The sequence below is a fragment of the Photobacterium rosenbergii genome (genome assembly GCF_003026455.1).
Classification (GTDB): Bacteria; Pseudomonadota; Gammaproteobacteria; order Enterobacterales; family Vibrionaceae; genus Photobacterium; species Photobacterium rosenbergii.
Map to the genome: position 1 here is coordinate 1 of NZ_PYMB01000030.1, position 45,794 is coordinate 45,794.

Consider the following 45,794-nt stretch of genomic DNA (forward strand, 5'->3'; position numbering starts at 1 on the left):
ATTTAAGTTATCGTGCTGAACACACGGTGATTTGAGTGGAGCGGTAGTTCAGTTGGTTAGAATACCGGCCTGTCACGCCGGGGGTCGCGGGTTCGAGTCCCGTCCGCTCCGCCACTTATACTAAGCCCAAGCAGAAATGCTTGGGCTTTTTTACGTTTAGCCTTCGGCAAAACGTAAGGTCCTAGGAGAAACTGGAACGGGGTCCTAGGAAAAGCAAAAGAAGAGCTTGATAGTTATTGAGTGAGCAGTGAATGCTGTAGGACCCAGGACCCAGGACCCAGGACCCAGGACCCAGGACCCAGGACCCAGGACCCAGGACCCAGAACCGCTTTTCCTTCCCCCCCATTACCCGCTAAAATACCTTTCAGATTAAACCTTATTCGTAACCCTATTTATATCAAAGGTATGGCTATGACAGCGCCCCAGAATGACACTACCCATGTAGACAGCGATCAGCTTACTGAGATTGCCATTGCCTATTACCAGGATGGGGCGACCCAGGAAGAAATCTCCAAGATGTTCGGGATGTCTCGGGCCAAAGTCGGTCGCTTGCTCCGTCGGGCAAGGGATGAAGGGGTGGTGGAAATCACCGTGAAATACCACCCAGTGTTCAGTGAAAAGTTGGAGCAGCAGCTGGTCGAGCGCTTTAACTTGAAGCGTGCCTTAATTGCCTTGGATCAGCCTGATGACGAGAGCCAGCGCCAGCAGGTTGCCAGCTTAGTGTCGAGCTACCTGTCATCGATTTTGACCGATGACATGGTGGTGACTGTTGGGCAGGGAAGAAATATTGCCTCGATCGCTAGCCATGTTGGTGTCGTTCCCCACCGTAACTGCCGATTTGTATCGGGTATTGGTGGCACCCACCGTTCGGGTAATGCCATCAATGCCGACCATGTTTGCCGTCTGCTCGCCAAGAAATATGACGGCATTAGTGAAACGCTTTATGCGCCAGCCTATGTCGAGGATATCAAGGTTAAAGAATCCTTTATGAAAAACGGTACGGTCAAGGAGACTCTTGATCGCGCAAGGCGTGCAGATGTCGCTCTGGTGGGAGTGGGGGATATGAATGAAAACAGCCATATGGTTAAACTTGGTTGGTTTACGCCCCAGGAGATTGTCGAGGCGCGGATCCGAAAAGGTGTGGTAGGGGATATTGCCGGCTATGACTTTTTTGACAGCCAAGGTCGCCGTGCCGATACCATGATGAGCGACCGGGTTATTGGCCTAAGCATGGAAGAGCTCAGGCATATTCCAACAGTGGTTGTTACTGCTGCCGAGAACAGTAAAGCATTGGCACTGCTGGGTGCACTACGCTCCGGTGTGGTTGATGTGTTGGCGACCAGCGTCAGCAATGCCCTGACCATTTTGAACCTCGATCAGCAGATGAAGTAACGATCGAGAGTCGGATAATAGATCCAAAATGATCAAACTGCCTGCGGGCAGCTTTTTTGTTGCTTGCTATGCTCAAAAGTATGCGGATAAAAAAGTGACAAAAGGATCAGGTAGGCATGAGGTATTTTTTTGCCCTTCTGCTAGGGGTTGCGATAGGGTTGCCTGCTGCGGCAAGCCCGTGGGAAAAGGTGAAAGCGCCGTCAGTGGGTCAGTCTGAGTCGATTGGTACCTACAATAACGGTTGTCTGGCAGGGGCTGAGCCTTTGCCTTTGGAAGGGGAAGGCTATCAGGTGATGCGATCGCAGCGCGGTCGTTATTACGGCCACGAATCGATGATCCGTTTTCTCCATGATTTATCTAAGAGCGTCCATAAATTGGAACTAGGGCAGTTATTGGTTGGTGATATTGCTATGCCGAGGGGCGGACGTTTTTCATCGGGCCATAATAGTCATCAGACCGGACTCGATGCGGATATTTGGCTCAAATTGAGTGATGGTCCACTCAGCGAAGAAGAGTTGATTGATGTCCAGCCTTTGCCGATGGTCCACATCAAGCAATACAAAATAAACAAGAAAAACTGGGGGGATAAGCAAGCCTTGATGGTCCAATTGGCCGCAGCGGATGAGCGGGTTGCCAGGATTTTTGTCCACCCGGTAATCAAAGAGCAACTGTGTCAGCGGGAGTGGAAAGATAGAGATTGGCTCCAGAAGGTCAGGCCGTGGTGGGGGCATTATTACCACTTCCATGTCAGGCTAAATTGCCCGGATGGCGACAGCAATTGTAAAGCGCAGCCCACACCACCACCGGGTGATGGTTGTGGGGCAGAGCTAGCATCTTGGAAGCCGCAACCCAAACCTAAAGCAAAGAAAGAAAAGGTCGCCAAGGTGAAGAAAAAGCCCAAACAAAAACCGTTACCGCCAGCACAGTGCATGTTGTTGTTGCGCACACCAGCCACAGGTTAATGCCACTGTAAGCCTAAAATACAGATACAAAAAAAGCGCCTTTCGGCGCTTTTTCTTTTATGCCAATCCTTGAAGGGTGACAAACTTTTCGAACAGGGCTTCATCTGTCTCGACGTTGTCGGGATCGGTAATGATACAGTTGGTGATCGGACACACCGACTGGCACGTCGGCTTGTCGTAGTGTCCCTTACACTCGGTACATTTGTCGGGGTCGATCTCATAGATTTCGGCCCCCATGGTGATCGCCTCGTTCGGACACTCGGGATCACACATGTCGCAGTTAATGCACTTAGTGGTAATAAGCAGTGCCATGGTGATTACTTACCGTCTTTTGGTGCGTGTGGGTTACGGGTGTTCTCACCTGAGTTTAGATTACGCATCAGCAAGCCGTATTCCAGATCCATATCTTCTGGTACTGGGATAAATACGAAGTGGCCGTTACCCTTGGCGTCTGTTACTACTTCAGATTTGCGGTTTTCCATTGCTTCAAGGGTGAAGATAACGTTGCCCTGTGGTGTCATTAGCTCAAGGCTATCACCGACTACAAACTTGTTCTTCACTTCGACTTCAGCCAGATCACCACGGCGTTTGCCAGTGAACTCACCGACGAACTGCTGGCTGTCAGAGATTGAGTAGCCGTAGTCGTAGTTCTGGTAAGCATCATGGGTGTGGCGGCGTAGGAAGCCTTCGGTGTAACCACGGTGTGCCAGGCTCTCCAGGGTACCCATCAAGCTTTCGTCGAATGGCTTGCCAGCAACAGCGTCATCAATTGCTTTACGGTAAACCTGTGCAGTACGGGCACAGTAGTAGAACGACTTAGTACGGCCTTCGATTTTCAGCGAGTGAACGCCCATCTTGGTTAAACGGTCTACGTGCTGGATAGCACGAAGATCTTTTGAGTTCATGATGTAGGTGCCGTGCTCGTCTTCGAACGCTGCCATCTTCTCTTCTGGACGGTGCGCTTCGCTTAGCAGTACGACTTCATCGGTTGGCTTGCCGCGGCCGATAGTCGTCTCAGGACGCTCGTCCTGTACTTCGATAGCCTGGGCATCGCTTGGGTTGAACTCTTCAACGATCTGGCCTGCATCGTTTTCAGTGCCTTTTTCCACTTTGTATTCCCAGCGACAGGCATTGGTGCAGGTACCCTGGTTAGGGTCACGCTTGTTGATGTAGCCAGATAGCAGGCAGCGGCCAGAGTAAGCCATGCAAAGTGCACCGTGGACGAAAACTTCCAGCTCGGTCTCAGGGCAGTGCTCGCGGATCTCTTCGATTTCTTCCAAAGAAAGTTCACGAGAAACGATCACACGCTCAACGCCGTTTGCAGCCCAGAACTTCACGGTAGCCCAGTTCACGGCGTTCGCCTGAACAGATAGGTGGATCGGCATTTCAGGGAAGTTCTCACGCACCATCATGATAAGACCTGGGTCAGACATGATCAGTGCATCTGGGCCCATTTCCACAACAGGCTTCAGATCGCGGATGAAGGTTTTCAGTTTAGAGTTATGTGGCTGAATGTTACATACCACGTAAAGCTTCTTGCCTTGGGCATGAGCTTCGTCGATACCGATTTTCAGGTTTTCGTGGTTGAACTCGTTGTTACGTACACGAAGACTGTAACGTGGTTGGCCGGCGTACACAGCATCTGCACCGTAGGCAAACGCGTAGCGCATGTTTTTCAGGCTGCCCGCAGGCGATAACAATTCAGGTTTAAACATAGCTCTTATATTCCAGTGTCTGATTGCAAATCAGGCCGTATCGCAGGGGGATACGGAGTTGAGGCGGGATTTTACTGTGATCTACCCCTCAATAGCAATGTTATTGCCGAATTAGGCAAACTTTCGTCACTGGTGAGTGTAAACGGCTGATAAGGCGGTTTTCCCTATAGGGAGTCACAGTGGGTTTTGTTGGTAATGCGGGGGTGTTAATAGGGAGGAAAAGTGGCACCCAAAGTGAGGTGCCACAACAGATAAGGTTACCGGTTAGGCTTTGGCTTCAAGGCCACCAAGTACTTCGAACAGGTTCGGCAAGAAGGCAGAGAATTCGCCAGCCATCAGCGATAGGTCAGCATCGATACGCAGGGCCATCTCGTCGCGGTCGATATCATCATTCTGCTCTTTTAGCTCATCAGAGAACTTTAAGCGCTTAATGGACAGATCGTCTGCCAGTACGAAATCGATACGGTCCTGCCAGTTGATAGATAGCTTGGTCACTAGCTTGTCGGCTTCGATGTGAGCCATGATTTCATCGCTCGATAGGTCCTGCTGCTTACAGCGGATCACGCCACCATCTTCCAAGATAGCTTTTAGCTCGGCCTCTTCGCCAATGGTGAAACCGTTAGGCGAAGTGTTTGAGCGTACCCACTCGGTCATGGTCAGCTCGGCTGGTTTTTCTGGTGTTACCGGGATAACAGGCAGGCTACCGATAGATTTACGCAGCAGTGCCAGCAGATCTTCGGCTTTCTTGAAGCTACCTGCATCAACCAGTACATAGCCTTCTTTTGGCATGATCAGAGCGTAAGTCTGGCTTTTGCGACTGAAGGCGCGTGGTAGCAGGTCCATCACGATTTCATCTTTGATGGTGTCCTTTTCGCTTTTCTTAAGCTTACGGCCTTGCTCGGCTTCCTGGGCTTCAACTTTTTCGTTCAGTGTTTCTTTGATCACTGACGCTGGCAGCATCTTTTCTTCTTTGCGCGCACAAATCAGGATGTTGTCACCAATTACATGGGTAAACATGTCGCCGTGCTTACCCAGTGCATGGACCCAACCAAATTTCTGCTGATCTTGGCTGCCACACGGGGTAAAGCGGAACTCTTCAAGTTGCTTCTCAAGTTGATCAGGATTGAGGTCGATCTCGCGGCTGAAGCGATAGGTAAGTACGTTTTTAAACCACATCATGGCTGTTACAAATCCTTGGTTGTGCATTTGGCTGTCAATCTTATTGCATTGGTTAGCTTTTGTCTTAAGTTTTCGTGCTCTGCTGCTTGGGCAAAACATAAAGTGCGGTACAATCCAAACAAGTGTTTCCATAACGGCATATCGACCGCAATGAAGATCCTCCATACTTCCGACTGGCACCTGGGCCACCAGCTGCACGGCTATAACCGCGATTTCGAGCACCAGGCATTTCTTGACTGGCTGGCGCAGACCCTTGAGCAAGAGCAGGTCGATGCCCTGCTGGTTGCGGGTGATATTTTTGATACCGCCAATCCACCGGCCAGTGCCTGGCGGATGCTATACCGCTTCCTGGCAAGGATGGCGAAGAGTATGCCGGAGCTCAATGTAGTGATGATTGGTGGTAACCATGATTCGCCGAGCAAGCTTGATGCGCCGCATGAACTGCTGAGAGCCTTTGATTTGCATATCGTCGGTGGTATCCACCGCCAGGTCGATGGTGAGCTGGACACCGAGCGGATGTTGGTCCCGCTGACCAATAAAGCTGGTGAGCAAGCGGCATGGGTGTTGGCTGTCCCTTTCTTGCGTAGTGCTGACCTGCGTACCGAAGATCTCGATGAAGAAGACGATCGATTGATCAAAGGGGTGGAAACCCTCTACGGTGAGGTGACTGAGGCAGCGCGTCAGATCCAGACGCCGGATCAGGCCCTGATCGGTATGGGCCACGCTTATATGGCATCGGGCAAACTGTCGGAAATGTCAGAGCGCCGGGTACTCGGGGGTAACCAGCACGCGTTGCCTGCCTCTATTTTTGCCGATGATATGGCCTATGTGGCGTTAGGACACCTGCATTTGGCCCAGCGTGTGGCAAAGAAAGAGCAGGTTCGCTATAGCGGCTCCCCGCTGCCGCTGTCTATGTCCGAGCGAGGCTACAACCACCAGGTTGTCATGGTTGAGCTAGATGGTGCAGCAGTTTCCGGTATTGAGTCGGTTTCGGTGCCACGGGCCGTTGATATGCTCAAGGTACCATCATCACCGGGCCCGCTGGAGCAAGTGCTTGAAGAGCTCAAAGCGTTGGATGTCGATGAGCGCCCACGTGAGCAGCAACCATTTTTGGAAGTGCATATCCAGTTGGATAAACCGCAAGCCTTGTTGCGTGAAAAAGTGCTCGAAGCGCTTGAGGGTAAGGCTGTAAGGTTGGCCAAAATCACCCCACATTATCAGCAGCAACAAGCTCAGAATGGTCTTGGCCAGCGTCGTCTGTCAGATGTCACGCCCCAGCAGGTCTTTAGCTTGAGCTGGAGCCAGAAATACCAAGGCGAGCCGGATGAAGCCATGGCTGCAGCTTTCGAGAGCCTGTTGATTGCCGTGGAAGACAGCGATGCTGTTGAGTCGTAAGCCAGAACAAGAAAGAGAATAACGATGAAAATCTTAGCGCTACGTGGTGAAAACCTGGCTAGCTTGCAGCAGCCATTTGAGATTGATTTTGCTGGCGGCCGTTTGGGTGATGCGGGTTTGTTTGCCATTACCGGAAAGACCGGTGCTGGTAAGTCGACCTTACTTGATGCGATTTGCCTTGCGTTATACGACCGCATTCCCCGCCTGCAATCCAATAAGAAAAATGATGCGGAAATTGGCCGGGATGGCGACAACGGCCGGATCAAAGCCAATGATGTCCGTAGTATTTTGTCGCGCGGCAAAGCAGAAGGTTTTGCCGAGGTGGATTTTGTTGCCAATGATGGCAGTCACTGGCGTGCCCATTGGCATGTTCGCCGTGCCCGGGGGCGTGCCGATGGCCGTATTCAGGCCTCGGAGCAATGGCTGGAAAGTTTGGAAACCGGCCAACGTTTTGCCGGTAAGAAAGCCGAGTTGCAGGCGGAAGTTGAGCGCTTGGTGGGACTGTCGTTCGAGCAGTTCCGTCGTGCAGTCATGCTGCCACAGGGCGAATTCGCCGCTTTCCTGAAAGCCGGTGCTGATGAACGCGCCGCTTTGCTTGAGCGCATGACCGGCGGTGAGATCTACGGCCGCCTATCGATGGCCGCCTATGAGCGGGCTCGTGAGGAAAAACAAAAGCTTGAGGCCTTGCAGGGCCAGCTAGGCGATATTGAACTGCTAGATGATGAGCAAAAAGCCCAGCTAACCGGCCAACTTGATGCCCTCAAAGTTCAGTTGGGTCAGTGGGAAGCTTCTTTAGCGGCGTTGATCCAGCACCAGCAGGCACTGCAAACCCAAACCCGGCTGCAGCAACAGCAACAGGAGGCTGAGCAGGCACTGGCTCAAGCCGAAGAGCAGCTTAAAGAGGCCGCTCCGCGCCAAGAGCAACTCAAACAGATTGCCAAGGTCCAGCCGGCCCGTAGCGATTTTACTTTGCTACAGCAAACCCAGCTTCAGCTGAGCAAATTACAGGCATCTATTGCCAAGGCTACAGATGAGTTGTCTCGGCACAAGCAGGGCCTGCTTGAGGCGGATAATCGGGTGCAGGGTACCAAGCAGGCACTGGTGAAGGCCAAGCAGCATTGGGATGAGCTGGAGCCGAAGCTTAAGCAGGTTGCCTTGCTCGACGAGCAATTGGCAGCAGGTCAGCGCCAGCTGGCTGAGCTTGATACGGACTACCAGCAACAGCTCAAGACATTCAATGAGCAACAGCAGGTAGCAGAGCAGAAAAAACACCAGCGCCAGCAATTGCAGCAACGCCACCACCAGTTGGCTATAGTGCTTGAGCAAAACCGTGAGCTAGCTGGTGTTGCTGAACAGTACCAGCCGGTACTGGACAACTTAGATCAGTATTTGTCTGCCCACCGCACCTTGGCAACATTGTCGCGTGAGAAACAACAGCTGCAACTTGAGCAGCAATCCCACGATCGCAATGCTGCAATGTTGGAGGCACAACAGAAAGAGGTTACCGGCCAGCTTGACGCGGTGACCAAGGTGCTTGAGGAGCTTAAGGTTGAGCAGCAAGAGCAGGCGATAGCCGATAGCCAGAAACAGTTTGCCAGTAAGCAAGCAGAGCTTGATACCTTGCGTCAGGCAATGTCGGGCACCAAAGAATGGTCAACCTTGCTCGAGCAGATGGAGAAGCTCAAGGTCGAGCATCAAGAGCTGAGTCAGCTCAAGCAGCAGGTAGAAGCCAGGCTGGAGGCGCTGTCGCCGGAAATGGAACAGCTCATGGCCCGCTACCAAGAGGCCGAACAGCAACTACAGCAAAGCATGGCGGTGGTGAACCTCAGTGAGTACCGCAGTCACCTGCAACCTGACTCGCCTTGTCCATTGTGTGGTTCGCTTGAGCATCCATATGCTGAACAACACCCGGTTGTTGAAGGCTTGCTGCACAGCCAGCAGCAACGCTTGCGTGAATTGCAGCAGCTATTGCAAAACGGTGAGGGCGAAAGACGCCACCTGCAACAGCAGTTGCCACAGTGCCAGCAACGTCTGGCTGTGATCGATAACGAACTGGCTCGCTACCGTGCCTACAGCGACCAAATTGTCAGCCAACTATTGGTGATGCTTGAGGAGGTTGAACTTTCGACCCCATTGACGGCAGATGCTGAAAGCCGCCACCTGAACGATCAGTTGGTGCAGTGGCAGCAGCAAGCGGAGCAAGCTTATGGTGAGATCAGGTCGCTGCAGCAGGGTATGGAAGCAGCCCAGCAACAGTTACAGCAAGGCCGACAGTTACAGTACCAGCGCCAGCAGTTGCAACAGGCAGAAGCCGAAATCAAAGAGCATGTTCACCAGCAAACGCAAGCCAATACCCAGCGCATAGAGCGGTTGCAGTCGATTGATCAGCAGAGCCAGACCCAACAGGAAATCCTGTCTTCCCGTGGCGAAGCGCTGAACGAGCAATACGGTAACAGCCAGTGGCTGGATATGTTACGCCAGCACGGTGCCGAGCAGTATATCCAGCAGCTCAAACACCAAGTGGAGCAGTACCTGTCGAGCCATAAGGCCCAACAAGAGGTAGAGCGTGAGCTTAATGAGTTAGCTCCGCAACTTGCAGAGCTGGAAGCGAATATGGCAGCCAGCTATAAACAGGCGCTGGAAAAGCAGCAAAAGGCTGAGCAACTGCAGCAGCAGGTTCAATCCTTGTGGCAGCAGCGGGTAAGTTTATTTGGTGAGCAGGCGGCGGATGCGATTGAGCAGCAGGCTAAAATTGCCGTATCAGAAGCCCAGCAGCAGCATGAACAATCTGAGCAGGCCCAGCGCCAGGCGGGTGAAACTATGGCTGCTGCCTCTGCCGCTTTGGCAGGCCTTGAGCAGCAGGACAAAGAACTATCTGCGGAGAACCGTCAGGTGGTGCATAACTGGCTGGGCTGGCAGGAAAAATTGGCGCTTAACGAGCATCAGCTTATGCAACTGCTAAGTAAGGACGAGGACTGGCTTGAGCAAGAGCAGAACGCGCTAAAGGCAATGGAGGATACCCGTACCGAAGTGGCAACACGGGTCCATGAGCGTGCCCGTGCGATTGAGCAGCACAAAGCCTTGGCAGAACAAGCTGAACAGTGGTTTGCCGGCCATGATATCAATACCGAAATACTGGCTGAAGATGACACCGCTGTGCGCCAGTTGCGTGAGGGCTGGAACAGCGAAAAGCTCTCTTGCGATGAACAGATATTTCAGTTGCGCCAGCGTCTGACCATGGCCGAGCAGGCCTTGCAGCAGGCTGGGGAGCTGACCGATAAAATGGCAGTCCAGCAGAAGCAAACTGAGTTGTGGCTGCAGATGAGCGAGCTGATCGGTTCGGCAACCGGGAATAAGTTCCGCACCTTGGCACAGGGCCTGACTCTTCAGCAATTGGTGATGCTGGCCAACGAGCACCTACATGACCTTGCTCCGCGTTATGCCCTGCAACCGGTGCCGAACAGCCCATTGGCCCTTCAGGTGGTCGACCATGACATGGGTGATGAGGTCCGTAGCGTGGAGTCGCTATCCGGTGGCGAGAGCTTCCTGGTGTCGCTGGCGTTGGCGCTCGCACTTGCTTCGCTGGCAGCGGATACCCGCCAGCTTGGTTCGCTGTTCATCGATGAGGGCTTCGGTACGCTCGATCCGGATAGTTTGGAGATGGCACTGGCCTGCCTTGATGCGCTGCAGGCCGATGGCCGACAGATTGGGGTGATATCCCATGTCGGTACCCTGGTCGAGCGTATTGGCGTACAGGTTGCGGTCGAAGCCCAGGGAGGCGGCCGTAGCCAGATCAGGGTCAGGGGGTAAGACGGTGGCCTGTTCGTTAAAAGCAGGCTAGCCAATTATCTTTTTTATCAATACGTTGCATTTAGATGCAACAGAGTGCTATATGACAGTATGATATACGTTCAGTTACGTATTTCTCCGCGAAAGTCACAAAAGTGTCATACTTAACACACATAATGGCGCTCGAAAGACAGCAATTAATAGGTATTGATTACGATGGTAAGACGGATTCTTGTTGTAGAGGATGAAGCTCCAATCCGCGAGATGCTTTGCTTCGTTCTTGAGCAGAAGGGATATCAGGCGATTGAAGCCGAAGATTATGACATGGCACTGGAGAAACTGTGCGAACCGTATCCAGAGCTGATTTTGCTCGACTGGATGCTGCCAGGTGGCTCAGGAATTAATCTTATCAAGCACTTGAAGCGTGACGAAATGACCCGCCAGATCCCGGTAGTGATGTTGACTGCCCGTGGTGAGGAAGAGGATAAAGTACGTGGCTTGGAAGTGGGTGCGGATGATTACATCACCAAACCGTTCTCGCCAAAAGAGCTGATGGCACGTCTGAAGGCGGTCATGCGCCGTGTATCCCCGACTTCTTTGGATGACGTGATTGACGTTCAGGGCCTCAAGCTTGACCCAGTATCGCACCGCGTGACATCCAATGAACAACCGCTGGATATGGGGCCTACTGAGTTCAAGATGCTTCACTTCTTCATGACCCACCAAGAGCGTGTATACAGCCGCGAACAGCTGCTGAATAACGTTTGGGGTACCAACGTGTATGTTGAAGACCGAACTGTTGATGTTCATATCCGTCGTCTACGCAAAGCGTTGGAAACCGGCGGTCACGATAAATTGGTTCAGACGGTGCGCGGAGCGGGTTACCGTTTCTCGACCCGAGTATAGTAGTAACAATCAAGCAGGCGCACGGCGGGTAACGCGGTGACGGAGTAATAAATGGTAGAACGGCTGTCGTGGAAGAAGTTAGTCTGGGAACTACTCTTTTTCTACTTGCCTTGGATCGCACTAGGGTGGGTATTTGGTTACATGCCCTGGTTCTTGCTGGTCGCAACTTGGATCCAGTTAATCTGGCATTTTCATAATTTATTGAAGATGTCCAACTGGTTATGGAAAGAGCGAAGCCTAACCCCCCCTTCGGGATCGGGAAGTTGGGAGCCTCTTTTCAATGGGATTTACCGTTTACAGCAACGTAACCGACGCCGTCGCAAAGAGCTGGCAACCTTGATCCGCCGTTTCAGAAACGGTGCGGAGTCCCTTCCTGATGCTGTTGTTGTCTTTCGCAGCGAAGGGAACATCGTATGGTGTAACAAGCTTGCCCAGCATTTGCTTGGTTTCCGTTGGCCGGATGATGCCGGCCAGCCGATCAGCAACTTGCTCCGTAGCCCGGATTTTGTCCGTTACCTGAGCAAGCAGTCGTTTGAGACACCACTCGAAATCACTTCTCCGCTTAACTATGACCGCACACTCGAACTGCGGATCATGCATTACACCGAGGGTGAATACCTGATGGTGGTGCGTGATGTGTCGCAGGTTAAGCAGCTTGAAGGTATGCGACGCAACTTCTTTGCCAACGTCTCCCATGAACTTCGTACGCCAATGACGGTGTTGCAGGGTTACTTGGAGATGTCGAAAGATCCCGAGATGCTGGTGGGGCCTATGTGGGATAAAGCCCACGGGGTCATGACCGAACAGTTGACCCGGATGAACTCCCTGGTCGAGCAGTTGCTGACCCTGTCTAAAATTGAGGCGGCACCGAATATCGAGCTGGAAGAAACGATTGATGTCCCAGTGATGCTCGATGTTTTGGAAAAAGAAGCTATTTCACTCAGTGGTGGCGAAGAGCAGTTGTTTACCTTCGAGGTAGATAAATCGCTCAAGGTGCTGGGGGATGAAGACCAACTGCGCAGTGCGATTTCCAACTTGGTTTACAATGCGGTCAAGCACACCCCGGCAGATGCCGAGGTGAAGGTACGCTGGTACTTGACCTCCGCAGGCCCAAGGCTAGAAGTTACTGACCAAGGGCAGGGCATCGAGCCGCAGCATATTCATCGACTGACCGAGCGCTTCTACCGGGTCGACAAAGCTCGCTCGCGTGAAACTGGCGGTAGTGGTTTGGGACTAGCGATTGTTAAGCATGCATTGAGCCACCATGACTCACACCTCGAGATAGAGAGTGAAGTTGGAGTTGGCAGTACCTTTGCCTTTACCCTGCCACAGCGTTTGATTGCTAACGCAGCATAAAGCGAACCTGAAAAAATATGCTAAAGTATTGAGCGGCCTAAAGGCCGCTTTTGTTGTTTTGAGGAGTCATGAAAATCGAATGATAAACCGGATCAGGCAGGCCATGGCCCGATGGCAAAAAATCACCTCTTACCTTGTATTGCCACTGTCTATCTTGGCCGCAACTGGCCCGGCGCAGGCAGATCACAGCCCGTTGCCTCATTACGTCAAGGTCAAAGGGATCTCCGGTAACTTATCATCGGTCGGCTCCGATACGTTTGCCAATCTAATGACCTACTGGTCGGAAGAATTCAAGCGAACCTATCCAAGTGTGAATATCCAGGTTCAGGCCGCAGGCTCGTCAACCGCGCCCACTGCCTTGATCGAAGCGACCGCCCAGTTTGGACCGATGAGTCGGCGGATGAAGGCCAGGGAAATTGCGGCATTCGAGCAAGAATACGGTTACAAGCCGACGGAGATCCGGGTCGCAATCGATGCCTTAGCGGTATTCGTCAACGAGGATAACCCACTGCAGGGGCTCGATTTTACGCAGTTGGACGCTATCTTTTCCCAGACGCTGCGTTGCGGTGGGAACCAAGCGATCACTCGCTGGGGGCAGTTGGGGCTGACTGGCAGTTGGGAAAAGCGCAGTATCCAGTTGTTCGGTCGTAACTCTGTTTCCGGTACTTATGGTTACTTCAAGCAGAAGGCCCTGTGTCAGGGGGACTTCCGTAACAATGTCAATGAACAGCCAGGCTCGGCCTCTGTGGTACAGTCGGTTTCGACATCCCTCAACTCGATTGGTTACTCTGGTGTGGGCTACCAAACCACGGGGATTAGGGCTCTGCCGATTGCGCGTAAAGGCAGTGACTATGTCGCACCGACGATTGAGAATGCCGCGAGCGGTCGATATCCATTAGCTCGTTACCTGTATGTTTATGTAAACAAGCACCCTGATAGGCCACTGCCGCCGCTCGAAAGTGAATTTATCCGCTTTATTTTGTCAGACCAAGGACAGGATTTAGTGAAGAAGGATGGGTATGTGCCGCTTCCCGCAGAAGCGGTGAAGCAAACCTTGCTGGCACTGGGTCTAGAGTAGCAAGCCATACAAATGATAAAGCCGGAGCGATTGACAACGCTCCGGCTTTTTTATTTGCCATTGGCTGTGTCTGTTACTGCCGAGACAGAGATTAGTCGCTCTCTGGTGTGAGCACTAACTCCCAACCAGCCTTGCGCCAATATTCTTGCTCTTGGCGTAAATCGGCGGCTAACAAGCGGTTACTCTCTTCCCAGTCTTCAGTCAGCGTTAGCTTCCATTTTTCCTTGTCAGCATCGACAGTAATTGCCGGTAGTGGCTCATCACTACGCTGGCCGTTAAGGGCAACAGCTAACCTTAAGGTGCGGATCAGCGGGTAGAGGTGCTTGCGCTTGTAGATACTCAGCTCTGGCATTTCCTCAAGTTTCAAGCTCTTGCGCTGGAAACGCACCAAGGTGGCGAGTACGGTTTGTTGCTCGAGATTAAAACCTGGCATGGTGCTATGACGCAGTAGGTAGGCGGAATGGCGGTGGAAGCCCGGGTAGCTGATACTCAAACCGACTTCGTGGAGTAGGGCGCCCCAGCTAAGCAGGGTTGCCAGTTCGATTTTAGTTAGGCCGGGTTGCGGCTCGATTTGGTTGTAAAGCTGCTCGGCGGTTGCCTTGACCCGGTTGGCCTGGGCAATGTCCACATTGTACTGCTTGGCCATGGAACTGGCGGTTCTGACTCGGATATCGCTGTGGCGGAAACGCTCTTCCATTTCATAGAGCAACCCTTCACGCAGTGCCCCGTCCGAGAAGATCATCTCTTTAATGTCCAAAGACTTGAACACGGCACTGAGGATCGCGACACCTGCAGCGAAGACCGGTTTTCGGTCATCGCTGAGGCCAGCAAAGTCGAGGTCATCGGAGTGTTTGACCTTGAGGATGGCATCATATAGTTGTTGCAGGCGCTTGGCGGTGATCACCCCATCGTTATGGCCTTGCCCGATCAAAACTTCGCGGATTGCCTTGATGGTGCCGGATGAGCCGATCGCGGTCTGCCAACCCATACGGGTGTACTTGCTGGCGATACTCTCGAGTTTTTGTTGTGCGGCAAGTTGGGCCGTTGCCATGTTTTTGCTACTGATCTTACCTTTAGCAAAGTAGTTCTTGTTATAGCTGACACACCCCATATGTTTGCTGTAAGCCAGTTGCGGGGTGAAGCCATCACCGATCACCAGTTCGGTACTACCACCCCCAATATCGACAATCAGCTTTTGGCCATTGTCTGGTTGGGTATGGGCAACGCCTAGGTAGATTAGACGGGCCTCTTCGGTGCCAGGAATTATTTCAATCGGGTAAGGGATCAGGGCTTCTGCGCGTTTGAGAAAGACATGGGCATTGTTTGCCTGCCGTAACGTGTAGGTTGCAGCAATACGGACATTTTCCGGTTCAAAGCCCTGCAGGCGTTCAGCAAACATGGCCAAGCAATTCAAGCCGCGCTGGATGGCGGCCTGATCGAGGTTTTGATGTTCATCGAGCCCTGAGGCCAGGTGAACACGTTGTTTGTGACGGCTGATGATTTGCAGGCTTTGCCCGACGATACGGGCAACCACCATATGGAAACTGTTCGAGCCAATATCTATCGCAGCGACTTCTCTTGGGCGTACAGGTTCTGTCATGTATTAGAATCGCTCTTTAATTTTTTCTTCAGCTGCTTTTCTGACTGTTTGAGGTAATCGTAAATCGCAATTTGTGAGCGGATCTTACGTCTATTGCCTCGAGGTACGTACTTATTGGACATTTCTTTATCAATAATACGCGCCTTCACGGTATCAGAAAGCTGGATATTGAGTATGTCGATAATCTTCGTTTTCAGCTCCGGATCAAAAATCGGGCAGCCGACTTCGATACGGTTGTCGATATTCCGGGTCATCCAGTCGGCAGAAGAGATGTAAACATCAGGCTCACCGTTATTCTCAAATACCACTACACGCGGGTGCTCGAGGAAACGGTCGATGATACTGATAGCCGTAATGTTTTCGCTGATCCCTTTAATGCCCGGGATCAATGCACACATACCGCGGATAATCAGTTTGATCTTAACACCGGCGCTACTTGCTTGGTAAAGCAGGTTAATCAGGCCCTTATCGACTAGGTTATTCACCTTTAGTGTAATACCGGATGGTAAGTTTTGCTTGGCGTGTGCAATCTCCCGGTCAATCAGGTCATAAAGGCGCGAGCGGGAGTTACGCGGCGATACAATCAGGTGCTTGAATTTCACCGGGCGGTAAGGGTTTTGGATGTAGTTGAACACCATCCTTACCTCGTCGGTGATTTCGGTGCGGCAGGTCATTAGCGAGAAGTCAGTGTAGATACGCGCTGTTTTCTCGTGGAAGTTGCCGGTCCCAAGGTGGGCATAACGTACCAACTCATCGCCTTCCTTACGGGTAATCAGGCAAAGTTTGGAGTGAATCTTTAGCCCAGGCACACCGAACAGAACTTGCACCCCAGCTTCGGTCAGGCGACGGGCCCATTCGATATTGGCCTCCTCGTCGAAGCGGGCTTGCAGCTCCACCACCACCGTGACTTGCTTACCGTTGTTGGCGGCATCGATCATCGATTCGATGATCTGCGAGTTCTTGGCTACGCGGTAGATGTTGATCTTGATGCTGCGTACTTTCGGATCATAGGCAGCCTGGCGAACCAACTCCGTCATGTGGCCAAAGGTATGGTAAGGGTAGTACAGCAGGATATCCTGTTTCTTAATGGCATCGAACGCATTGCGGCCATTAACAAACTGGGCGCTCTCGAGCGGCGGCAGTGGTTTATTTTCCAGATAATCACGGCCAACATTCGGGAAGCCGATGAAGTCCTTGAAGTTATGGTAGCGGCCACCCGGAATGATACTGTCGTAGCTTGAGACTTTGAGCAGCCCACACAGGACATCAACCATATCGCCAGGCATATCGCGCTGGTAGACGAACCGTACCGGCATGGCGGTCAGGCGTTGGTCCAAACCCTCTGACATCTGCTCGAGCAGGCTGTGCTCTACTTCCTGGCTCAAGTCATATTCAGCATCACGGGTCATCTTCATCGCATAAGCAGACAACTCATCGTATTCGAACAGGCCACTGAAGATGTCATCAAGACAGAAGCGGATGATGTTATCAAGGAAGATAAGGGTCTTGCGGCGCTTTCCCTTGGCTTCAGGAAGCTGGATAAAACGGGGTAACTGGTCGGTTGGAATTTCGATCAGGGCGTAACGTTTGTTAACGCCTTGGCGCATCTCCACGGCGAGGTACGAATATTCATCCTTGAGGAACTGCAGCAGATCGATATCGTCAGTCAGTAAGATAGGCGTGACGTGAGGCAGAATACGATTGCGGAAGTGCTTTCTCAGCCAGACTTGCTGGTGGTCATCAAGCTGCTGCTCATTGACCAGAAAAATATGGCGCCGTGCCATCTCTAGTAGGATTTCATTGTATAGGGTATCGAAATCCTGGTTGAGCTTGAGCACCCGGCTTTGGATTTTGCTCAATAGCTCCTTGGCCCGATCATTGCCCCCTTGCTCTTCATTGATCAGGATACGGCGTTTGACATCCGCAAAGCGTACTTTATAGAACTCATCGGTATTGCTCGAGTAGATACCGAGAAAGCGGACCCGTTCAATCAGCGGAACTGATTTGTCGGCAGCTTCCTGCAGTACGCGCTCGTTAAAAGATAGCCAACTTAGTTCTTTGTCGGTGTAAAGGGGTTCTGCGCTCATTGTCATCCTACTTACTAGTGGTGCATGAAGAGGGATCAGTTATCGTCGATGTCGATGGTGAGATCGTCTGCGATCTTCTCTAGCTCTTCTTGGACATACTCAATACTCAAATCGCTTGGCAGCTCCAACTGGAAACGGGCAGAGAAAATCGGATAGCCCCAGTTAGGTGCGCTGTCGGAATGAGTTTTGAGTTTGTGAATATTTATCCCAAGCTGGTTGAGCTTGGTGGTGACGTCTTTGACAATACCTGAGCGATCATTACCTGTGACTAGCAGGTGGTGAACGACAGAAGTTGGCAGGGTTTTGCTTTCTTCTTCAACTATCTGGACTTGAAGGTCATCAAGTTGTGAGAGTGCGCTGCTGAGTACCCCGACATATTGGTCGGCGACTTCAACTTGCAGGATACCGGTAAATTGACCAGCTAACTTGCTGAGGCTACTTGAGAGCCAGTTTCCTTGGTTCTGGTAAACCGTGTCAGACAGGGTTTCTACTAAGCCTGGGCGATCTTGGCCGATGACAGTGATGATCAAATGCTTCATAACGATGTCCTTATACCGTGAGGCGTCATTGCCTATTCTGTATAGGTTATTATGTGAGCATCAACACGGCCTGTCTAGGCTTATAGACCGATCAAGGTATTGAATTTTTTACGAAATCACATAACAGAATAATAATTAAATTTCATTTCACTTTTATGTCATTTATGACTAAGGCGCAGCCAATCCATCGCAATGATCCAATTCTGGATCGTGTTGTTTTCTACACTTTTGGGATAAGTGAGTCCGACATGACTGAAGGGGTAGTCTTGTCATATAATTGTCATATTAGGGAAATATTATTAGTAAACGTGTAAATTTATTGAGGTAATGATGGCAAAGGCCGGTGCGATTTTGATGGGAGAGAGTCCTGGCCGTAAGGTAAAAGATAAGTTGGCCCGATATGGCGTAACTGCCGGTGGTATCTTTGTCCTTGTTACCCTCATTCTGATCTTTTTCTATCTCTTGTATGTGATCCTGCCGATCTTCTCATCGGTCAAGGTGACCCCCCAGCAGCAATTCACTACCTCGTTTGATAATCAAACGGCGGATATCCGTGTCACTGACAATAACAATTACCTGTTCAGGCTTGCTGAAGATGGTTCGCTAAGCGCAATTAGCCTTATCCCCTCCCGTGCGGGGGAGATCCTCGGTGCGGCAGACTTGCTTGGTGATGTTGCCAGTGTAGGGCGCACCCTGCCTGCGGACAGGTTATACGCATTAGGCGGAATGCAAGGTGAGGTCGTGATTGCCAAGCCTTCGCTATCAACGTTTCGTGGAGAGAATACACTCTCGTTGGATTTCCCATTGGGCCAAGAGCCTCTTCAGCTTGATCCTAAAGGTCTGCCTATTGTGAACTTGGCAGCCTCTGTTCGTGGCCAGCAGGCTATCGTTATGGGGTTTACTGCTGACGGTAGGGCTAGAGCGGCACTGTTTTCCGAAAACGGTAATGTGCTTGGCGGCAATGGCAATGACTGGCAGTCATCTACCTTTGCCGTTAGCGGTTTGCCTGAGGTGGTCGATGATATTGCGGTGACGCCCGATGCGCGTACCGCTTATGTCCTTGCCGGGGACAAGCTGTATGTGGTGGCGTTCGGTAGCCGCTCGGGCTGGGTACGCGAGGTGGTCGCGGTTGAAGAGCCGGGCAGTAAGGCCCAGCGATTGGCGCTGCTATCTGGCGCAAACTCCTTGCTCATTAGCCACAGTGATCAAACGCTCTCCCAGTGGTTTGAGATCCGCAAGGACGGCAAACGCACTATGGTACGGACCCGCGACTTTGCTATCGGTGAAAACCCGGTCAGCAATTTGATCCCAGAATATACCCGCAAAGGTTTTTTTGCCCTTCAGCACGATGGGCAGCTATCGGCTTTCTATACCACGGTAAAAGGGGCGATCTATCGCGAATCGGTTTTTGACAACCAGTTGCCGCAGCAAATCGTGATTTCGCCGCATGCCGATCGTCTGGTCACACTCAATGGCAATGACTGGCAAGTCTACAATGTCAAAAACCCCCATCCTGAGATTGGTTTTGCCTCGTTGTGGCAGAAAATTTGGTATGAGGGCTACCCAGAGCCAGATTATGTCTGGCAGTCGACATCAGCCAGTGATGAGTTCGAACCCAAGCTGAGCTTGGTACCTCTGGTTTTCGGTACCTTGAAAGCAGCCCTCTATGGCTTGGTGTTTGCGGTGCCGTTGGCATTGGCGGGCGCTATCTATACTGCATATTTTATGTCTTCACGGATGCGTGGCATTGTAAAACCGACCATTGAACTGATGGAAGCGCTGCCGACCGTTATTCTTGGCTTCCTTGCCGGTATTTGGCTGGCGCCGATTGTTGAATCCCATCTGGTTGGCATGGTGGCCTTGGTCGTGATGTTCCCGCTGGGAATGTTATTGGCAGGTATTGGTTGGTCCTTGCTTCCGGGCAATTGGCGCAGCCGGATCCCAAGTGGTTTCCATGTCCTATTACTGATGCCTGCCATTGTCCTGATTGCCTATGCCTGTTTTAGCTTGAGCCCATGGCTTGAACAAACTTGGTTTGCCGGTGATGTCAGGACATACCTCAGTGATGAGTGGGGGATCGGTTACGATCAGCGTAATGCCTTGGTGGTAGGGATCGCAATGGGGATCGCCGTGGTGCCGACCATTTTCTCTATTGCGGAAGATGCCATTTTCTCGGTTCCGGGCCACTTGACCAGTGGTTCACTGGCGCTGGGGGCCACCCATTGGCAAACACTGACACGGGTAGTATTGCTAACTGCCAGCCCGGGTATCTTCTCTGCGATCATGATGGGGCTTGGGCGTGCAGTCGGTGAAACAATGATTGTACTGATGGCCACGGGCAACACACCGATCATGGATTGGAATATCCTTGAAGGGATGCGGACCTTGTCGGCGACCATTGCCATTGAGATGCCGGAAAGCGAAGTGGGGAGCTCCCATTACCGGGTGATGTTCCTGGCCGCTTTTGTCCTGTTTGTCTTTACCTTCTTGTTCAATACCGTCGCTGAGCTCGTCCGTCAGCGCTTGCGGGAAAAATACAGCTCGCTCTAGTGGCCTCACAAGGCATGGAGTCGCTTTCGGAAGTCATAAATTTAATGAAAAGCGAAATTAATGAGTAATAGTTTTAATGAGTAGTGCTTTAAATGAATAGGTGGCTGAAATCAGGCGCGCCTTGGGTATGGCTGACCGCTGGTGCGGTTAGCGTTAGTTTGATCGTGGTACTTGGCTTACTGCTATTGATTGGCTGGAAAGGGCTGGGATACTTCTGGCCAGCACCAGTCTACCAGTTTGAAATCGAGCAAAATGGCTATCAAAGCACAGTCATTGGTGAGTTATATGAGCGCAAGACGGTGCCTGTTAAGCAACTGGCCGAAGCTGGTATTGATACCTCTGGTTTTGAAGGTGAGAAAACCTTCCGTTATGTGATTAAAACCGGTAACCGTGATGTGCTTGGTAGTGACTTTGTCACTGTCCTTGAGCCACATATCATCAGCCAAGAGCCAGCTAAGGGCGTGGCGGTTATTGAGCGGCTCAAGAATGGCCGGTTCTATGGTTTCCCTGTTGGTTTAACGGATGATGGCGTTGAGATCCCTTTGCAAGAGCTTGAATCTAGCTTGGAGCAAGCAGAGATTGTCCGTGATTTAATTCATCAGATCGAACAGACGGATCTGGCAGAGCTCAACCGGCAGTTTGAGCAACTCAACGCCAAAACGCGCCAGCAAGGTGATTCCGGGCAGTTCATTGGCGAGCGGCAATTGCTGGAGCAGCGTTTTGCCCAAATTGAGCAACAGCTTTTAACCCTCCATCAGCAACTTAACCGTGATAGTGTCATCGTCCGTGAAATGACAGGGCAAGAGATAACGTTGCCTATCGAGCAGATATTGGATATCTGGTATCCCAACGATTTAACCACGGCAGGAAAACTGGGTCATTGGGCGAGCCAACTGGGCCATTTTGTCAGTGATGATCCCCGTGAAGCCAATACCGAAGGTGGGGTATTCCCGGCCATCTTCGGTACTGTGTTTATGGTTCTGTTGATGAGTGTGATAGTGACCCCGCTGGGTGTTTTGGCGGCCGTCTACCTTCATGAGTATGCAGGCAAAAGCACGTTTACCAAATTAATCCGTGTTGCAGTCATTAACTTGGCCGGTGTGCCATCAATCGTATACGGCGTCTTTGGTTTGGGGTTCTTTGTCTATATTGTCGGGGCACAGATTGATGATGTGTTCTTTGCTGATCAACTTCCTGCACCGACGTTCGGGACACCGGGTATTTTGTGGTCGGCATTGACTCTGGCTATTTTGACTTTGCCAGTAGTGATTGTGTCGACCGAAGAAGGCTTGGCAAGGATCCCAAACTCGATCCGCCATGGCTCGTTGGCACTGGGGGCCACGCAGGCTGAAACCCTGTGGCGGACAGTATTGCCGATGGCAAGCCCCGCTATCATGACCGGACTTATCTTGGCGGTAGCCCGTGCGGCAGGTGAAGTAGCCCCGTTAATGCTGGTGGGAGTCGTGAAGATGGCACCGTCATTACCGATAGACGGCCAATTTCCTTACCTGCATTTGGATCGAAAATTTATGCATCTCGGTTATCATATATATGATGTTGGTTTTCAAAGCCCGAATGTGGAAGCGGCCAGACCGCTCGTCTACGCCACATCATTTTTGTTGGTGACAGTGATTGTCGGTTTGAACCTGACGGCCATTGGTATCCGTAACCATTTGCGTGAGAAATTCCGCTCCTTGGAGCAATAGTGAGATTCAGGAAAAAGTATGTTTTCAATTAATTCCCCAATTGGCCTGTTTGAGCCTGTTGATTTGTCAGCGTTGCCAGAAGAAAAGACGGCGCTGTCAATCGAGGGGTTGGATCTGCACTATGGCTCTCATCAGGCACTTTATGACATTAACATGCGCATTGCCAAAGGGCAGGTGACGGCATTTATTGGCCCGTCGGGCTGTGGCAAGTCGACCTTGTTGCGCTGCATCAACCGGATGAATGAGCTGGTAGAAGGTTGTAAGGTCGATGGCAAGGTGATGCTCCATGGCCAGAATATCTACGATAATAAAGTGGATGTGGCTTCACTTCGTCGCCGTGTAGGTATGGTATTCCAGCGCCCGAATCCTTTCCCTAAGTCTATCTACGAAAACGTGGTTTATGGCTTGAGGCTGCAGGGAATCAAAGATCGCCGGGTCCTTGATGACGCGGTAGAAAGCTCGCTTCGAGGTGCCGCTTTGTGGGATGAAGTCAAAGACCGCCTGCACGAAAATGCCTTCGGTCTGTCTGGCGGTCAGCAGCAGCGTTTGGTGATTGCCCGGGCTATCGCGATTGAGCCGGAAGTCTTGTTGCTTGATGAGCCGACCTCGGCATTGGATCCGATCTCGACCCTGACAATCGAAGAGTTGATTAACGATCTGAAAACCAAATATACGGTGATTATTGTTACCCACAACATGCAACAGGCAGCCCGCGTGTCTGATAACACCGCCTTCATGCATATGGGGGAGTTGGTGGAGTACACCAGTACCAACGATATTTTTACCACCCCGAAAGAGAGACGCACCGAAGATTACATTACGGGTCGATACGGTTAAGGAGTAAGTAATGTTAGATAATTTGAGCCTTGGCCGTCATATTTCCGGCCAGTTTAACGCCGAGCTGGAAAGTATCCGTACCCATGTATTGGCCATGGGCGGTTTGGTCGAGCAGCAGCTGGCTGATGCCCTAAAAGCGATGCACAAGCAGGATATTGAGTTGGCACGCCGCGTTATCAAGGATGACCACAAGGTTAACGCAATGGAAGTGGCCATTGACGAAGCCTGTACCCGCATTATTGCCAAGCGCCAGCCGACTGCGAGTGATTTGCGCCTGGTGATCGCGATTATCAAGACGATTACCGACCTTGAACGTATCGGTGATGTGGCTGAAAGCATTGCCAAGGTCGCGCTGGAGAACTTTACCAACAAGCAATACAACCTGTTGGTATCACTGGAAGCATTGGGCCAGAGTGCCGTTCGTATGCTGCACGAGGTACTAGATGCCTTTGCCCGCATGGATGTCAAAGCGGCGATTGAGGTTTACCAAGAAGATGACCGGATTGACCGCGAGTACGAGGCGATTATCCGCCAGTTGATGACTTACATGATGGAAGATCCACGTTCGATCCCCAATGTTTTGCAGGTGATGTGGTCGGCACGCTCGATTGAGAGGGTAGGGGATCGTTGCCAGAATATCTGTGAATACATCATCTATTTTGTGAAGGGTAAAGATATCCGTCACACCAGCCAGGAAGAGCTGGAAAATATCCTTAAGTAACGCTACAGAGGGCGGTGGTTGTTATTGAATCCGCCCTAGACAACAGCAGCTTAAAATCGATATTTAATACTCATTCCGTAGCTACGGTAGTAATTATCTTCGTCAAACATATCAGCCTTTTGGAAGTTGAAGTAACCCATAACATCAATGTTTTTTGTTATTTCCCGACCTAATTCAAGGCCATATACCCCAGTTATGTCATGGTCACGATACTTGCGGTAGCCCTCACCACGAACATAATACTCCCGGCTCTCCTCAACGCGACTCACCCCGATGACAGCAGCGATATAGGCAGGCTGGTATCCTAGCGCCAAGAAATGGTACTTAGGTTTTATGACTGCGTTATAGCTGTAAGTTCTATAGTGAACGGCGGTAAAGCCCTGAAAGTAAAGTCCGTCACCTAATTCGCTGGCACTTAGCTCCACAGCTAGTGAAGTGCGTGGAGTCATAGCAAAGTTATAGCCTGCAGCCACGCCAAATTGGGCTGGCAGGGTAGATTTGCTGTAATCGGTAAAACCGAGATTCAGAGCAGCATATGGGCCTTCGACTGAACTAGCAAAAGCACTGGCTGAGAGAAGGCTCGTAATTAGCAATGCGATACGTGATTTCATAGTGTTGGCTGTTTATGTTGGTGAAGATATAGGGAGAGCTTGGCGATGCTATATCGCCAAGCTTGTCAGGATTAGAACTTGTAGTTGGCACCGATGTAGAAAGAGCCGTAGTCAGAATCCATTGACTTGTAACCGCCTTTGATAGAAACGTTGCGGTTGAAGTCATAGCCGGCTTCGACACCTAGAGATAGAACTGTGTTGCTTTCAGAGAGTTTATAGTTATCACCTTCGAAACTGGCTTTGAACTCTTCTTCAAGGTTGTGTAGGCCTACTTGGGCACCAGCATAGAAGTTGTCGTTGAAGTAGTACTTCGGCTTGACGTTGATGCCATACGAGTAGGCTTTTTGTTTAAGTGTTAAACCTTCTTCAGAGAGGCTATCCTCACCAAAATTACGGTATTCACCTTCCACACCAATCACAACTTGAGGTGACACTTGGAAGTCATAACCCGCCACTAGACCAACGCCGGTATCAAAAGAGTCTCCATCAAGGCTGTTTGAGGCAATGTCAGCACCGATGTAAAAGCCTTCTTTTGATGCCAGAGCTGGAGCTGAAAGCAGAGAAGCGATGGTTAGAGCAAAAATCGTCTTTTTCATAATAGGTCTCTAAATGTTGTGTTGAGTGTTGGTTCGCACAGATAAGAACGTTACCTCTTCCGATGCGAGAAATATTAAATTGAACACCGTACACAATCTAATTAGTTTGGTTGATATGGCTAATTAGCGGAGCTTATTGCACGGTGTATTATTCTTGGCCAGTAGTAGAGGCTTGTCGAGTTAGTTGAACTTGTAATTCACACCTAGGTACAAGGTGCCAAATTCGGTGTCATAACCGAGAACATCGGCTGTTACGACTTTTATCCCGCTTCGGAAGCTGATATTGCGGTTAAGGTCGTAACCCCCTTCGAAGCCATAGCCAAAGCCGTTGGCGGTATCTTTGCCGCCCAGTACGTTGCTACCTATTGTCAGCTTTTCTTCGTAAGTAACCCGGTGTAAACCGACCATGACTGCGCCATAGATATTGTCGGTGAAGTAATATTTTGGCTTGATGTTAATTCCGTAATAAGAGGCACTGGCATCGGCACTAATACTGGTACCTGATGTACCGTCAAAGGCGCTGTCGCTGCCCATATTGCGATATTCGCCCTCGATACCAACAACAACCTTGGGCGATAGTTGAAAGTCGTAACCGGCAACTAGACCAATGTGACTGTCCAGGTAGTAGGAGCCGACATAGTTGGAGCCAATGTCGGCGCCGATATAAGCACCAGACTTGTCTGCAAATGCTTGTGAAGAGAAAAAAGCGGCTAGAGTGAGCGAAAAGAGTGTTTTTTTCATTATTTACCTGCTGCAAAGAATCTGACTTTTGGGTTGCCGTGCTTTCCTTGCCAGCGAGGTAAATACTAATTTTTGCTTTGCTATTTATCTAATTACTAAACCTTAACTCTGTTATTCATGCGATTTATTGCAATTGTTTACACTAGCTCATGGTGTAATTGTTTGATAAGGCCAAACAGCCACTGGGTGAGTGGATCTTTGTGTTTGGATTGGTGGTAGAAGCAAACCGTAGAAAAATCAGCGACAGGAAAATCTATATGTGCATCTATTTTCCTAAAATCTGGGTCGTCATCTGGCACCATTATATCCAAGGTCGGAAATAGTAGATCGGTCTGTTTGACAATTTGAAGAATGGTTTCAGGTGAGGTCGAACGGAAACTAATGGTTGCTGTTAGGTTATGGTGGGCAAAATATTTTTCAATATCAGCTGCTTGCTCACTACGCTCGGGCACGATCAAGCAAGCAAAACCAGCATCCTTTGCATCAATGACACTCATTGTTGGTTTATCAAAAGGGTGATCCCTGCGGACAATGACGACCCCTTTATCGCCCGGAATGGCTTGGCGGTATAGCTCCTTGCTGGTGTTGGCTGTGTCATAGTTCAAGGCTATTTGGGTGTTGCCGTTGAGAAGTTCCGGGAAAGTAGTCGCACTCCAGTTGGTGATTTCGACCTGGCTGTCAGGTGCTTGCTGCTGAATAAGTAAATAAAGCCGGCTGCCAAAAGCATGGAGGTACTGGGGGGCGAGGGCGATTCGTATTTTGCCGGTAAGCTGGCGAGGGTCAAATTCCTGATTGCTGTTGACAGCCTTGAATAAATTATCGAGAGCAGGTGATAATTCTTGGCAGAGCTGTTCCACGTAAGGGGTTGGCTTAAGACCTGTTCTTGTTTTGGTAAACAACTCATCATCAAAATGCAGGCGGAGCTTTTGCAGTGCATGGCTGACTGCGGGCTGGGTAACGAACAGGCGCTCCGATGCCTTGCGCAGGTTCTGCTCTTGATAGATAACCAGCAAGGTTTTTAGTAGGTTGAGATCGAGATTGGCTGAGAGATCTTTGGCCATTGCGCATTCCTGACTAATTTACTCATCAATCAAGATATCACAGCTTGTAGGTGTCAAGTATCAGCATTAAGGCAGAAATGGCAAAAAGACCCCTGAAGAAGAGAAACAGGGGCGAGTACCAAATGGCCAAGTATTATGTTGTTACTTGAAACGAAAGTTAATGCCAGCCTCTATCGTGCTGTCTGATGTTATTTGCTCGCCTGGACGGGCTCGGTATTCCCCGTAGGTGTATTTGATATATGGCTCAACCCACTTGGGTTTAAACGTGATAGTCACGTCGTGGCTGTTGATGTTGTCATTGATGATGTCCTGCGAGAAGCGAGCACCAGACAGCAGCCTATCATGGTTGAAACTGTAGCTAGTGTTTAGCCAAGGGGACGGGCTGTAGCTAACACCGACTGTGGTTTTCCATTCCCTTTGGTCAAACCAATCAAGATCGAGCATCGTCTTGGTTTTTCGCCATTCATGTGATGTGCTGGCGTAAAGCATGACAGTTTCTGTTAGAGCCGTGCCGGAAAATACCCCGGCATCGTAAATATCGATACTGTCAGCGCGTCCATAACTGGCAAAGGCCTCGGTGTAAATTTGCCCCAACATCAAGCCGTAACCCGTTCCGATCTCCAGGTACCCCGTAGAGTCGATCTCAGCACTCACATTGATTTGCTCTGTGACCTGCAAGCTGCCTGTTACAGTGCCAATCCAATTATCACCTGTTTTGGAAACTTGAGCACCCAATTGAGCCTCGTTGGCGATTGAAAGGTGGCTAGCTGCAAGAGAGAGCCATACGGTCAAAGCGTAAAAGAAGCGTGTCATAAGGTTTACCATAAGAGAAGAAAGCCGCCCCATAAGGCGGCTTGGTTTACTGTAGTTGGCTTATGAACGCTCTACCTTGGCCTTGATAGCGTCGCGCAGGTCACGAGACTTAGCTCGGAGCTGGGACTTTTGCTCGCTAGATAGGTTCGGGCGTTGCTTCAGTGTTGGTCGGTTTTGCCCTGACTTATCGACCGATACCATTAGTCGTCCGTTATCATTCTGGAGAATAAGTGAGTTACCCTGCCATCCAGTAATGGTGACATAGCCTTTTTCAATAGCTGAGTTATCGACTTTGGCAATAATTAGCCCATTGTCTACGGAGCGGATGAAACCGTTATCATCGACGTAAACAGGGCTGCTTTGGCCGTTAATATCGACGGAGCCATTCTCAGTGTTAACTACGATTTGGTTGCCATTGTTACCTGTGACAGTAATGACTTTTCCGGCATTTCCTGCCTCAACCTCGATATCACCGTGGCCTGTTTCTTTCCCATCACTAATTCCTGTGCCCCAATCCGGTGTATCGCCAAAATCTGGTGATAGACCACCTGTACCGCCACTATCTTCAATCTCCCAGCGGCCGTTACCATCAGTGTTGATAACAATGTACTCACCGTCCTTTCCAGTGCTCAGGATGTATTGGTTATCACCGTTTTGAGTGATATTGCCGAAGTGGTGGTCGGTACGGGCACTGGTGATATTGCCTTGTTCATCAACCTTTACGACTCCGATTGGTGCCCCAGACTCATCGCGCAGGATCAAATGGCCAGAAGCAAGTACGACAATGGATTCACCTGAATCAGCAGAGATTACGCCTCGTTCGGTTTCAGGGTTAAACTGACTTCCACCTTGAATATTGCCAGTTGCATCTTGTATTGGGGCATCTATACCAGGCCTTTCAATAGGGTGGTCTTCAGGAGGGAGTAAACCCCAGCCATTGTCAGTGCCATCAATACCAATCACATTGCCGTTATTATCGTAAATAAGGCCATCGTTCGGCTTTTCTTTTTCAATCGGGTTTTCAATGCCAGCACGCGGGTTATCAAACTCAGGATCAACCGTATCGTTTTTCGAGCCAGACGATGATGAACAGCCAGTTAGAATTGTTGCAGCCACTAATGAAGCAATCAGTTTAATTTTCATTGGATACTCTTAATTAGAACGTGTTGTCATTTGCCCGTTAGCAGAACGAGGTAGCAAAGGTGTTGGCTAGAGGGCAGTTATTTTTAATAAATGAGATGCCATGGAAGCGATGTTTGCCATGCTGCCGTGTTGACGGGGTGAATAATAAACACCCAGCATGATGAGCTCTAATCAGAGGTTGTTATTTAGCCATTAAGTGAAAGTTATTAATTATGGTTGCTTATAAAGAGATTAAGCATTGCTTATGAGCAGGGCCGAGCGGAAGCCCACCAGAGAAGTGCGGGCAAGATAGGAGGGCTAGAGGGGAGTTATTGCTCTCCTGTTGTATATTCTTGCAATGACTCCTCGATTAAGCCTAACAGCCAGGTTATGAGTGGACTTCGGCGGTTACGCTGGTGGTAATACGCCATCAGGGGGATTTTTAAGTCTTGGTTGTTTATTTTTAGTTTTAGGCCGCGCAGTTGATCCCTTTCTTCTTTCGGAAGAAAAGAGGAGGCCGGAAAGAACATATCTGTGTGTTTAATGATATCTAAGATAGCCATGGGCAACTCTGAACGAAAAGCCGTTCTAATAGTAAAGCCATGAGAACGCATCACTTTCTCGGCAACGGGAATATTTGAGTTCCAGTCAGAAATAATAATGCTGGCGGCCTCTAAGCCATCGAGATCCTTGGGGGTGATAGTCGTTTTGCTAAGAGGGTGATCTTTACGGACATACACAGTGAACTTATCGTCACATATCTTTTTTTGGATCAACTCCTTCGGCGCATGGTGGATCTCAAAGTTCACGCCCAGGCTTATCTCACCATTGTTGATTTCTTCAAGGGATGTCGGTGACCAGTTATGGAGGTGCAGGTTGACGTTTGGCGCAGCCTGACGAATTTTCAAATATAGCGGGGTGGATAAGTAAGTTAAAATATTGGGAGTCAGTGCGAGTTTCAGTGTGCCTTCAATCTGGGATGGTGAGAAAGTATTGCCCGCATTAAGGGTGCTCGATAATTCATCGAGTAACGGGCTAATATTTTCGGCCAGTTCGATACCCAGCGCAGTAGGCTTTAGGCCGTGGCGGGTCTTAACGAATAGTTCATCGTCAAAGTGGCTGCGTAGCTTCTGCAGTGCTTGGCTAATGGCCGGTTGGCTGACGAACAACCGCTCTGAGGCTTTACGCATATTGAGTTCTTGCGAAAGGATCACAAAAGTACGCAGCAGATTGAGGTCGAGGCTCGCATAGAGATCTTTGGCCATGCCATTCCTTGTCTTTGGTATTTAATAAAACATTATTTTATTTAACCAAGCTTAATCGCCGTTAAACAAGTCAGGCACAAAGGTTTGGTTCTCTTCTGGGACTCGGATATAGCCTTCCTTGTTGACCTCAGGTAATTCGATATCAGGGTATTCAATATCTTGGTAGGGGATTTGGCTCAGTAGGTGGGAGATACAGTTGATCCGGGCTTTCTTTTTGGTATCGGCATCAACGACCCACCAAGGGCATTGCTTGGTATCTGTATAGGCAAACATCCGATCTTTGGCCGCGGAATAGGCGGCCCAGCGGCTGCGGGACTCCAAGTCCATCGGGCTGAATTTCCAGCGTTTGATCGGGGTGTTGATGCGTTCCTTGAAGCGCTTTTCCTGCTCTTCGTCGGAGACGGAAAACCAGTATTTGAGCAGAATAATACCGGAGCGTTTGAGCATCCGCTCGAACTCGGGACAGGAGCGAAGGAACTCTTCGTATTCGCCGTCGCTGCAGAACCCCATCACGTGCTCGACACCTGCCCGGTTGTACCAGCTGCGGTCAAACAGCACCATTTCGCCTTCTGCCGGTAGGTGGGCAACATAACGTTGGAAGTACCATTGGGTACGTTCACGATCAGTAGGTTTGGCCAGAGCGACAATACGACAAACACGGGGGTTGAGCTTTTCGGTGATGCGCTTAATGACGCCACCCTTACCGGCAGCATCGCGGCCTTCGAAAACCACTACTACCTTCAGTCCCTCTTGTTTTATCCACTCCTGCATCTTGACCAATTCAATCTGCAGGCGCTCCAGTTCAGCTTCATAGTCGCTTTTTTTGAGTTTTTTCTTTGGGGGGACGAAAGGCATAGGGAGTCTCTTCTTTGTTTTAGTTTGATAACAAAAGAGTAACCCTAGAAGTGAGCTTTGACGAATGGGAGTGGTAAATGGTTGAGCTGGCGAGCAGTTTTTTTAGGGGCAAGTTGCCCCTAATCATGGCGGGAATTTCTGATTCTTAAGCTTTTGCTAGGGCATTGCGAACAGCGGCTATTTTTTCGGGGGCAGTGACAGGAATCGCGAAGTCATCGATATCGGCATTGCCCATATGGGCCGAATTGGCATAGTTTTGCATTAGGGAAGGACGCGTCGATTTGCCAGACAGGTGTACTTCTTTGACACCTGTCTGCTGGACGATTTGAGCAACATTGCCTGCATTGACTCCCGCACCGGCCATAATCGCGAGGCGATCGCCACAGTATTCCACCATTTGTTTGAGCATAGGGATACCATCAAAGGCATTGGCTTTGAGGCCGGAAGTAAGTACACGCTCGCAGTTGTGCTGCATAATGATATCCAGTGCAGCCATCGGTTCTAAGCATTGGTCGATAGCTCGGTGGAACGTCAGGCCCATCCCATCCGCAGTCCGACAGAGGTCGGTCAAAAACGCTTTATCAACTGTGCTGTCATCGTTCAGCGCACCAATCACTATGCCATCGAGTCCTGCTAGTTTTGCCTGGTGGGCATCTGCCAGCATGATTTCTTTATCCTGGCTGGAGAATAGGAAGTCCCCCTGACGAGGCCGGATCATAGCATAAACCGGTACCTTGGCGTGTTTGGCGGCCAATTGCATTAACCCGGCATTGGGAGTTAGGCCGCCAAGGGCAAGAGAGGAACAAAGCTCGATACGGGTTGCTCCGCCTTGCTGAGCAAGGTGCAGGGATTCGATGTTATCGATACAAACTTCAATATGATCAATGGTCATAGCAACAGCTAGAGAGTGGGTTGAGGTGACAAGCAGTGTAGACGATATTGGGTAGGGAGAATATTGAATAGATCAATATTCTAATGGGCGATGGGCGATGGGCGATGGGGATAAAACCCCAGATATAAAAAGGGCCCGGTGTATCCGGGCCTCATTATTTTGTCTTTGGCTGACAATTGGCTTTACGCTTTTGCGTTTTTACCTTCACACCGTTGAGCGTGGTGTGATTGCTAAATTACTTAGCTAGGTCTGCAGTGTGCTCAGATAGGTAGTCAGCAACACCTTTTGGAGATGCGTCCATACCTGCTTTACCTTCTTCCCACTGCGCTGGGCAAACTTCACCGTTCTTCTGGTGGAAGTTTAGAGCATCAACCATACGTAGCATTTCGTCGATGTTACGGCCTAGTGGTAGGTCGTTAACTACCTGGTGGCGAACAACGCCTTCTTCGTCGATTAGGAAAGAACCACGGAAAGCAACGCCTGCTTCTGGGTGCTCAACGTCGTAAGCTTTACAGATTTCGTGCTTAACGTCAGCGATTAGTGGGTACTTAACCTGACCGATACCGCCGTTCTCAACAGCAGTGTTACGCCATGCGTTGTGAGAGAACTGAGAGTCGATAGAAACACCGATTACTTCTACGCCTTTCGCTTGGAAGTCTTCGAAACGCTTGTCGAAAGCGATTAGCTCAGAAGGACATACGAAAGTGAAGTCAAGTGGGTAGAAGAATACTACTGCTTTCTTACCTTTAGTGAATTCTGCAAAGTTGAAGTTATCAACGATTTCGCCGTTACCTAGAACAGCTGCAGCAGTAAAATCTGGTGCTTGACGACCTACTAGTACCATGTTGGTGCTCCTAAATATTGTGTTTGTCGCCTACCTTTCCGGTCGGCTCTCTGTTGGACGAGACAAACTATAACGAAACTGGTAAATTCAAAAAAGCGGAATAAATAGATTGATGTAATCGAAAATTACGATGAACAAGTTTCCTTCTCTAAAACAGTTGCACTATTTAGTTACTTTATTTGAAACCCGTCATTTTGGCGAAGCCGCCAAGCGCTGCTTTGTCAGTCAGTCGACATTGAGTTCCGGGGTACAGAACCTTGAAGAACTGATTGGCTGCCAACTTATCGAAAGAGATAACAAATCCCTCGTTTTCACTTCAACAGGCGAAGATGTTGTCGCACGTAGCCGCGAGTTACTGGCGAGAAGCCAAGATCTGATGGAGCTGTCCAATTGTACCGGGGATGGCATGGAAGGCCAGTTAAGGGTGGGGTGTATACCGACCATTGCGCCATTCTTGTTGTGTGATCTGGTTCAGGAAGTGAACCGCCTTCATCCAAACCTTAATCTACTGTTGCGCGAAGATACGACCACCAACCTGTTGGCTGCATTGCGTAATGGCGAGATGGATGTCCTGATCTTGGCATTGCCGGTAGAGATTAATGGTATGCACAGCCGGGTTGTGGGGCGGGATGCATTCAAGATGGTTATCAGCCGTAACCAGGCCGAGCAAGTCACTACGCCCTTACGTTATGCCGATCTGCCTGATGAATCGGTGTTCTTACTGGAAAAAGAGCACTGCCTTACCGATCATGCGGTGTCAGCCTGTAAGCTAACGACCAAAGAGAAGATTAACCCGTTTACTGCTACGAGCCTCCATACCCTGGTACAGATGGTGGCTAATGGTTTGGGGACAACCTTCATCCCGCAAATGGCGATTGACCACGGCTTGCTGCACAACCAAAACCTCGTGGTGGTTGATCCGCCAGGTCAGGAGGCATACCGTAAAATTGGCCTTGTCTGGCGCCCAACCTCCAGCCGTACCCGTACTTTCGAGCGTCTTGCCGATATTGTTGAAGAGCTACTGTAAGCACTTCATTCTGCCAATTTTTCTTTTGTAGCCGCTTATTTAGCGGCTACTTTGCTTTATTTCCCTTACGTAAATTAAGTGCTGAGGAAAAACCGCCTATCTCAGCATAATGTTCTGTATGCTCACCCCTTTCTGGTATATCGCAATTACCTAGTCGAAAGAAACTGGCTTCAATTTGTAGGTTTATTATGTTTCGCATTAAAAATAAATGAAACCGGTTGATTAAGGGTCTATGCTTTTTGTGTATAAAAAATGACCAATACGGTAACTCTAATGTTTGTTTTTTAAGCGTATTACTGCTTCTAAAAAATAACCTTTCTGTTTGAAACGCAGATCAGGACAAGTGTTTGAATTTGAATTTTCTGTAATTTAATTACGTAAGTAGTTACGAAATGGCGGGAAAAAAGTTATTGGCAATAAAACCGAGTTTTTACCTGAAATTTGTTTCAATTTAGTGTTTTGAGTTATTGCTCTACTTTTTATAACTTATTGTTTTTTATCGCTTTGGTTGTGGTGTTCACTCCTCGGTTAAATTGCTTGCCCTTGCAATTGGGCGTATGTTGCGGCAACGTAAATAGGGCGTTAAGGCCAAGTTTGTTTTGAGTGAAGATAAAAGTGGACTTGGTTAGGGTGGTGATTAAGTTACATTCGTAAGGGAGCGTTAAAAATGGAAAACGACATGTCTACTAACCATGAAGTGAAGCTTTCACTACAAACGCCGCTAACGGCAGAGCAAGCAGATATCCTAAATGATGAGGCTTTGGCTTTCTTGGAGCGCCTAGTGCAGCGTTTTGCCGGACGTGTCCCTGAGCTTCTTGCTACCCGGGAGCACCGTCAACTTGCTATAGATGCAGGCAGCCTGCCTGATTTCCTACCTGACACTGCTGAAATTCGAAACAGCGAATGGAAGGTCCAGAATATCCCGCAAGACTTGCAAGATCGCCGGGTGGAAATTACTGGCCCGGTAGATCGCAAGATGGTGATCAACGCGCTCAATGCCGATGTAAAAGTCTTTATGGCTGACTTCGAAGATTCTTTTGCGCCGGCATGGGGAGAAGTGCTGGCCGGCCAGCAGAACCTGAAAGATGCGGTCAACGGTACGATTTCCTATACCAATCCTGTATCTGGCAAGCATTACCAACTCAATGAAGATCCCGCAGTATTGATCTGTAGGGTGCGCGGCCTGCACTTACCGGAAAAGCATTTGCTTTGGCAGGGTGAGCCGATTCCTGGCTGCTTGCTTGATTTTGCTCTCTACTTTTATCACAACCACAAGGCACTGCTTGAAAAAGGTAGTGGCCCTTACTTTTATATCCCTAAACTACAGGCTTATCAGGAAGCAGCGTGGTGGAGTGAGGTATTCAGTTTTACCGAAGACACGTTCGAACTGCCGAGAGGTACCATCAAAGCCACAGTACTGATTGAAACGTTGCCAGCAGTATTTGAGATGGAAGAGATCCTCTACAGCCTCAAAGAACATATCGTTGGCCTTAACTGTGGTCGATGGGATTACATCTTCAGCTACATCAAGACACTGAGGAACCATCCAGATCGTATCCTGCCGGATCGACAAGTAGTGACAATGGAAAAACCTTTCCTCAACGCCTATTCACGCCTGTTGGTGAAAACTTGTCACCGCCGAGGTGCCTTTGCAATGGGCGGGATGGCAGCCTTCATACCGTCGAAAGATCCAGAGCGGAATGAATGGGTGCTCAACAAAATCCAAACCGATAAGTCCTTAGAGGCCAACAATGGTCATGACGGCACTTGGGTTGCCCACCCAGGGCTGGCCAGTACAGCCAAAGCCGTCTTTAACGAAGTGCTTGGTGAGCGAAAGAACCAGCTTGATATTTCACGCAGTGACGACGCACCCATTACCGCCGACATGCTGCTTGAGCCTTGTGAAGGGGACAGGACCGAAGAGGGGATGCGCCACAATATCCGCGTAGCGGTACAGTATATCGAAGCATGGATCTCCGGTAACGGCTGCGTGCCAATCTACGGCTTGATGGAAGATGCAGCAACGGCAGAAATTTCACGTGCATCTATCTGGCAGTGGATCAAACACGGTAAGACACTGAGCAATGGCGATGTGGTAACCAAAGCCTTGTTCGAGCAGATGCTTAAAGAGGAAATGGAGGTGCTAGAGCAAGAGCTTGGCAGTGAGCACTTCCAGCAGGGTAGGTATAACGAGGCCGCAGTGCTGATGTCACAATTGACCACCAGTGATGAGTTGGTCAACTTCTTGACACTGCCGGGCTACGAGTATCTGCCTTAAGCACTAAGTCGGAAAATCAATAGAATTAGTAACACCAACAAAGCCAATAACGAGAAAGGGCCCGGATGCTTAAGCCTATCGGGCCGATATAAAAGTCAGTTTACCAATAACAAAATGTGATGCGGATTATCGCCAAATGAAACGAGGGACATCATTATGACATTGACTCGCCAGCAACAAATCGAAGCATTGGAAAAGGATTGGGCGGAAAACCCACGTTGGAAGCATGTAAAGCGTACCTATACCGCAGAAGAGGTCATTAACCTACGCGGCTCGTTTGCCCCGGCAAATACTATCGCCCAGCGAGGAGCCGATAAGCTGTGGGATTTGGTCAAAGGCAGTGCCAAAAAAGGCTACGTCAACTGTTTGGGCGCACTGACTGGCGGCCAGGCGGTACAGCAAGCCAAAGCGGGTATTGAAGCCATTTATCTTTCGGGTTGGCAGGTTGCCGCTGATAACAATACAGCCTCGAGCATGTATCCAGACCAGTCACTTTACCCAGTAGATTCAGTACCTGCTGTGGTTAAACGTATCAATAACTCGTTCCGCCGTGCTGACCAAATCCAGTGGTCAACCGGCAGCTCTCCGGAAGAAGGTATTGATTACTTCCTGCCAATCGTTGCCGATGCGGAAGCAGGTTTTGGTGGGGTGCTGAATGCCTATGAGCTGATGCGCAATATGATTGATGCCGGTGCAGCAGGTGTACACTTCGAAGATCAGCTTGCGTCGGTCAAGAAGTGTGGCCACATGGGCGGTAAAGTGTTGGTGCCTACCCAAGAAGCGGTGCAGAAGCTGGTAGCGGCTCGCCTGGCGGCGGATGTGGCAGGCACGACGACCTTGGTGATCGCCCGTACCGATGCCAACGCGGCGGATCTACTGACTTCAGACTGCGACCCATACGATAAAGACTTCATTATCGGTGACCGTACTCAGGAAGGTTTCTACCGCGTGCGTGCCGGTATTGACCAGGCAATCGCCCGTGGCCTTGCTTATGCACCATACGCTGATTTGATTTGGTGTGAAACCGCAACACCATGTTTGGAAGAGGCACGTAAGTTCGCAGAAGCCATTCATGCCCAGTACCCGGATCAGCTGTTGGCCTACAACTGCTCGCCGTCTTTCAACTGGGAGAAGAATCTGGATGCCGAAACCATTGCCAAGTTCCAGCAAGAACTGTCGGATATGGGCTATAAGTACCAGTTCATTACCCTAGCAGGTATCCATAACATGTGGTTCAACATGTTCGAGCTGGCTCACTCTTATGCTCAGGGTGAGGGCATGCGTCATTATGTTGAGAAAGTTCAGCGTCCAGAGTTTGAAGCTGCCGAGAAGGGCTATACCTTTGTGGCTCACCAGCAGGAAGTGGGTACCGGTTACTTCGACAAGATGACCAATACTATCCAAGGGGGCAACTCGTCGGTCACAGCACTGACAGGGTCGACCGAGGAAGATCAGTTCAAATAACCCATAAACCCAAACCTCCTAGTAATTGTTATAACCTATTTTGATTTTTGAGCGCCTAATCGGGCGCTCTTTTTTTATCTGCGTTTGTGGGGTTTTACGGGTTAGGCTGATAGCTTTTTGCGGCTGTTTCGACTTGCGGGTAAATCAGGAAAAATTGTTGTTCAAGTTGGTCGTAGTTAGCCATCAGGACAGCGGGGGTTAGGGCGAGCTGGTGGAGCCTCGGCCGGCGACTGGCCATTCGAACCAGAGCCGTCTCCAATGTTTCGGGATATTGGTATTGCAACAACCAGTTTTGCTGCCACATCCGGTTCATCATCAGTAGGTAGGCTTCAGGCATGTTGTGCTGATATGGCTCAACCTCGGTGCGAGCAGTGTTGACAAAATCATTCAGCGAATGGGGGTGAAAATGCTGCCAGTGGCGGGCGAGGAAGTGATCCCAGACCATATCGAGGGCAATACCACTGACTCTTCGGGTATCCGCCCCGAATAATTGCCTGCACTGCCTAACTTCCGGCATGGCATCAATATAACTGTCGACGAAGCGGTGGAGCTTGATCCCATCTGCGATGTCTTTATCGAACTGCCGGTAGGGATCGCCCCTAACGAAATCGGCAACAAGGTTGCCTGCTAGGTGGCTGTTGCATTGCTGGGCGAGATGGAGGTGGGCCAGAAAGTTCATGCGTTAACATAGTCTGCTGTGCTTTCTGGCGCAGGCTTGAAGTAAATTTCAGTAAGCTGATTGAGCATCGTTTTCAAGCGGTTCGACCTCTTCTTGTAACTCTAATAAATTAATAGCGATAGAAACGAAATCCGTATCGGTGATGATACCCACTAATTTATTGTGGTCGACAATAGGCAAACAGCCAATCTGATGTTTTTGCATATACAGTGCCGCTTCTTTGAGCCCTGCTGTCGGATCAACACTCATTAAGTTGCGGTGCATGGTTTGCTCGAGGGGAATATCCAAAGCGGAGATAAAAGTGCTCTTGGAGATCTGCTCAAGGCTTGATTCTTGGGCTGACAGGATATCCCGTTGGCTGACGAGGCCAACCAAATGGTTGTCTTTGTCGGTGATAGGGACGTGGTGAATATGATGCTTGGCCATGAGTCGTTTGGCATCAGCCAACGTATGGGATGCGGTCAAGGTATGGGGGTGGGGCGTCATCATATCGGCAACGGTAAACATAAAGCCTCCTCAATAACGGTGAGTTATTTGTTGTTATTGCCCATTAATCCGGGCTTCTCAGTGTATTTTTTCTGCTTCTTATATGAATGTAGCCAATCTTAACTGCACGACCTATGACGCCAGTCAAAGAACGTGTAAGTTATTTGACTGTGTCTCATATGTTTCTCATAAGTTAAATTTAAGAATGTGTCGTATACTCATTGAAATGATGCTGTAGAGGAATGAGTCAATGCGTAAGCTGCTGTTTATTTTGCTGTCTTGGGCGATGTGGTTACCATTCTATGCTCATAGTGATGACCCCGTTCCCCAACCCAAAATTATTGGTGGTATTGAATCTGGGACCAATGAAATACCTTGGCAGGCTTACCTTAATATGACATTTGTTGAGGGCTCCCAGGACAGGACTTTCATTTGTGGCGGGGTGGTCATCAGTGAAGATGTAGTTTTGACAGCAGCCCACTGTATGCGTAATGGTTCTGAAACTGTCAGACCCGAAAATGTGCAGGTATGGGCAGGCATCACCAGTATTTTCAGTGCGGGCTCACTCAACTCTGTGGCAGTAAGTGAAATTGTACTTCACCCTAATTACAACTCATCCCGGTTTGCCAACGATATAGCCATTCTCAAATTATCCAGTACGCTTCCTGATGGTGCGCTTCCAATTCGCCTTGCTACTGCAGGTGAGCAGCAACGCGCCGATGAAGCCTTCGCTAATGGTTGGGTAACAGACGGCGAGCGACAGCCTAACTTATTAGTATCAGGCTGGGGCAGTACCGATGCTAATGATTCCAGTTCTGGGGCGACCCGGTTGCAGCAGACATTGTTATCAGGCGTACCGGACAATATCTGCGACTCTATGTGGGGAAGCAATATCAACAGCAGCGATTACGCTATCTATTTATGCGCAGGCTCGGTGTCGCCGACTTTAGGCCGAGACAGCTGCTTTGGTGATTCGGGTGGCCCATTGGTTTGGCAGGATCCTTTACGGGCATCGGACAGTGACTTTGGTTTGCGTCTGGTTGGCTTAGTCAGCTTCGGGGAAGGGTGTGCAGGGCGGTTGCCAGGTGTTTACTCGGAAGTTGCCAGCCAAATTGGCTGGATAGAAGGGCAGATAGGCCCGGCGTTTCTGTCCCAGGCTACATCAGAGTTTTCGGTCGATCCTTTCCTTGCTAACTACGATGGGGTGGGTGCTGCGGTAGAGGGAGGCCAGTCTGTCGCGGGTGGTGGTGGCAACAGTGGCAGCAGCGGAGGCAGTATAGGAATAGCCGGTATGCTTATGCTAACAATGGTGATGTGGGTCCGTCGCCGGGGCATGGCCTAGCAGCGGGTGATCTTTGCTTGATATTGCAGTGAGGCGGCATATACTAGCTGCCTGCTGTAATTTAGGGCCCTAATGATGCAAGTTTCTGATTTTGACTTTGACCTTCCTGATGAGCTGATCGCTCGTTACCCACAACCTCAGCGTACTGCTAGTCGATTGCTGCAGCTAACCGGTAATACGGGTGAGCTGGCGCACAAAGGTTTTAAGGATGTCCTTGATTTGGTTGAACCGGGTGATTTGTTGGTATTCAACAATACCCGTGTTATCCCAGCGCGTTTGTTTGGTCGCAAGGCGTCAGGCGGTAAGCTAGAAGTGCTGGTTGAACGTATGCTGGATGACAAGAGTATTCTTGCCCACGTACGTGCGTCAAAATCACCGAAGCCGGGTAATGAACTGTTCCTTGGCGATAATGATGAGTACCAGGCGGAAATGGTTGCTCGTCATGATGCATTGTTTGAAATCCGCTTCAACAGTGACAAGACAGTACTGGAAATTCTGGAAGAAGTGGGTCATATGCCGCTGCCTCCTTACATTGACCGCCCTGATGAAGATGCCGACAAAGAGCGTTACCAGACGGTATACAACGCCAAGCCGGGTGCTGTTGCTGCACCAACTGCAGGTTTGCACTTTGATGATGAGCTAATGGCGGCGCTGAAAGCAAAAGGTGTGAACTTTGCATTCGTTACTCTTCATGTGGGTGCGGGTACTTTCCAGCCAGTTCGTGTAGATAATATCAACGACCACCACATGCACGCCGAGTATGTTGAAGTACCAGAAGACGTCGTTAAGGCAATTAACGAGACTAAAGCCAATGGTAAGCGTGTGGTTGCGGTGGGTACGACATCCGTACGCTCACTGGAAAGCGCTGCTCAGGATGCCAAACAGAAAGGCACTGAGCTAAAGCCGTTTTTCGGCGATACAGAAATCTTCATTTACCCAGGTTATGAATACCAGTTGATTGATGTACTGATCACTAACTTCCATTTACCGGAATCAACCCTGATCATGTTGGTCAGTGCGTTTGCCGGTTATGAGCATACGATGAACGCTTACAAGCAAGCTGTTGAAAACAAATACCGTTTCTTCAGCTACGGTGACTCGATGTTTATTACCCGTAAAACTGTGTAATTACACGATTCATTGACGAAGTCAGTGTCACTTAAGGCTGCATTTGCTAAAATGCGGCCTTTGTATTTTTTCATCTCTGGATAATTAAGTTCAGACGATGGCAAATTCATCCACTAGGCTTTAGGGCGGAGTGGAAAACCTGCTAATGCTTTGGCAGGTGATATTGGGCATGGTGGGCTTATTGCCTGCTGGTGCCATTGTTATGCCCCTGACCTTAGCAGGATGGGGGCGTTGATGTCAGATTGTTTCTCTGGCTGTTGGAGGCTTTGTGAAATTTGAATTAGATAAAACCCAGGGACGTGCCCGTCGTGGCCGTCTGCAGTTTGAGCGCGGCACGGTAGAAACCCCTGCTTTCATGCCAGTTGGTACTTACGGTACGGTTAAAGGCATGACACCGGAAGAAGTAAAAGAAACCGGTGCGCAAATCCTACTGGGTAACACTTTCCACCTGTGGCTACGCCCAGGCCAGGAAGTCATGAAGATGCACGGCGACCTGCATGACTTTATGCAGTGGCAGGGTCCTATCCTGACCGATTCAGGTGGTTTCCAGGTATTTAGCTTGGGTGACATCCGTAAGATCACTGAAGAAGGTGTTCACTTCCGTAACCCTGTGAACGGTGACAAGATTTTCATGGACGCTGAGAAGTCGATGGAAATCCAGAAAGACTTGGGCTCTGACGTAGTGATGATCTTCGATGAGTGTACGCCGTACCCAGCGACACACGATGAAGCGAAGAAGTCGATGGAGATGTCACTACGCTGGGCACAGCGCAGCCGCAACCACTTTGACAAACTTGGTAACAAAAATGCGCTATTTGGTATCGTCCAAGGTAGTGTATATGAAGACTTGCGAGATGTTTCTGTTGAAGGCCTGACAAAAATCGGCTTTGACGGTTATGCGGTTGGTGGTCTTGCTGTCGGTGAGCCGAAAGAAGACATGCACCGCGTACTTGAGCACACCTGTCCTCAGCTACCTGAAGACAAGCCGCGCTACCTAATGGGTGTGGGTAAACCAGAGGACCTGGTTGAAGGTGTTCGCCGTGGTATCGACATGTTCGATTGCGTAATGCCTACTCGAAATGCCCGAAATGGCCACTTGTTTGTGACCGGAGGTGTGATCAAGATCCGTAATGCGAAACATAAAACGGATACAACCCCTCTCGATCCGCACTGTGACTGTTACACTTGTCGCAACTACTCGAAGGCGTATCTGTACCACCTGGATAAATGTAATGAGATTCTGGGTGCGCGCCTTAACACAATCCACAACTTGCGTTACTACCAGCGTTTGATGGAAAGTATCCGCAAGGCGATTGAAGAAGATCGTTTCGATGTGTTTGTAGAGGAATTCTATGCACGTCGTAACCGTGAAGTTCCACCTTTAAATGACAACAAATAATCGAGGACGTTAGTAAATGAGTCTGATTTCTCAAGCACACGCAGCAGCGGAAGGTGCCCCACAGGGCGGCGGTATGCAACTATTTATCATGCTTGGCCTTTTTGCCGTAATCTTCTACTTCATGATTTACCGCCCACAGGCAAAACGTGTGAAAGAGCACAAGAACCTTATGTCTTCTATGGGCAAAGGTGACGAAGTGCTTACCAGCGGTGGCCTTGTAGGTAAAATCTCTAAGGTTTCTGAAGAAAATGACTACATTGTTATCGGTCTGAACGACACAACTGAAGTGACTATCAAGAAAGACTTCGTTACTGCCGTTCTGCCAAAAGGCACAATGAAGTCTCTATAAAATTTGCTTAAAGGATCATAGCAGTGCTAAACCGTTATCCCTTGTGGAAGAACCTGATGGTAGTGTTCGCGCTACTTATCGGTTTGCTTTATGCGCTTCCCAATGTTTACGGCGAAGATCCAGCAATTCAAATCTCCGGGGCGCGTGGCGCCTCGGCAGATATGTCCACGCTGGATGCCGTCACCGAAGATTTAAAACAAAATCAAATCTCTTATAAATCAGTCGCTTTCGAAAACGGTACTGTCCTGGTCCGCTTTAACGACACTAATACCCAAATTAGTGCTCGCGATATTCTTAACGACCAGCTTGGCGATGATTTCATCGTAGCCCTTAACCTTGCCCCTTCTACTCCAGCCTGGCTTGAATCCATCGGCGCCAACCCTATGAAACTGGGTCTTGACCTACGTGGCGGTGTGCATTTCTTGATGGAAGTAGACATGGACGCAGCAATGGATAAGTTGCTCGGCCAGCAAGAAGAAACGTTCCGTACTGAATTGCGTGAAGCGAAGATCCGTTACCGCGCGATCAGCAAGACCGATGAAGCGGTGGAAGTTCGCCTGCGTAATGCAGAGCAGCTTGATGAAGCTAAGCGCGAACTACAGCGTCTTCACCCAGATATGCAGTTTGTCGACACGACTAGCGGCTTCCTGCTAACTGCGACATTTACTGATGCCCGTCTTCAGGAAATTCGCAACTACGCAGTTGACCAAAATATTACCATTTTGCGTAACCGTGTTAATGAACTAGGTGTTGCCGAGCCTTTGGTCCAGCGCCAAGGTGCTAACCGCATCGTGGTTCAGTTACCGGGTGTGCAAGATACTGCGCGTGCCAAGGAAATCCTGGGCGCAACTGCAACTCTTGAGTTCCGTGAAGTGGATAACTCAGCTGACCTAGCGGCAGCGGCATCTGGCCGTGTACCAGCGGGTAGCGAAGTGAAATTCACCCGTGATAATCGTCCTGTTGTGCTGAAGAAGCGTGTGATCCTGTCAGGCTCACACATTACCGATGCAAGCTCGAGTGCTGATGAATATGGCCGCCCTCAGGTAAACATCTCGCTTGATAGCGAAGGTGGTAGCAAGATGACAGCCTTCTCACGTAATAACGTGGGCAAGCTGATGGCAACTGTCTTTACCGAATATAAAGACAGCGGTGATCGTGATGAGAGCGGAAAAGTTATCCTGGAAAAACACGAAGAAGTGATTAACCAGGCCACTATCCAGACGGCGCTTGGCCGTAACTTCCGTATTACCGGTATTGATTCGCAGGCAGAAGCCCACAACCTGGCGCTACTATTGCGTGCTGGTGCCCTGATTGCACCTATCTCAATTGTGGAAGAGCGTACCATTGGTCCATCTATGGGCCAGCAGAACATCGACATGGGTATCCAGGCAATGATCTGGGGTATGGTCGCAGTAATGCTGTTTACGCTGCTTTACTACCGCCGCTTTGGCTTGTTTGCCAACATGGCCCTGCTAATGAACCTTGTTTTGATTATCGGTGTGATGTCGATGATCCCGGGTGCGACGATGACCCTGCCGGGTATTGCCGGTATCGTTCTGACTGTAGGTATGGCAGTTGATGCCAACGTACTGATCTTTGAACGTATCCGTGAAGAGCTTCGCGAGGGCCGCAGCCCGCAGCATGCGATTCAGCAAGGCTACGCCAATGCATTTAGCACCATTGCCGATGCCAACATCACTACCCTTATCACCGCAATCATTCTGTTTGCAGTGGGTACGGGTGCGATTAAAGGTTTCGCTGTTACGCTATCAATTGGTATTTTGACTTCCATGTTCACGGCTATCATTGGTACCCGTGCACTGGTTAACTTGGTTTACGGCGGTAAGCGCGTCGATAAACTGTCGATCTAAGGAGACGCTGACATGTTTCAGATAATGAAAGCGGATAAGGCGATCGACTTTATGCGCTGGTCGAAAGGCGCATTTGTCCTTTCGATTATTATGATTATCGCTGCAATCGGTACCGTGACGACCCAGAAACTGAACTGGGGCCTGGACTTTACCGGTGGTACCCTGATTGAGGTTGGCTTTGACCAACCGGCAGATCTGGTGCTGATCCGCGAGTCGTTGGAAGATGCGGGCTTTGGTGATGCCATCGTGCAGAACTTTGGCACGGCACGTGACGTCATGGTTCGCCTTCAGCCGCGCGAAGATGCGCAGGGTGAAAAACTAGGCAACCAGATCATCGATGCACTAAGAACGGGTACTGGCCAGAATGTTGAAATGCGCCGTATCGAGTTCGTTGGCCCGAATGTGGGTGACGAACTGGCAGAAGCGGGTGGCTTGGCTATCTTGGTCTCGCTGATCTGTATCTTGCTATACGTTTCAATGCGATTCGAATGGCGCTTGGCTGCCGGTGCGGTACTGGCACTGGCCCACGACGTTATCATCACTATCGGTATTTTCTCGTTTACCCAGATTGAGATTGACCTGACTATCGTGGCAGCCCTGCTGACCGTTGTCGGTTACTCACTCAACGATACCATCGTGGTCTTCGACCGTATCCGTGAAAACTTCCGTAAGATGCGTAAAGGCGAAGCGGTAGAGGTGATGAACAATTCTATCACCCAAACGCTAAGCCGTACCCTGATCACCTCGGCAACGACATTGTTCGTGGTTATTGCCCTGTTCTTGAAGGGCGGCAGTATGATCCACGGTTTTGCCGCAGCCTTGTTGATCGGTATCACTGTTGGTACGTACTCGTCTATCTACGTGGCTTCGGCACTGGCGCTGAAACTGGGTATTGCCCGTGAGCACCTAATGCCGCCGCAAGTAGACAAAGAAGGTGAAGAGTTTGATGCTATGCCGTAAGGCGAAGCGATAGAACTGTATCTAAAAACGGAGCCGATTGGCTCCGTTTTTGTTTGGGGCGGGGAAGAGCGGTTCCTAGATGTATGGACTCCCTCTCCCTGAGGAGTTACGGTCTTAATCCGACGAAAGATTAGCCAAAAGGAGTCCATACATGAACGACCTTAATACATTGGCCATCGACTTAGCAAAGAATGTTTTC

38 protein-coding genes and 1 tRNA gene are annotated in these 45,794 nt (G+C 49.9%); 21 read left to right on the forward strand and 18 right to left on the reverse strand.

Annotated elements, in window-relative coordinates; translation table 11 throughout:
• Positions 1 to 37 precede the first annotated feature (37 nt).
• From C9J01_RS26390 to mepA, 3 genes are all read left to right on the forward strand, one after another.
• Positions 38 to 114, forward strand: a tRNA-Asp gene (locus C9J01_RS26390).
• 297 nt (positions 115 to 411) lie between these two features.
• Positions 412 to 1,392, forward strand: coding sequence for a sugar-binding transcriptional regulator (locus C9J01_RS26395; RefSeq protein ID WP_107301067.1), 981 nt, complete (start codon positions 412 to 414; stop codon positions 1,390 to 1,392).
• 116 nt (positions 1,393 to 1,508) lie between these two features.
• On the forward strand, positions 1,509 to 2,354 hold the full coding sequence (mepA, locus tag C9J01_RS26400; protein WP_107301068.1) for a penicillin-insensitive murein endopeptidase: 846 nt from the start codon (positions 1,509 to 1,511) through the stop codon (positions 2,352 to 2,354).
• Between the two features lie 57 nt (positions 2,355 to 2,411).
• On the opposite strand, the gene C9J01_RS26405 is transcribed toward mepA, so the two are convergent.
• The 3 genes from C9J01_RS26405 to rdgC all read right to left on the reverse strand — a co-directional run bounded on the left by C9J01_RS26405 (position 2,412) and on the right by rdgC (position 5,245).
• Positions 2,412 to 2,666 (reverse strand): YfhL family 4Fe-4S dicluster ferredoxin, encoded by a 255-nt coding sequence (locus C9J01_RS26405; protein ID WP_107301069.1) that lies wholly within the window; start codon positions 2,664 to 2,666, stop codon positions 2,412 to 2,414.
• A 5-nt stretch (positions 2,667 to 2,671) separates the two neighbouring features.
• Positions 2,672 to 4,069 carry a prephenate-dependent tRNA uridine(34) hydroxylase TrhP gene (trhP, locus tag C9J01_RS26410; RefSeq protein ID WP_107301070.1) on the reverse strand — a complete coding sequence of 466 codons (1,398 nt, stop codon included), beginning with the start codon at positions 4,067 to 4,069 and terminating at the stop codon, positions 2,672 to 2,674.
• A gap of 264 nt (positions 4,070 to 4,333) precedes the next feature.
• On the reverse strand, positions 4,334 to 5,245 hold the full coding sequence (gene rdgC, locus C9J01_RS26415) for a recombination-associated protein RdgC (protein WP_201797872.1): 912 nt from the start codon (positions 5,243 to 5,245) through the stop codon (positions 4,334 to 4,336).
• A 153-nt stretch (positions 5,246 to 5,398) separates the two neighbouring features.
• Between rdgC and C9J01_RS26420 the strand changes: the two genes are divergently transcribed.
• The 5 genes from C9J01_RS26420 to C9J01_RS26440 all read left to right on the forward strand — a co-directional run bounded on the left by C9J01_RS26420 (position 5,399) and on the right by C9J01_RS26440 (position 13,772).
• A complete protein-coding gene (locus tag C9J01_RS26420; RefSeq protein WP_107301071.1) occupies positions 5,399 to 6,643 on the forward strand; it encodes an exonuclease SbcCD subunit D C-terminal domain-containing protein in 1,245 nt (414 codons plus the stop codon).
• Between the two features lie 24 nt (positions 6,644 to 6,667).
• Positions 6,668 to 10,453, forward strand: coding sequence for an AAA family ATPase (locus tag C9J01_RS26425; RefSeq protein WP_107301072.1), 3,786 nt, complete (start codon positions 6,668 to 6,670; stop codon positions 10,451 to 10,453).
• Between the two features lie 195 nt (positions 10,454 to 10,648).
• Positions 10,649 to 11,338, forward strand: coding sequence for a phosphate regulon transcriptional regulator PhoB (gene phoB, locus C9J01_RS26430; protein WP_039469114.1), 690 nt, complete (start codon positions 10,649 to 10,651; stop codon positions 11,336 to 11,338).
• A 51-nt stretch (positions 11,339 to 11,389) separates the two neighbouring features.
• On the forward strand, positions 11,390 to 12,694 hold the full coding sequence (gene phoR, locus C9J01_RS26435; RefSeq protein ID WP_107301073.1) for a phosphate regulon sensor histidine kinase PhoR: 1,305 nt from the start codon (positions 11,390 to 11,392) through the stop codon (positions 12,692 to 12,694).
• 79 nt (positions 12,695 to 12,773) lie between these two features.
• Positions 12,774 to 13,772 carry a PstS family phosphate ABC transporter substrate-binding protein gene (locus C9J01_RS26440; RefSeq protein ID WP_237157068.1) on the forward strand — a complete coding sequence of 333 codons (999 nt, stop codon included), beginning with the start codon at positions 12,774 to 12,776 and terminating at the stop codon, positions 13,770 to 13,772.
• A gap of 91 nt (positions 13,773 to 13,863) precedes the next feature.
• Here the strand turns inward: C9J01_RS26440 and ppx are convergent, their stop codons facing one another.
• From ppx to C9J01_RS26455, 3 genes are read right to left on the reverse strand one after another with little or no spacing between them, the layout of a single operon-like run.
• Positions 13,864 to 15,372, reverse strand: coding sequence for an exopolyphosphatase (ppx, locus tag C9J01_RS26445; protein WP_107301074.1), 1,509 nt, complete (start codon positions 15,370 to 15,372; stop codon positions 13,864 to 13,866).
• A complete protein-coding gene (gene ppk1 / locus C9J01_RS26450) occupies positions 15,369 to 17,459 on the reverse strand; it encodes a polyphosphate kinase 1 (protein WP_107301075.1) in 2,091 nt (696 codons plus the stop codon). The genes ppx and ppk1 overlap by 4 nt, the downstream gene beginning before the upstream one ends.
• A gap of 35 nt (positions 17,460 to 17,494) precedes the next feature.
• Positions 17,495 to 17,998, reverse strand: a complete 504-nt coding sequence (locus C9J01_RS26455; RefSeq protein WP_107301076.1) for a glycine cleavage system transcriptional repressor — start codon at positions 17,996 to 17,998, stop codon at positions 17,495 to 17,497.
• 330 nt (positions 17,999 to 18,328) lie between these two features.
• Here C9J01_RS26455 and C9J01_RS26460 point away from each other — a divergent pair, with 330 nt between their 5' ends.
• From C9J01_RS26460 to phoU, 4 genes are all read left to right on the forward strand, one after another.
• Entirely contained in the window at positions 18,329 to 20,548 is a 2,220-nt protein-coding gene (locus C9J01_RS26460) for an ABC transporter permease subunit (protein ID WP_107301077.1), read from the forward strand.
• A gap of 92 nt (positions 20,549 to 20,640) precedes the next feature.
• Positions 20,641 to 22,254, forward strand: a complete 1,614-nt coding sequence (gene pstA / locus C9J01_RS26465; protein WP_107301078.1) for a phosphate ABC transporter permease PstA — start codon at positions 20,641 to 20,643, stop codon at positions 22,252 to 22,254.
• 18 nt (positions 22,255 to 22,272) lie between these two features.
• Positions 22,273 to 23,091: a phosphate ABC transporter ATP-binding protein PstB gene (gene pstB / locus C9J01_RS26470; RefSeq protein WP_107301079.1), complete on the forward strand. Its 819-nt coding sequence runs from the start codon at positions 22,273 to 22,275 to the stop codon at positions 23,089 to 23,091.
• A 10-nt stretch (positions 23,092 to 23,101) separates the two neighbouring features.
• The gene (gene phoU, locus C9J01_RS26475; protein WP_039469132.1) at positions 23,102 to 23,812 is read left to right on the forward strand and encodes a phosphate signaling complex protein PhoU; all 711 of its coding nucleotides are present in this window, start codon (positions 23,102 to 23,104) and stop codon (positions 23,810 to 23,812) included.
• 50 nt (positions 23,813 to 23,862) lie between these two features.
• On the opposite strand, the gene C9J01_RS26480 is transcribed toward phoU, so the two are convergent.
• The 10 genes from C9J01_RS26480 to C9J01_RS26525 form a co-directional block, all read right to left on the reverse strand.
• On the reverse strand, positions 23,863 to 24,423 hold the full coding sequence (locus C9J01_RS26480) for an outer membrane beta-barrel protein (RefSeq protein WP_107301080.1): 561 nt from the start codon (positions 24,421 to 24,423) through the stop codon (positions 23,863 to 23,865).
• 71 nt (positions 24,424 to 24,494) lie between these two features.
• A complete protein-coding gene (locus tag C9J01_RS26485) occupies positions 24,495 to 25,019 on the reverse strand; it encodes a porin family protein (RefSeq protein WP_107301081.1) in 525 nt (174 codons plus the stop codon).
• A gap of 180 nt (positions 25,020 to 25,199) precedes the next feature.
• Positions 25,200 to 25,760 carry an outer membrane beta-barrel protein gene (locus C9J01_RS26490; protein WP_107301082.1) on the reverse strand — a complete coding sequence of 187 codons (561 nt, stop codon included), beginning with the start codon at positions 25,758 to 25,760 and terminating at the stop codon, positions 25,200 to 25,202.
• A gap of 137 nt (positions 25,761 to 25,897) precedes the next feature.
• A complete protein-coding gene (locus C9J01_RS26495; RefSeq protein ID WP_107301083.1) occupies positions 25,898 to 26,821 on the reverse strand; it encodes a LysR family transcriptional regulator in 924 nt (307 codons plus the stop codon).
• 141 nt (positions 26,822 to 26,962) lie between these two features.
• Positions 26,963 to 27,634, reverse strand: a complete 672-nt coding sequence (locus tag C9J01_RS26500) for a hypothetical protein (protein WP_107301084.1) — start codon at positions 27,632 to 27,634, stop codon at positions 26,963 to 26,965.
• A gap of 60 nt (positions 27,635 to 27,694) precedes the next feature.
• Positions 27,695 to 28,777, reverse strand: coding sequence for a hypothetical protein (locus C9J01_RS26505; protein ID WP_107301085.1), 1,083 nt, complete (start codon positions 28,775 to 28,777; stop codon positions 27,695 to 27,697).
• A 308-nt stretch (positions 28,778 to 29,085) separates the two neighbouring features.
• On the reverse strand, positions 29,086 to 30,021 hold the full coding sequence (locus C9J01_RS26510) for a LysR family transcriptional regulator (protein WP_107301086.1): 936 nt from the start codon (positions 30,019 to 30,021) through the stop codon (positions 29,086 to 29,088).
• Positions 30,022 to 30,072: 51 nt separating this feature from the next.
• The gene (gene ppk2, locus C9J01_RS26515; protein WP_107301087.1) at positions 30,073 to 30,876 is read right to left on the reverse strand and encodes a polyphosphate kinase 2; all 804 of its coding nucleotides are present in this window, start codon (positions 30,874 to 30,876) and stop codon (positions 30,073 to 30,075) included.
• Between the two features lie 145 nt (positions 30,877 to 31,021).
• Positions 31,022 to 31,768, reverse strand: coding sequence for a copper homeostasis protein CutC (locus C9J01_RS26520; RefSeq protein WP_107301088.1), 747 nt, complete (start codon positions 31,766 to 31,768; stop codon positions 31,022 to 31,024).
• 235 nt (positions 31,769 to 32,003) lie between these two features.
• Positions 32,004 to 32,612 carry a peroxiredoxin C gene (locus C9J01_RS26525; RefSeq protein ID WP_107301089.1) on the reverse strand — a complete coding sequence of 203 codons (609 nt, stop codon included), beginning with the start codon at positions 32,610 to 32,612 and terminating at the stop codon, positions 32,004 to 32,006.
• Positions 32,613 to 32,742: 130 nt separating this feature from the next.
• Between C9J01_RS26525 and C9J01_RS26530 the strand changes: the two genes are divergently transcribed.
• From C9J01_RS26530 to aceA, 3 genes are all read left to right on the forward strand, one after another.
• Positions 32,743 to 33,639, forward strand: coding sequence for a hydrogen peroxide-inducible genes activator (locus C9J01_RS26530; protein WP_107301090.1), 897 nt, complete (start codon positions 32,743 to 32,745; stop codon positions 33,637 to 33,639).
• A 679-nt stretch (positions 33,640 to 34,318) separates the two neighbouring features.
• The gene (aceB, locus tag C9J01_RS26535; protein WP_107301101.1) at positions 34,319 to 35,917 is read left to right on the forward strand and encodes a malate synthase A; all 1,599 of its coding nucleotides are present in this window, start codon (positions 34,319 to 34,321) and stop codon (positions 35,915 to 35,917) included.
• 156 nt (positions 35,918 to 36,073) lie between these two features.
• Entirely contained in the window at positions 36,074 to 37,381 is a 1,308-nt protein-coding gene (gene aceA / locus C9J01_RS26540; protein ID WP_107301091.1) for an isocitrate lyase, read from the forward strand.
• A 94-nt stretch (positions 37,382 to 37,475) separates the two neighbouring features.
• On the opposite strand, the gene C9J01_RS26545 is transcribed toward aceA, so the two are convergent.
• Positions 37,476 to 38,060 carry an acyl carrier protein phosphodiesterase gene (locus tag C9J01_RS26545; protein WP_107301092.1) on the reverse strand — a complete coding sequence of 195 codons (585 nt, stop codon included), beginning with the start codon at positions 38,058 to 38,060 and terminating at the stop codon, positions 37,476 to 37,478.
• A 48-nt stretch (positions 38,061 to 38,108) separates the two neighbouring features.
• Positions 38,109 to 38,567: a CBS domain-containing protein gene (locus C9J01_RS26550; protein ID WP_107301093.1), complete on the reverse strand. Its 459-nt coding sequence runs from the start codon at positions 38,565 to 38,567 to the stop codon at positions 38,109 to 38,111.
• A 229-nt stretch (positions 38,568 to 38,796) separates the two neighbouring features.
• Between C9J01_RS26550 and C9J01_RS26555 the strand changes: the two genes are divergently transcribed.
• The 6 genes from C9J01_RS26555 (at position 38,797) to secF (ending at position 45,595) form a co-directional block, all read left to right on the forward strand.
• Positions 38,797 to 39,888: a S1 family peptidase gene (locus C9J01_RS26555; protein WP_107301094.1), complete on the forward strand. Its 1,092-nt coding sequence runs from the start codon at positions 38,797 to 38,799 to the stop codon at positions 39,886 to 39,888.
• A gap of 75 nt (positions 39,889 to 39,963) precedes the next feature.
• Positions 39,964 to 41,016, forward strand: coding sequence for a tRNA preQ1(34) S-adenosylmethionine ribosyltransferase-isomerase QueA (gene queA, locus C9J01_RS26560; protein WP_107301095.1), 1,053 nt, complete (start codon positions 39,964 to 39,966; stop codon positions 41,014 to 41,016).
• A gap of 268 nt (positions 41,017 to 41,284) precedes the next feature.
• Positions 41,285 to 42,415: a tRNA guanosine(34) transglycosylase Tgt gene (gene tgt, locus C9J01_RS26565; protein ID WP_039469158.1), complete on the forward strand. Its 1,131-nt coding sequence runs from the start codon at positions 41,285 to 41,287 to the stop codon at positions 42,413 to 42,415.
• Between the two features lie 16 nt (positions 42,416 to 42,431).
• Positions 42,432 to 42,764 carry a preprotein translocase subunit YajC gene (gene yajC, locus C9J01_RS26570; RefSeq protein ID WP_107301096.1) on the forward strand — a complete coding sequence of 111 codons (333 nt, stop codon included), beginning with the start codon at positions 42,432 to 42,434 and terminating at the stop codon, positions 42,762 to 42,764.
• A gap of 23 nt (positions 42,765 to 42,787) precedes the next feature.
• The gene (gene secD / locus C9J01_RS26575) at positions 42,788 to 44,635 is read left to right on the forward strand and encodes a protein translocase subunit SecD (RefSeq protein WP_107301097.1); all 1,848 of its coding nucleotides are present in this window, start codon (positions 42,788 to 42,790) and stop codon (positions 44,633 to 44,635) included.
• A 12-nt stretch (positions 44,636 to 44,647) separates the two neighbouring features.
• A complete protein-coding gene (gene secF, locus C9J01_RS26580) occupies positions 44,648 to 45,595 on the forward strand; it encodes a protein translocase subunit SecF (protein WP_107301098.1) in 948 nt (315 codons plus the stop codon).
• The last annotated feature ends 199 nt before the right edge of the window (positions 45,596 to 45,794 follow it).

What these genes read in the sequence shown, in the direction of transcription:
- C9J01_RS26395 (WP_107301067.1), top strand. Translation starts at nt 412, where the DNA reads ATGACAGCGCCCCAGAATGACACTACCCATGTAGACAGCGATCAGCTT.
- mepA (WP_107301068.1), top strand. Translation starts at nt 1,509, where the DNA reads ATGAGGTATTTTTTTGCCCTTCTGCTAGGGGTTGCGATAGGGTTGCCT.
- C9J01_RS26405 (WP_107301069.1), bottom strand. Translation starts at nt 2,666, where the DNA reads ATGGCACTGCTTATTACCACTAAGTGCATTAACTGCGACATGTGTGAT.
- trhP (WP_107301070.1), bottom strand. Translation starts at nt 4,069, where the DNA reads ATGTTTAAACCTGAATTGTTATCGCCTGCGGGCAGCCTGAAAAACATG.
- rdgC (WP_201797872.1), bottom strand. Translation starts at nt 5,245, where the DNA reads ATGTGGTTTAAAAACGTACTTACCTATCGCTTCAGCCGCGAGATCGAC.
- C9J01_RS26420 (WP_107301071.1), top strand. Translation starts at nt 5,399, where the DNA reads ATGAAGATCCTCCATACTTCCGACTGGCACCTGGGCCACCAGCTGCAC.
- C9J01_RS26425 (WP_107301072.1), top strand. Translation starts at nt 6,668, where the DNA reads ATGAAAATCTTAGCGCTACGTGGTGAAAACCTGGCTAGCTTGCAGCAG.
- phoB (WP_039469114.1), top strand. Translation starts at nt 10,649, where the DNA reads ATGGTAAGACGGATTCTTGTTGTAGAGGATGAAGCTCCAATCCGCGAG.
- phoR (WP_107301073.1), top strand. Translation starts at nt 11,390, where the DNA reads ATGGTAGAACGGCTGTCGTGGAAGAAGTTAGTCTGGGAACTACTCTTT.
- C9J01_RS26440 (WP_237157068.1), top strand. Translation starts at nt 12,774, where the DNA reads ATGATAAACCGGATCAGGCAGGCCATGGCCCGATGGCAAAAAATCACC.
- ppx (WP_107301074.1), bottom strand. Translation starts at nt 15,372, where the DNA reads ATGACAGAACCTGTACGCCCAAGAGAAGTCGCTGCGATAGATATTGGC.
- ppk1 (WP_107301075.1), bottom strand. Translation starts at nt 17,459, where the DNA reads ATGAGCGCAGAACCCCTTTACACCGACAAAGAACTAAGTTGGCTATCT.
- C9J01_RS26455 (WP_107301076.1), bottom strand. Translation starts at nt 17,998, where the DNA reads ATGAAGCATTTGATCATCACTGTCATCGGCCAAGATCGCCCAGGCTTA.
- C9J01_RS26460 (WP_107301077.1), top strand. Translation starts at nt 18,329, where the DNA reads ATGGCAAAGGCCGGTGCGATTTTGATGGGAGAGAGTCCTGGCCGTAAG.
- pstA (WP_107301078.1), top strand. Translation starts at nt 20,641, where the DNA reads ATGAATAGGTGGCTGAAATCAGGCGCGCCTTGGGTATGGCTGACCGCT.
- pstB (WP_107301079.1), top strand. Translation starts at nt 22,273, where the DNA reads ATGTTTTCAATTAATTCCCCAATTGGCCTGTTTGAGCCTGTTGATTTG.
- phoU (WP_039469132.1), top strand. Translation starts at nt 23,102, where the DNA reads ATGTTAGATAATTTGAGCCTTGGCCGTCATATTTCCGGCCAGTTTAAC.
- C9J01_RS26480 (WP_107301080.1), bottom strand. Translation starts at nt 24,423, where the DNA reads ATGAAATCACGTATCGCATTGCTAATTACGAGCCTTCTCTCAGCCAGT.
- C9J01_RS26485 (WP_107301081.1), bottom strand. Translation starts at nt 25,019, where the DNA reads ATGAAAAAGACGATTTTTGCTCTAACCATCGCTTCTCTGCTTTCAGCT.
- C9J01_RS26490 (WP_107301082.1), bottom strand. Translation starts at nt 25,760, where the DNA reads ATGAAAAAAACACTCTTTTCGCTCACTCTAGCCGCTTTTTTCTCTTCA.
- C9J01_RS26495 (WP_107301083.1), bottom strand. Translation starts at nt 26,821, where the DNA reads ATGGCCAAAGATCTCTCAGCCAATCTCGATCTCAACCTACTAAAAACC.
- C9J01_RS26500 (WP_107301084.1), bottom strand. Translation starts at nt 27,634, where the DNA reads ATGACACGCTTCTTTTACGCTTTGACCGTATGGCTCTCTCTTGCAGCT.
- C9J01_RS26505 (WP_107301085.1), bottom strand. Translation starts at nt 28,777, where the DNA reads ATGAAAATTAAACTGATTGCTTCATTAGTGGCTGCAACAATTCTAACT.
- C9J01_RS26510 (WP_107301086.1), bottom strand. Translation starts at nt 30,021, where the DNA reads ATGGCCAAAGATCTCTATGCGAGCCTCGACCTCAATCTGCTGCGTACT.
- ppk2 (WP_107301087.1), bottom strand. Translation starts at nt 30,876, where the DNA reads ATGCCTTTCGTCCCCCCAAAGAAAAAACTCAAAAAAAGCGACTATGAA.
- C9J01_RS26520 (WP_107301088.1), bottom strand. Translation starts at nt 31,768, where the DNA reads ATGACCATTGATCATATTGAAGTTTGTATCGATAACATCGAATCCCTG.
- C9J01_RS26525 (WP_107301089.1), bottom strand. Translation starts at nt 32,612, where the DNA reads ATGGTACTAGTAGGTCGTCAAGCACCAGATTTTACTGCTGCAGCTGTT.
- C9J01_RS26530 (WP_107301090.1), top strand. Translation starts at nt 32,743, where the DNA reads ATGAACAAGTTTCCTTCTCTAAAACAGTTGCACTATTTAGTTACTTTA.
- aceB (WP_107301101.1), top strand. Translation starts at nt 34,319, where the DNA reads ATGTCTACTAACCATGAAGTGAAGCTTTCACTACAAACGCCGCTAACG.
- aceA (WP_107301091.1), top strand. Translation starts at nt 36,074, where the DNA reads ATGACATTGACTCGCCAGCAACAAATCGAAGCATTGGAAAAGGATTGG.
- C9J01_RS26545 (WP_107301092.1), bottom strand. Translation starts at nt 38,060, where the DNA reads ATGAACTTTCTGGCCCACCTCCATCTCGCCCAGCAATGCAACAGCCAC.
- C9J01_RS26550 (WP_107301093.1), bottom strand. Translation starts at nt 38,567, where the DNA reads ATGTTTACCGTTGCCGATATGATGACGCCCCACCCCCATACCTTGACC.
- C9J01_RS26555 (WP_107301094.1), top strand. Translation starts at nt 38,797, where the DNA reads ATGCGTAAGCTGCTGTTTATTTTGCTGTCTTGGGCGATGTGGTTACCA.
- queA (WP_107301095.1), top strand. Translation starts at nt 39,964, where the DNA reads ATGCAAGTTTCTGATTTTGACTTTGACCTTCCTGATGAGCTGATCGCT.
- yajC (WP_107301096.1), top strand. Translation starts at nt 42,432, where the DNA reads ATGAGTCTGATTTCTCAAGCACACGCAGCAGCGGAAGGTGCCCCACAG.
- secF (WP_107301098.1), top strand. Translation starts at nt 44,648, where the DNA reads ATGTTTCAGATAATGAAAGCGGATAAGGCGATCGACTTTATGCGCTGG.